The 57,671-nt window shown below is 34.5% G+C and carries 46 protein-coding genes and 1 riboswitch (2 of these 47 cut by a window edge); of the genes, 19 read left to right on the top strand and 27 right to left on the bottom strand.

Annotated features, from left to right (window positions below; translation table 11 throughout):
* Nucleotides 1-1,265: the 5' portion of a hydroxymethylglutaryl-CoA reductase, degradative gene (locus tag BMZ76_RS06990; protein ID WP_091204305.1), read on the bottom strand. It extends 52 nt beyond the left edge of the window; only the first 1,265 of its 1,317 coding nucleotides appear in the window; its start codon is at nucleotides 1,263-1,265; the stop codon falls past the left edge of the window.
* Nucleotides 1,266-1,444: 179 nt separating this feature from the next.
* Here BMZ76_RS06990 and BMZ76_RS06985 point away from each other — a divergent pair, with 179 nt between their 5' ends.
* The 4 genes from BMZ76_RS06985 to BMZ76_RS06970 are packed head-to-tail and all read left to right on the top strand — an operon-like array spanning nucleotide 1,445 to nucleotide 7,483.
* A complete protein-coding gene (locus BMZ76_RS06985) occupies nucleotides 1,445-3,616 on the top strand; it encodes a S9 family peptidase (protein ID WP_091204304.1) in 2,172 nt (723 codons plus the stop codon).
* A gap of 9 nt (nucleotides 3,617-3,625) precedes the next feature.
* Nucleotides 3,626-5,170, top strand: a complete 1,545-nt coding sequence (locus BMZ76_RS06980) for a peptide MFS transporter (protein ID WP_091204302.1) — start codon at nucleotides 3,626-3,628, stop codon at nucleotides 5,168-5,170.
* A 4-nt stretch (nucleotides 5,171-5,174) separates the two neighbouring features.
* Complete coding sequence (locus tag BMZ76_RS06975) at nucleotides 5,175-6,980, top strand: peptide MFS transporter (protein ID WP_091204300.1); 1,806 nt, start codon at nucleotides 5,175-5,177, stop codon at nucleotides 6,978-6,980.
* A 44-nt stretch (nucleotides 6,981-7,024) separates the two neighbouring features.
* Nucleotides 7,025-7,483, top strand: coding sequence for a thioredoxin family protein (locus tag BMZ76_RS06970; protein ID WP_091204299.1), 459 nt, complete (start codon nucleotides 7,025-7,027; stop codon nucleotides 7,481-7,483).
* Between the two features lie 6 nt (nucleotides 7,484-7,489).
* Here the strand turns inward: BMZ76_RS06970 and BMZ76_RS06965 are convergent, their stop codons facing one another.
* The 5 genes from BMZ76_RS06965 to surE form a co-directional block, all read right to left on the bottom strand.
* The gene (locus BMZ76_RS06965) at nucleotides 7,490-9,526 is read right to left on the bottom strand and encodes a ComEC/Rec2 family competence protein (protein WP_091204298.1); all 2,037 of its coding nucleotides are present in this window, start codon (nucleotides 9,524-9,526) and stop codon (nucleotides 7,490-7,492) included.
* 97 nt (nucleotides 9,527-9,623) lie between these two features.
* Nucleotides 9,624-10,142, bottom strand: a complete 519-nt coding sequence (locus tag BMZ76_RS06960; protein ID WP_091204296.1) for a C40 family peptidase — start codon at nucleotides 10,140-10,142, stop codon at nucleotides 9,624-9,626.
* A 45-nt stretch (nucleotides 10,143-10,187) separates the two neighbouring features.
* Nucleotides 10,188-11,300, bottom strand: coding sequence for a lipid-A-disaccharide synthase (gene lpxB, locus BMZ76_RS06955; protein WP_091204455.1), 1,113 nt, complete (start codon nucleotides 11,298-11,300; stop codon nucleotides 10,188-10,190).
* 82 nt (nucleotides 11,301-11,382) lie between these two features.
* On the bottom strand, nucleotides 11,383-11,655 hold the full coding sequence (locus tag BMZ76_RS06950; RefSeq protein ID WP_091204294.1) for a hypothetical protein: 273 nt from the start codon (nucleotides 11,653-11,655) through the stop codon (nucleotides 11,383-11,385).
* A complete protein-coding gene (surE, locus tag BMZ76_RS06945; RefSeq protein WP_091204454.1) occupies nucleotides 11,648-12,427 on the bottom strand; it encodes a 5'/3'-nucleotidase SurE in 780 nt (259 codons plus the stop codon). The genes BMZ76_RS06950 and surE overlap by 8 nt, the downstream gene beginning before the upstream one ends.
* 208 nt (nucleotides 12,428-12,635) lie before the next feature.
* Here surE and BMZ76_RS06940 point away from each other — a divergent pair, with 208 nt between their 5' ends.
* Nucleotides 12,636-14,813: a carboxy terminal-processing peptidase gene (locus tag BMZ76_RS06940; RefSeq protein ID WP_091204292.1), complete on the top strand. Its 2,178-nt coding sequence runs from the start codon at nucleotides 12,636-12,638 to the stop codon at nucleotides 14,811-14,813.
* 360 nt (nucleotides 14,814-15,173) lie between these two features.
* Here the strand turns inward: BMZ76_RS06940 and rodA are convergent, their stop codons facing one another.
* The 6 genes from rodA to purH form a co-directional block, all read right to left on the bottom strand.
* Nucleotides 15,174-16,409 (bottom strand): rod shape-determining protein RodA, encoded by a 1,236-nt coding sequence (gene rodA / locus BMZ76_RS06935; protein WP_091204290.1) that lies wholly within the window; start codon nucleotides 16,407-16,409, stop codon nucleotides 15,174-15,176.
* A 5-nt stretch (nucleotides 16,410-16,414) separates the two neighbouring features.
* Nucleotides 16,415-18,370 carry a penicillin-binding protein 2 gene (gene mrdA, locus BMZ76_RS06930; protein ID WP_091204288.1) on the bottom strand — a complete coding sequence of 652 codons (1,956 nt, stop codon included), beginning with the start codon at nucleotides 18,368-18,370 and terminating at the stop codon, nucleotides 16,415-16,417.
* Nucleotides 18,367-18,873 (bottom strand): rod shape-determining protein MreD, encoded by a 507-nt coding sequence (gene mreD, locus BMZ76_RS06925; protein WP_091204286.1) that lies wholly within the window; start codon nucleotides 18,871-18,873, stop codon nucleotides 18,367-18,369. The genes mrdA and mreD overlap by 4 nt, the downstream gene beginning before the upstream one ends.
* On the bottom strand, nucleotides 18,866-19,690 hold the full coding sequence (mreC, locus tag BMZ76_RS06920) for a rod shape-determining protein MreC (protein WP_091204284.1): 825 nt from the start codon (nucleotides 19,688-19,690) through the stop codon (nucleotides 18,866-18,868). The genes mreD and mreC overlap by 8 nt, the downstream gene beginning before the upstream one ends.
* A gap of 100 nt (nucleotides 19,691-19,790) precedes the next feature.
* Nucleotides 19,791-20,819: a rod shape-determining protein gene (locus tag BMZ76_RS06915; protein WP_091204281.1), complete on the bottom strand. Its 1,029-nt coding sequence runs from the start codon at nucleotides 20,817-20,819 to the stop codon at nucleotides 19,791-19,793.
* A 54-nt stretch (nucleotides 20,820-20,873) separates the two neighbouring features.
* Nucleotides 20,874-22,400 carry a bifunctional phosphoribosylaminoimidazolecarboxamide formyltransferase/IMP cyclohydrolase gene (gene purH / locus BMZ76_RS06910; protein WP_091204279.1) on the bottom strand — a complete coding sequence of 509 codons (1,527 nt, stop codon included), beginning with the start codon at nucleotides 22,398-22,400 and terminating at the stop codon, nucleotides 20,874-20,876.
* Between the two features lie 197 nt (nucleotides 22,401-22,597).
* On the opposite strand from purH, the gene BMZ76_RS06905 reads away from it, so the two are divergent.
* The gene (locus BMZ76_RS06905) at nucleotides 22,598-23,848 is read left to right on the top strand and encodes an ABC transporter permease (protein ID WP_091204276.1); all 1,251 of its coding nucleotides are present in this window, start codon (nucleotides 22,598-22,600) and stop codon (nucleotides 23,846-23,848) included.
* A gap of 169 nt (nucleotides 23,849-24,017) precedes the next feature.
* On the opposite strand, the gene accD is transcribed toward BMZ76_RS06905, so the two are convergent.
* The 3 genes from accD to tamL form a co-directional block, all read right to left on the bottom strand.
* Complete coding sequence (gene accD, locus BMZ76_RS06895) at nucleotides 24,018-24,872, bottom strand: acetyl-CoA carboxylase, carboxyltransferase subunit beta (protein ID WP_091204271.1); 855 nt, start codon at nucleotides 24,870-24,872, stop codon at nucleotides 24,018-24,020.
* Nucleotides 24,873-24,980: 108 nt separating this feature from the next.
* Complete coding sequence (gene fbaA, locus BMZ76_RS06890) at nucleotides 24,981-26,048, bottom strand: class II fructose-bisphosphate aldolase (protein ID WP_091204268.1); 1,068 nt, start codon at nucleotides 26,046-26,048, stop codon at nucleotides 24,981-24,983.
* A 61-nt stretch (nucleotides 26,049-26,109) separates the two neighbouring features.
* Complete coding sequence (tamL, locus tag BMZ76_RS06885; protein WP_091204266.1) at nucleotides 26,110-28,677, bottom strand: translocation and assembly module lipoprotein TamL; 2,568 nt, start codon at nucleotides 28,675-28,677, stop codon at nucleotides 26,110-26,112.
* Between the two features lie 37 nt (nucleotides 28,678-28,714).
* Between tamL and BMZ76_RS06880 the strand changes: the two genes are divergently transcribed.
* A complete protein-coding gene (locus tag BMZ76_RS06880; RefSeq protein ID WP_091204452.1) occupies nucleotides 28,715-29,440 on the top strand; it encodes an RNA methyltransferase in 726 nt (241 codons plus the stop codon).
* Nucleotides 29,441-29,507: 67 nt separating this feature from the next.
* On the opposite strand, the gene porT is transcribed toward BMZ76_RS06880, so the two are convergent.
* From porT to BMZ76_RS06855, 4 genes are all read right to left on the bottom strand, one after another.
* Nucleotides 29,508-30,224, bottom strand: a complete 717-nt coding sequence (gene porT, locus BMZ76_RS06875; protein WP_091204262.1) for a type IX secretion/gliding motility protein PorT/SprT — start codon at nucleotides 30,222-30,224, stop codon at nucleotides 29,508-29,510.
* Between the two features lies 1 nt (nucleotide 30,225).
* Entirely contained in the window at nucleotides 30,226-30,957 is a 732-nt protein-coding gene (gene ubiE / locus BMZ76_RS06870; RefSeq protein ID WP_091204261.1) for a bifunctional demethylmenaquinone methyltransferase/2-methoxy-6-polyprenyl-1,4-benzoquinol methylase UbiE, read from the bottom strand.
* A gap of 593 nt (nucleotides 30,958-31,550) precedes the next feature.
* Complete coding sequence (locus BMZ76_RS06860) at nucleotides 31,551-32,033, bottom strand: dihydrofolate reductase (RefSeq protein ID WP_091204260.1); 483 nt, start codon at nucleotides 32,031-32,033, stop codon at nucleotides 31,551-31,553.
* A 10-nt stretch (nucleotides 32,034-32,043) separates the two neighbouring features.
* Entirely contained in the window at nucleotides 32,044-32,379 is a 336-nt protein-coding gene (locus tag BMZ76_RS06855) for a 2TM domain-containing protein (protein WP_091204259.1), read from the bottom strand.
* A 350-nt stretch (nucleotides 32,380-32,729) separates the two neighbouring features.
* Between BMZ76_RS06855 and BMZ76_RS16435 the strand changes: the two genes are divergently transcribed.
* Entirely contained in the window at nucleotides 32,730-32,912 is a 183-nt protein-coding gene (locus tag BMZ76_RS16435; protein WP_396230393.1) for an early set domain-containing protein, read from the top strand.
* A 23-nt stretch (nucleotides 32,913-32,935) separates the two neighbouring features.
* On the opposite strand, the gene BMZ76_RS06845 is transcribed toward BMZ76_RS16435, so the two are convergent.
* From BMZ76_RS06845 to BMZ76_RS06825, 5 genes are all read right to left on the bottom strand, one after another.
* Complete coding sequence (locus BMZ76_RS06845; RefSeq protein ID WP_091204258.1) at nucleotides 32,936-33,760, bottom strand: thymidylate synthase; 825 nt, start codon at nucleotides 33,758-33,760, stop codon at nucleotides 32,936-32,938.
* 32 nt (nucleotides 33,761-33,792) lie between these two features.
* Nucleotides 33,793-35,076, bottom strand: coding sequence for a metal-dependent hydrolase family protein (locus BMZ76_RS06840; RefSeq protein ID WP_091204257.1), 1,284 nt, complete (start codon nucleotides 35,074-35,076; stop codon nucleotides 33,793-33,795).
* Nucleotides 35,077-35,201: 125 nt separating this feature from the next.
* Nucleotides 35,202-35,825: a bifunctional nuclease family protein gene (locus tag BMZ76_RS06835; protein WP_091204256.1), complete on the bottom strand. Its 624-nt coding sequence runs from the start codon at nucleotides 35,823-35,825 to the stop codon at nucleotides 35,202-35,204.
* A 150-nt stretch (nucleotides 35,826-35,975) separates the two neighbouring features.
* Nucleotides 35,976-36,944: an electron transfer flavoprotein subunit alpha/FixB family protein gene (locus BMZ76_RS06830; protein WP_091204255.1), complete on the bottom strand. Its 969-nt coding sequence runs from the start codon at nucleotides 36,942-36,944 to the stop codon at nucleotides 35,976-35,978.
* A gap of 72 nt (nucleotides 36,945-37,016) precedes the next feature.
* Nucleotides 37,017-37,763 carry an electron transfer flavoprotein subunit beta/FixA family protein gene (locus BMZ76_RS06825; protein WP_091204254.1) on the bottom strand — a complete coding sequence of 249 codons (747 nt, stop codon included), beginning with the start codon at nucleotides 37,761-37,763 and terminating at the stop codon, nucleotides 37,017-37,019.
* Nucleotides 37,764-38,074: 311 nt separating this feature from the next.
* Between BMZ76_RS06825 and BMZ76_RS06820 the strand changes: the two genes are divergently transcribed.
* The 5 genes from BMZ76_RS06820 (at nucleotide 38,075) to BMZ76_RS06800 (ending at nucleotide 45,566) form a co-directional block, all read left to right on the top strand.
* On the top strand, nucleotides 38,075-39,055 hold the full coding sequence (locus tag BMZ76_RS06820) for a pyruvate dehydrogenase complex E1 component subunit beta (protein WP_091204253.1): 981 nt from the start codon (nucleotides 38,075-38,077) through the stop codon (nucleotides 39,053-39,055).
* A 115-nt stretch (nucleotides 39,056-39,170) separates the two neighbouring features.
* Nucleotides 39,171-41,657: a DUF5686 and carboxypeptidase-like regulatory domain-containing protein gene (locus BMZ76_RS06815; protein ID WP_091204252.1), complete on the top strand. Its 2,487-nt coding sequence runs from the start codon at nucleotides 39,171-39,173 to the stop codon at nucleotides 41,655-41,657.
* Nucleotides 41,658-41,755: 98 nt separating this feature from the next.
* Nucleotides 41,756-42,358, top strand: a complete 603-nt coding sequence (locus BMZ76_RS06810) for a DNA-3-methyladenine glycosylase family protein (RefSeq protein ID WP_091204251.1) — start codon at nucleotides 41,756-41,758, stop codon at nucleotides 42,356-42,358.
* Nucleotides 42,359-42,464: 106 nt separating this feature from the next.
* Nucleotides 42,465-42,995: an inorganic diphosphatase gene (locus tag BMZ76_RS06805; protein ID WP_091204250.1), complete on the top strand. Its 531-nt coding sequence runs from the start codon at nucleotides 42,465-42,467 to the stop codon at nucleotides 42,993-42,995.
* Nucleotides 42,996-43,106: 111 nt separating this feature from the next.
* Entirely contained in the window at nucleotides 43,107-45,566 is a 2,460-nt protein-coding gene (locus BMZ76_RS06800; RefSeq protein ID WP_091204249.1) for a sodium-translocating pyrophosphatase, read from the top strand.
* A 106-nt stretch (nucleotides 45,567-45,672) separates the two neighbouring features.
* On the opposite strand, the gene BMZ76_RS06795 is transcribed toward BMZ76_RS06800, so the two are convergent.
* Together BMZ76_RS06795 and BMZ76_RS06790 are read right to left on the bottom strand one after the other, a co-directional pair.
* Nucleotides 45,673-46,287: a deoxynucleoside kinase gene (locus BMZ76_RS06795; RefSeq protein WP_091204248.1), complete on the bottom strand. Its 615-nt coding sequence runs from the start codon at nucleotides 46,285-46,287 to the stop codon at nucleotides 45,673-45,675.
* Entirely contained in the window at nucleotides 46,287-47,078 is a 792-nt protein-coding gene (locus BMZ76_RS06790; RefSeq protein WP_091204247.1) for a hypothetical protein, read from the bottom strand. Before BMZ76_RS06790 ends, BMZ76_RS06795 begins: the two co-directional genes overlap by 1 nt.
* Nucleotides 47,079-47,192: 114 nt before the next feature.
* Here BMZ76_RS06790 and BMZ76_RS06785 point away from each other — a divergent pair, with 114 nt between their 5' ends.
* The gene (locus tag BMZ76_RS06785) at nucleotides 47,193-48,083 is read left to right on the top strand and encodes a GLPGLI family protein (RefSeq protein WP_091204246.1); all 891 of its coding nucleotides are present in this window, start codon (nucleotides 47,193-47,195) and stop codon (nucleotides 48,081-48,083) included.
* 60 nt (nucleotides 48,084-48,143) lie between these two features.
* The gene (locus tag BMZ76_RS06780) at nucleotides 48,144-50,846 is read left to right on the top strand and encodes a carboxypeptidase-like regulatory domain-containing protein (RefSeq protein ID WP_091204245.1); all 2,703 of its coding nucleotides are present in this window, start codon (nucleotides 48,144-48,146) and stop codon (nucleotides 50,844-50,846) included.
* 200 nt (nucleotides 50,847-51,046) lie between these two features.
* Here BMZ76_RS06780 and metK read toward each other — a convergent pair whose 3' ends face one another.
* Nucleotides 51,047-52,297 (bottom strand): methionine adenosyltransferase, encoded by a 1,251-nt coding sequence (gene metK / locus BMZ76_RS06775; RefSeq protein ID WP_091204244.1) that lies wholly within the window; start codon nucleotides 52,295-52,297, stop codon nucleotides 51,047-51,049.
* 749 nt (nucleotides 52,298-53,046) lie between these two features.
* Here metK and BMZ76_RS06770 point away from each other — a divergent pair.
* From BMZ76_RS06770 to BMZ76_RS06760, 4 genes are all read left to right on the top strand, one after another.
* Nucleotides 53,047-53,256: a hypothetical protein gene (locus BMZ76_RS06770; RefSeq protein ID WP_091204243.1), complete on the top strand. Its 210-nt coding sequence runs from the start codon at nucleotides 53,047-53,049 to the stop codon at nucleotides 53,254-53,256.
* Between the two features lie 232 nt (nucleotides 53,257-53,488).
* A riboswitch (SAM riboswitch) is annotated at nucleotides 53,489-53,596 on the top strand.
* 78 nt (nucleotides 53,597-53,674) lie between these two features.
* Nucleotides 53,675-54,637, top strand: coding sequence for an alpha/beta fold hydrolase (locus BMZ76_RS16105; protein WP_317615057.1), 963 nt, complete (start codon nucleotides 53,675-53,677; stop codon nucleotides 54,635-54,637).
* An 18-nt stretch (nucleotides 54,638-54,655) separates the two neighbouring features.
* Entirely contained in the window at nucleotides 54,656-57,070 is a 2,415-nt protein-coding gene (gene thrA / locus BMZ76_RS06765; RefSeq protein ID WP_244281762.1) for a bifunctional aspartate kinase/homoserine dehydrogenase I, read from the top strand.
* A gap of 153 nt (nucleotides 57,071-57,223) precedes the next feature.
* Nucleotides 57,224-57,671, top strand: partial view of an OsmC family protein gene (locus BMZ76_RS06760; RefSeq protein ID WP_091204242.1) — the 5' portion only. 2 nt of this gene lie beyond the right edge of the window; the window shows 448 of its 450 coding nt (coding positions 1-448); the start codon lies at nucleotides 57,224-57,226; its stop codon straddles the right edge of the window (only 1 of its three bases is visible, at nucleotide 57,671).

Genomic DNA, 57,671 nt, shown 5'->3' with positions numbered 1-57,671 from the left:
TTTCTTTTGAAATACTTCTGGATTAAAATACGTTCTTCTTCGGTGGCTTCAAGCTGATTGATGATGTTGTTCAAATGCATTTTCATGTGTCCTTCCTGGATTCCTGTTGTAGTTAAGGAGCGTAAAGCGGCAAAATTTTGGGCTAAGCCTGCTACAGCTATAAACTGCATTAATTCCTTGGCAGACGGTTTTTCCAACATTTCCAGTGATAATTTTACCAATGGATGCAGCGAAGTCAATCCACCAACAGTTCCTACTGCTAAAGGGATTTCCAACCAAAAAGTAAAAATACCATTTTCGATTTTGGCATGAGAAAGACTGGAGTATTTTCCGTTTCGGGAAGCATAGGCATGAATTCCTGCTTCAACGGCACGGAAATCATTTCCAGTTGCCAAAACTACTGCATCTACTCCGTTCATAATTCCTTTATTGTGCGTTACGGCACGATACGGCTCGACTTCGGCGATTTGAACAGCTTGCACAAATTTCTCGGCAAATTCTTGAGGGTTTAAAATGTGTTTTTCTTCCAAGTCAGCAATCGGACAAGAAACTTCGGCTCTTACGATACAATTTGGAACGTAATTCGAAAGAATACTCATCACTACTTCAATGTCTTTCTCTGTTTCCGTGAATAAATCATAGTGGTGTGCTTCTTCTTTTAAGGTTTTGGAAAACTGTTCCAAACACGAATTGATAAAATTAGCGCCCATGCTGTCTTTGGTTTCAAAAGTGGCATGCAACTGAAAATAATTAGGCAATAAATCGGTTTTGTCTTTTAGAATAATATCTAAAATTCCGCCACCGCGTTTCTGCATATTTGTTGTAATCGATTCTGTTTCTGAGAAAAATTTGTTTTTGTTTTGGGCAAAAAATAAGTTCAGTTTAGTAACATCTCCTTTATAGATAAAATGAACCTGACCAATTTTTTCGGTGTTGATTACAGTTGTTTTAAACCCGCCACGAGTGGACCAAAATTTAGCAGCTTTTGCGGCAGCGGCAACCACAGAACTTTCCTCAATTGCCATGGGAATGGTGCTGTATTTGCCATTAATCAGGAAATTAGGAGCAACTCCCAGCGGAATGTAGAAATTGGTGATCGTATTTTCGATAAATTCATCGTGTAATTTCTGTATTTTTTCATCAGAATTCCAATAGTTCTTCAGCAAGGCGACGGCTTCTGTTGGTGTTGAAAAATATTGATTTGCAATCCATTTAATTTTTTCTTCTTTGGATAATTTAGAAAATCCGCTAATAGCCTTGTTCATTCTCAATTGATTATAGTGTAAATAGTTGCAAATATACGGTTTTAGCCGTTTTATTTACAATCAAATTATATTCAGTACAAGGTTATTTTTAATATTGTTTTTTACATTTAACATATAAAATGATCGATAATTGTAATTTTTTCACTAAAATTGACGGTTTTTATCTTTAAATAAATAATATGTATTCGAAAAAAATTATAGCATTATTTTTATTCTTATGTTTCACGGTTGTTGGTCAACAAAAAATCACAATTGATGAAATTTACAACGGCACATTTCGCGCTCAGGGAATGGATGAATTGCAGTCGTTGAAAAACACAAATCAGTACACGGTTTTGAATGCCGACAGACAGTCCAGAAGCATGCAGATTGATTTGTATGATTTTGCAACATTAAAAAAAGTAGCTACACTGATAGATACAAAATCCCACAAGGATTTATCAAACGGGATTGACAGTTACACTTTTGACGCTGCGGAGAAAATGATTCTATTGGCTTGCAACACCAATCAAATCTTCCGTCACTCGTTTACTGCTGATTATTACTTGTATGATATTGCCAGCAAAAAATTAAAAAAGTTGTTTGATTTTCAGGTTCAGGAACCTACTTTTTCACCCGATGGAAAAAAGATAGCGTACGCCAAAGAAAATAATCTGTATGTATATGATTTAGATTCTAATAAATCAACTCCAATTACTACAGATGGAAAGAAAAACAGCATTATAAACGGTATTACGGATTGGGTTTACGAAGAAGAGTTTGCTTTTGTGAAAGCTTTCGATTGGAGCGCTGACAGCAAAAAGGTGGCATACATTCGTTTTGACGAAAGTCAGGTGCCTGAATTTTCGATGTCCATGTTTGGAAAAGACCTTTATCCAAAAATGCAAACGTTTAAATATCCAAAAGCAGGTGAGAAAAATGCTTTGGTTTCCTTACATATTTATGATGTAAATTCAAATGGGGTTAAAAATATAAATCTGGGTAATTACAACGATTTTTATATTGCCAGAATGAAATGGACAAATGATGCGAATACATTATCTGCACAAGTAGTGAATCGTCATCAAAATAATTTAGATTTATTGTTTATCGATGGTAATTCAGGATCTGCAAAAGTAGTTTTGAACGAAAAAGATAAAGCATATGTTGATGTTACGGATAACTTGACTTTTTTGAAAGACAACAGTTTTATTTGGACAAGCGAAAAAGATGGTTTCAATCATATTTATTTATATGATAAAAACGGAAAATTGAAAAATCAACTGACCAAAGGAAAATGGGAAGTGACGAATTATTATGGTTTAGACGAAAAGACAAATACTGTTTTTTATCAGTCGGTGGAGAATGGATCTATTAATAGAGATGTGTACAGAATAGGTCTTGACGGAAAAAACAAAGTTCGATTGTCACAATATACAGGAACTAATGCGGCAACATTCAGCCCAAATTTTCAATACTATATCAACAAGTTTTCAAGTGCGGCTCAACCAACGACATATACATTGAACGATGCTAAATTTGGGAAACAGGTTCAAGTTATTGAAAATAATGAATCATTGGCTTCAAAACTAAAAAGCTATGATTTACCTACGAAGGAGTTTTTTGTCTTAAAAACGGCAAAAGGGAATGAACTAAATGCTTGGATGATTAAACCTAAAGATTTTGATCCGTCAAAAAAATATCCTGTTTTCATGTACCAATATTCTGGTCCGGGTTCACAACAAGTAAACAATGAGTGGAACGGTACAGATGATTACTGGTTTATGATGTTATCACAACAAGGGTTTATTGTGGCTTGTGTTGACGGACGCGGAACTGGTTTTAAAGGAGCTGATTTCAAAAAAGTAACGCAACTGCAGTTAGGAAAATATGAAGTAGAAGATCAAATTGACGCTGCTAAAGTAATAGGAAATTACGCATTTGTGGATAAAGCTAGAATTGGTATATTTGGCTGGTCGTATGGGGGATTTATGTCCTCTAATTGTATTTTGAAAGGAAATGATGTTTTCAAGATGGCAATTGCTGTAGCTCCAGTAACGAACTGGCGTTTTTATGACAGCGTGTACACGGAACGATACATGCAGACACCACAGGAAAATGCAAGCGGATACGATGATAATTCACCAATAAATCATGTAGACAAATTAAAAGGAAAATTCCTTTTGATTCATGGTTCAGGAGATGATAATGTTCATGTTCAGAACTCCATGCAAATGATGGAAGCTTTGATTCAGGCTAATAAACAATTTGATTCTCAAATTTACCCGGACAATAATCACGGGATTTACGGTGGGAAAACCAGAATTCAATTGTATACAAAAATGACTAATTTTATCAAAGAAAATTTATAACAGCGCTTTATGACAAACGACGCATTGAACAAGGAAGAATTTTTTGGACATCCAAAAGCGCTTTTTATATTGTTTTTTACCGAAATGTGGGAACGGTTTTCGTTTTATGGAATGAAAGCTTTGTTGATTTTTTATCTTACAAAGTACCATTTGTTTTCGGATACTTCTGGGAATTTACTGATTGGAAGTTATGCTGCTCTCGTATATGCAGTGCCAGTTTTAGGCGGCTTTATTGCGGATCGCTATCTGGGATTTAGAAAAGCGATTGTTTTTGGAGGTATTATGTTGGTGCTGGGTCATATAGGAATGGCTTATGAAGGGAATGCCGCAACAGAATCAATTACTAGAGAAATTACACGGGACGAAACCGCCTTACAAATATTTTACTTTTCATTATCGTTAATTATTGTCGGAGTTGGTTTTCTGAAAGCCAATATCTCTTCATTGGTGGGAGAATTATATGAAAAAGGTGATAAAAGAAGAGATTCTGGATTTACTTTGTTTTACATGGGAATCAACTTAGGGTCTTTTATGGCTACGCTGATATGTGTTTGGCTAGGCGAAAAATACGGTTGGAGTTATGGTTTCGGTGCAGCTGGAGTCGGAATGTTTTTTGGATTATTGACTTTTATTTCCGGAAGAAAATTATTGATGGGAAAAGGAGAATCGAACAACCCATCTTTCTTAGAGAAAAAATCATTTGGACTTAAAAATGAATGGTTGATTTATATTGGAAGTGTTTTGTCAACTTTATTGTTTTGGCAAATGGTCCAAAATCACGATGCAGTTTCATGGGCTTTAAAAATTGCGGGTGGAATTTCTTTTATTTATATCGTTTATTATGCTGCTACGCAACTCGATGGTAAAGCACGTCACCAATTGATTGCTTTAACTATTCTGATTGTATTTACGATTGTCTTCTGGGCATTGTTTGAGCAAGCGTATACCTCCATGAATTTATTTGCCGATAGAATTTTAGACCGAACTATATTTGGTTATGAAGTATCTGCTGGACAATTCTTAAGTTTTAATGCCTTATTTATAATTTTGTTAGCTCCGGTTTTTGCATGGATATGGCCAAATTTAGGAAAATACAATCCTAATACAGCCGTGAAATTTGCTTTAGCATTAGCTTTCGTTGGTTTAGGTTTTGGAGCATTAGTAATGGGGATAAATCTTTCTGGTGCAGGCAAAGTAGCGGCAATTTGGCTAATATTAGCTTATTTTTTACATACTTGTGGGGAATTGAGTTTGTCACCGGTAGGACTTTCTGCAGTGACTAAATTATCTCCAGCAAAAATCGTTGGGTTCATGATGGGCGTGTGGTTTTTGGCAACAGCCAGTTCTGAATTTATAGCTTCTATTTTAGCGAATATCGCTTCTGTTGATACTTCAAATGGTACAGCACCGGATTTAAATTTAGCTAAACAGAGTTATTTAGTGCTTTTTGAATACTTATTTTACACAGGACTTGGTTTTGGATTGCTACTATTAGTACTTTCGCCAATAATAAAAAAATTAATGCACGGAGTAGATAACGAATTAAACAATTAATAATATGAGTCAAAATACTACAGATCAATTTTTTAAAAGCACCGTTTTAGGGCATCCTGCGGGATTATTCGTTTTGTTTTTTACAGAGATGTGGGAGCGTTTCTCATTCTACGGAATGCGTTCTTTATTAATATTATTTTTAACTGCTTCCTTTACAGATGGCGGTTGGGAATGGACTCGTGAAAATGCTTCTGCATTATTTGGTTCATACGTAGGTTTGGTTTATTTATCAACCATGTTAGGGGGTTATTTTGCCGATAAAGTAATTGGTTTTAGATGGGCTGTTGTTGTGGGAGCCACTTTAATGACTTTAGGACATGCTTCCATGGCTGTTGAAACTGAATTTTCAATCTATTTAGGATTAGTATTGTTGGTTTTTGGAAATGGTTTCTTTAAACCAAATATGACTTCTATCGTATCTGAAATGTACAAAGACCGTCCTGAAAAGAAAGATGGTGCGTATACATTGTTTTACATGGGTGTAAATGCAGGAGCGTTCTTTGGGATTTTACTTTGTGGTTATTTAGGTGAAAAAGTAGGTTGGACCTACGGATTTGGTTTAGCCGGAATCTTCATGTTCTTTGGAATGCTACAATTTTGGTTGTCTCAAGATATCTTTGGGGATATTGGTTTGAAACCAAGTAAAGAAAGCAAAGCAAAAGCGGAAGCTTTGGACACTGATAAAAGAAATCCTTTTACTCCAATACAATTAGCAGCAATTGCTTTCTCTTCTATTTTAGCATTATTATGGCTTGTAAATGATCCTGCTTCTAAAATATCAGGTGGTAAAGTAAATGTTTTTTCTTTCCTTGGACCTAGTGGAAATGCTATTGCAATTGTCTCAGCATTAGTTGTATTTATTATATTATTGGTTTACAGATTTACTCAATATTCTAAAATTACTAAGGAGAAATTAATTGCAGTTACATTTTTTGCATTTCTGACTATTTTCTTCTGGGCAATTTTTGAGCAGTCTCCAAACAGTTTAACCATTTTTGCGAGTGATTATACAGACAGAGTATTAGAGGGTAATTGGAGTGTCGTATTTTTAGTAATGAATTCATTGATTACTATTTTGCCATTAGTAATTATCACTTGGGTATTGATATTATTGTTCAAACAGACCTTTAAATTCTATGCTGTTGCAAATATTATTCTAAGCATCAGTTTTATTATTATCTGGGCAATAGCAATCTGGATGTTGACTAGAGATTATTACACAGCAGGATATTTATCATTATCAGATTCAACCTTGCAAGCATTGAAAATTGACAAAGTAACCACGGCATTAACGGAAGTTCCTGCTACATGGTTTTCGACCTTAAACTCCTTGTTTATTATTTCATTAGCACCGTTGTTTTCTAAATGGTGGGAAAGTAAATACAATCCTTCTGCGAATTTAAAATACGGAATTGGAATGGGATTATTAGCGCTAGGTATGGCTTGTGTTGCTTTTGGCGCAAGCGGAATTGAAGCAGGTGCAAAAACCGCTTCAGTAAGTATGATTTGGTTAATTCTCGTATATCTTTTCCATACTATGGCTGAATTGTGTATCTCTCCAGTTGGATTGTCTTATGTGAGTAAGCTAGTTCCGGCTCGTATGATTGCTTTCATGTTTGGTGTTTGGTACTTGGCGGTAGCAATTGGTATGAAAGGTGCGGGTATGTTTGGAGAAAACATTGATAAAATCGCAAATGAACACGGATTGAGTTACTTCTTTTGGATGTTGACTATCATTTCCATTGTCGTTGCTTTATTCTCTGTAGCGATGACTCCGGTTATTAAAAAACTAATGCACGGTGTTCGTTAAACTTTAGGCATCATTTTTGATTTTAAATCGATAAAATTATAAACATGAATAAAATTATAGTTGCTTTATTATTGTTTGCCGGCTCATTTGCAGCCGAAGCTCAAGAACTAGTTTGGGAGACCAATGTCACTAAGGCAATGGAAATTTCGAAGGAAACCCAGAAACCATTATTGTTGTTTTTCACCGGAAGTGATTGGTGCGGATGGTGTATTCGTTTGCAAAAAGAAGTTTTGAGAACGCCTGAATTTGCGGCTTGGGCCAAGGAAAATGTGGTTTTAGTCGAATTGGATTATCCAAGGAAAGCGCCGCAGACAGCTGACATTAAAAAACAAAATAATGAATTGCAAATGGCTTTTGGAATTCAAGGGTTCCCAACCATTATACTTGCAAATGCCATTACAAAAGACGGTAAAGTTAATTTTGAAGGCATTGGAAGTACGGGTTATGTAGCTGGCGGACCTTCAGCTTGGTTAGCTGTAGCAAATGGTTTTCTGAAAAAATAAAAATTCTTAATTCAATTTATAAAATCCCTTTTCGCCAGTTGCGTGAAAAGGGATTTTCTGTTTTTTACAACTGGCTTTCCATAGTTTTTGTATGTTTTTAAAGTTGGATGCATCAGCTACAACTAATTTGGGTTTCATTATTTGGAACAAACGATCTGCATTTATTTTAGCGGATTGTGTCAATATGATAATATCGGGCTTGATATTTTTGGGATAAATTCCGGAGCTGTCTAACACAAAAATCTTTTTTCCATTAAAGAACATGAAATTTTGAAGTCGCATTTTCTGTTGTAAAGTGCTTAAGTTTCCAATGCGATAGGATTTTAAAAGACTGCTTTTTTGAGCGGTTTTCAAAATGCTGTCATTGGCATAAATTAAAATGTTTTCTCCATTTCTCTCCGCAATCAAGGTGTTTTTTCTGCTGTTGAAAACGATAAATTCCTCTTCGTTTTGAATTTTATACTCTATTTTAAAATATGAAAATTGTAAAATAATGATAGATATTAAAATCACAGCCAATCTATTAAAGCTCGGTTTTTTGAACCAAATGATTAACGCAAACAATAATAAATAACCACTAAGCAAAAGATAAAAGTGAAGTGGAATATCCTGAATAATGAACTGTTCCAAGGAGGCAATTGCATTGATGATTTTATTTAAATAATAAATATTCCATTCCAGCAGTTGAGACAGGAATACGGGAATCATGTTGAACGCTGCTAAAAGCATCACCAAAACACCTAAAATCATAATGATGCTCAGTATAGGAATAATAATCAGATTAGTGACAAAGAACAAACCGGGAAACTGATGGAAATAATAAATACTCAGTGGTAAAGTGCCTATTTGTGCCGCAAAGGAAACGGTAAGGATATCCCAAATATATTTTGAAACTTTGTATTTTGGTTTCCAAATGGAAGATAAAAGTGGCTGCAGCCAAATGATAAAAAACAAAGCGATATAACTTAATTGAAAACCGACATCAAATAAAAACGAAGGTTCGAAAAGTAGAATCAACAATACAGAAACTAATAATGTGTGATAAATATTCACACTTCTCCGAAGATGATTTCCAATCGCTACAAACGAAAACATAGTTACGGAACGAACCACTGAAGGTGCTAAACCTGCAATAATCCCGAACATGGATAATGAGATAAGAATAGTGATTAACTTTATAAAAGAACCTCGCTTGGTGTTGGGAATTGGTTTTAGAATAAACGTCACAAATAACAGAATAAAGCCAATATGCAATCCGGAAACGGATAAAATATGTACTGCTCCGGCATATTGATAATCCCGAATAATTTCAGGCGAAATATCTTGTTGTTGTCCCATTATTAATGCAATGGCGACATTCAACTCGGTTTTGTTGAAGTCGTTTTTTTCTAAATTGCGAATAATTCGGGTTCTCAATTTAGAAGAATAGTACCAAATGTTTTTCTCTATTTCAGTTCCAATTTTTATTTCGTCAACGTCAGCATACAGCTGCGCATAGATTTGTTTGTTTTCAAGGTATTTGCTGTAGTCAAATTGATTTGGGTTATTTGGCGGTTTATTTTTTGTTAAGGTCCCTTTTATCAACAAAGAATTCCCAACTTCAAGAACGTGATGCAAACTGTCATTTTGAATGTTTAATATTATTCTTCCTGTTTGTTCTTTCTGGTCGATATGATTAACAATGGCTAAATAACGATTGCTAAACGTTGAACTTTTCAGCTTTTCTCTGATCGTTAGTGAAATGATATGCGGTTGTTCAAAAATTTCCTTGTTGTGAGTGTAGTTGTTTTTTTTGAAAAGATCGGTATGAATGATTTGCGTTGAAAGACCAATAATAACGGAAAGAAAATAAGTTCCGATTCCAAAATAGAGCGAGAATTTACTGTTTTTTTTGGATAAAAAATACAGCATTACAAAAACACAGATGAATATGAAAAGTACAACAAACAGCGCCTTGATAGAGAGCTGGAAATAATGTCCAAAAAGCAAACCGATAACAAACCCGAATGTTATTCTGGCTAGTGGGAATTGTAGTACTTTCATAACTCTAAAGTACACATTTTTAGTAAGAAACGAATTTATTTCTTTTTTAGTTTTTTTATAATTTTAAAAACTAAATTCTTTCCAAAAAGAGTACTAATTAAAGTACACGGTTGATTTGGACGAAGGTTTTTTTGTAATAAGGTTCTTTGGTTGAGGAAATAATTACTCCTTTTGAAGTGGAGGAGTGGATGAATTTTATTTCTTCATCGGTTGCTTCAATCACGATTCCAACGTGATTTATTTCTTTGTTTTTATTCGTTTTAAAAAAAATCAAATCGCCTTTTTGGACTTGATCTTTTTTTGGATTTAAAACAATGCCAATTTTTGATTGTTGAAAGGAATTGTGGGGAAGACTAATATTTTCCGAATTAAAAATGGTGTACATTAAACCCGAACAGTCAAAACCAGCTTTTGTTGTGCCGGCATATTTGTATTTTACACCTAAATTTTCAGTAGCTGCATCAATTAATTGTTCGGCTAGCTGATTTGCTTTTCTCTTTTCAGATCGAGTTAATTTCTCTTTTGGATCTCTTTCTTTAGAAGTTACAATGGGCGATGTCGATTTACAAGCGGTAAAAAAGATGCCAAGGCACAGGAGGTAAAGTAAACGTTTCAAAAGAGTTTTTTTAGTTGATTTTAAAATTTGGAAATAAATTATAGATTATTTTAAATCATTTACAATCAATGCAGCAGTTTTTTCACTAGCTCCATTTCCGCCTAATTGCTCTTCTAATAACGCATATTTTTCTAAAAGCGTATTGCGATGACTAGTTTTTAGTATTTTTTCGAGTTCTTCCCTAATGCGTTTTGTAGTGCATTCGTCTTGAATTAACTCGGTTACCACTTCTTCATCCATAATCAAATTCACTAATGAAATGTATTTGAGTGTAATAATTCGTTTCGCAATTTGGTAAGAAGCCCAACTGCCTTTATAACAAACTACTTCGGGAACTTTAAACAGCGCCGTTTCCAGTGTTGCAGTTCCTGATGTGACTAAGGCTGCAGTTGCATTTCGCAATAAATCGTAGGTTTTGTTAGAGATGAATTTTATGTTTTCCTGCGTGATAAAATTTTGGTAAAAAGAAAATTCCTGACTTGGAGCACCCGCAATTACAAATTGATAGTCCGGAAAATCTTTGACTACACTGAGCATTACAGCTAGCATTTTAGTAATTTCTTGCTTTCTGCTGCCGGGTAAAATGGCGATAATTGGTTTGCTGTTTAATTGGTTTTCTTTTCTGAAAAGAACGGGTTCAACTACTGGTTGGTTGTGAATGGCATCAATAAGTGGATGACCAACAAATTCGACTGGAAAATGATGTTTGTCTTCATAAAACTTTTTTTCGAAAGGTAAAATCACGTACATTTTATCAATATCGCGCTTGATATCTGTAATTCTGCTTTCTTTCCATGCCCAGATTTGCGGAGAAATATAGTAATGGGTTTTCATTCCCAATGCTTTCGCCCATTTGGCAATTCGCAAATTAAAACCCGGGTAATCGATTAATATAAGTACGTCAGGCTGAAATTCAAGAATGTCTTTTTTACAGATTTTTATGTTGTTCAGAATTGTTTTTAGATTAAAAATCACTTCAATAAATCCCATAAACGCTAATTCACGATAGTGTTTCATTAATGTACCGCCAACATTTTTCATTAAATCACCGCCCCAAAACCGGATGTCAGCAGTAGGATCTTTTTTGTATAGCTCTTTCATCAAATTAGAACCATGCAAATCACCTGAGGCTTCTCCCGCAATTATGTAATATTTCATGTTTTTTCGATTTGGAATTTTTAAAATCAAACGGATAAAATCATTTTTGCTGCAATAATTTCATTCTGCTGCAAAGATAAACTTAAATAAATAAAGTGAAAATCGCCAAGGCAATGACTGCCAAAACAACACCACGCGCCATCATTTCTTTATTCATTTTGAGTAAAATTCCAAATGCTATCAGCGTCAGAATTGATCCCAAAGTGATTATTTTACCTAGATTTCCTTGTGATTTCATGATTTGAATTCCTGCGATGAATTTGAATTCCGTAAAAATGGTTATAAAAATATAGGATCCAAGCAGCGTAGTTGCAAACCCTAATAAAAATCCGAGTAACAAGTCTTTTTTATTCATTCCATTTCAAGGTGTTAAGTTGTTGTATGGCATGGTGTGCGGTCAAGTCAAATTGTACAGGAACGACTGATACAAATCCATTTTCTAAGGCCCATTCATCCGTATCTTCTCCTTTGTCTTGGTTTACAAATTCGCCTGCCAGCCAGTAATAGTCTCTTCCCTGCGGTGTTTTTCTCTTGTCAAATTTCTCTAGCCAAATTGCTTTCGCTTGACGACAAATCCTAATTCCTTTAATGTCTTTTTGTTCCAATTTAGGAAAATTAACATTTAAAACTACGCCTTCCGGAAGTCCATTTTCAAGAACTTCTACAGATATTTTGCGGATAAATGATTTTATATTCTCAAAATTGGCGTTCCAGTCGTAATCCAATAATGAGAATCCAATAGCGGGAATTCCTTCTATTCCTGCTTCGACGGCGGCGCTCATTGTACCGGAATAAATCACATTTATCGAAGAATTTGAACCGTGATTAACGCCAGAAACACACAAGTCAGGTTTTCGTTTCAAAATTTCGTTAACGGCCAGTTTTACACAATCAACTGGTGTTCCAGAGCAACTGTATTCTAAAAAAGGATCTGCCTCTTTTGAAATTTTATTCAAATATAATGTGCTGTTGATGGTAATGGCATGACCCGTGGCGCTTTGTGGTGTGTCTGGAGCGACCACAACGATTTCTCCCAATTCTGCCATAACCGAAATTAGGGCTCTTATACCAGGTGCTGTAATGCCATCGTCATTCGTTATTAAGATTAAAGGTCTTGTTTTTTTCATTATTATTTCAGTAAAAAAAAGGTTGGTTTTTATGATTTTAATGGCAAATGTAATTACACAAAATGGGATTAAGTAAACAAAAGATAAAAATATGTTATCTTGATTCATTTAAGTTAATTAAAAAAAACATTTTTATATCTTTAACAAAAATTTATGGGAGCCCTGCTGACGTTGGCATAGTTTTTACCGTAACTTAGAATAAAAATTGATGAATACTACTCTTAACTTTATGAAAAGAAATTATAAAATTATCCTTGTTGTCGTATTTCTCTCGGTAACATTATTTGCCTTCAAAATGAATGCGTCTAAAGCAAATGATCCTGAAAAAGACAAGCTGCTTTTGGAATTATTAACTTTTGTGATTGAAAAAGGGCACTATAGTCCAGCGAAAATCGACGATACTTTTTCGAAGGGGATTTACAAAGATTATATCGAGGCTTTGGATCCTTCGAAACGATTCTTTTTGCAATCTGATATTGATGAATTTTCAAAATTCGAATTGCAATTAGACGACCAGCTATTAAATAAAGATTTGTCTTTCTTTAATTTGACTTATGAGCGTTTGATGAAAAGAATGAACGAAAGTACTAAAATCTATAAAGATGTTTTGAGCAAACCTTTTGATTATACTATTGATGAAAGTTTCAATATTGATTATGAAAAAGCACCTTACCCTAAAAATGCTGCTGAACTTAATGATAAATGGCGCAAACAAATTAAATTGTCTGCACTGTCATCTTTAATTGACAAACAAAAATTAGAAGAGGATAAAAAGAAAAATGATGCAAATTATGTTGTCAAATCTTTTAATGTTTTAGAAAAAGAAACCAGAGAAAATTCGGTAAAATCGCTTGATGAGTATTTTGGATTTATAAAAGATTTGGACAGAGACGATTGGTTTTCTGTATACATCAATTCCATTACAGCACGTTTTGATCCACATACAAATTATTTCGCAGCCGAAGAAAAAGAGCGTTTTGATGTAAGCATAAGCGGGAAGTTAGAAGGAATTGGGGCACGCCTTCAAAAGAAAAATGATTTAACGGAAATTTCAGAGCTTATTTCTGGCGGTCCTGCTTGGAGAGGAAAACAATTGGAAGCAGGGGATTTAATAATGAAAGTTGCGCAAGGAAATGGCGAAGCGGTTGATGTAGTTGGAATGCGTCTTGATGATGTGGTGAAGAAAATAAAAGGTACTAAAGGTTCGGAGGTACGCCTTACCGTAAAAAAAGTAGACGGGACAATTAAGATTATTTCTATTGTAAGAGATATTGTTGAAATAGAAGAAACGTATGCGAAGTCCAGTATTGTAAACAAAAACGGATTGAAATACGGTGTAATATATTTACCAAAATTTTATATTGATTTCGAAAACGCAGATGGTAGAGATGCCGGAAAAGATATTGCTTTAGAAGTTGATCGATTGAAGAAAGCAGGAGTAAACGGAATTGTTTTGGACGTTCGTGATGATGGTGGTGGGTCTTTGTCAACTGTTGTTGATATAGCAGGATTGTTTATAGAACAAGGGCCAATCGTTCAGATAAAATCTGCCGGTAGAAAAAAAGAAGTGTTGTACGATAGAGATGCAAAAATTGAATGGGACGGACCGTTGGTGATTATGGTGAATAGTTTTTCAGCATCTGCTTCTGAAATTTTAGCGGCAGCAATACAAGATTATAAAAGAGGAATTATCATAGGAAGCAAACAAACCTATGGTAAAGGAACTGTCCAAAATGTGATTGATCTGAACCAATTTGTACGCAGTAGTTCTGTTGGAGATTTAGGAGCTATAAAAACAACAACGCAGAAATTTTACAGAATAAATGGAGGTTCTACGCAATTAGAAGGAGTACGCAGTGATGTTGTAATGCCGGACCGTTATGCTTATCTAAAAATGGGAGAGCGTGATGTTGATAATGCTATGCCTTGGGATAAAATAGATCAAGCTGATTATCAAGTATGGAATAAGAATGCCAACTTTAATCAGGCAATTACAAATAGTAAAAATAGAATCTCTCAAAACGCACAATTTCAATTAATTGAAGAGAATGCGAAATGGATTGACAGCAGAAGCGAAGAGAATGTGTATAGTTTAAATATTGAGAAATTCAAAATTGCTCAATTAGATATAGAGGAGAAAGCTAAAAAATACAAACCAATTGTAGATTATAAAAATTCGTTCACATTTACTTCGTTGCCTTATGAAACGGACGCCATGAGTAAAGATGTTACTTTGAAAGATAAAAGAGAGAGATGGCACGAGGAATTATCCAAAGACATTTATGTTGAAGAAGCACTTAATGTTTTAGATGATTTACAATCTAAAGTAGTTTCTAGAAAGAATATGCCTGTAAAAATTAAAAAAGATAAATTGGCTAAATCTTAAAAATAAGACTGTAGAACAATAATAACTAAAATGCCCTTTAATTCGAAAGAATCATAGGGTATTTTTATTTTGGTAACTATCGTCTTAATTTAATTATAACTTTTGGAGAAAATTAAGTAAATGTTAATCAATTTTGTTTGTGTATCATTTAAAACAATTTAATTTGCCGAAATGCATGGAATTAAAGAACGGATTTCTATCAAAATACTGTCCGAACTTTTGATTAAGAATCCACAGCTGTCGGATTCAGTTGAATAAAAAATAAGATGAATACATTAATCTTGCTGCTCTTTATCAAAAAAACAAAGTTATATTCAGCAATGAGGTTGCAATGGGTTTCTTTCGCTTAAAGTTGCCAAATTACCATTCGTTTACTTTATTTGCATCCATTTTTATGAATATAAACAACAAGATCGTGAATCCCCAAAGTCCAGAACCTCCGTATGAAAAGAATGGAAGCGGAACCCCAATTGTTGGAAAAATACCTACCACCATCGCAATATTTACGAAGAAGTGTGTGAATAAGATTCCTGCAACACAATATCCATAAACTCTGCTGAATTTTGTTTTTTGTCTTTCTGCTAAGTAAATTATTCTTAGGAATAGACCTGTAAAAAGGGCTATTACGACCAAAGAACCTGCAAATCCCCACTCTTCGCCTACAGTTGTAAAAATGTAATCCGTATGTTGTTCTGGGACAAATCCACCTTTAGTTTGAGTGCCTTCAAGAAATCCTTTTCCTAACCAACCTCCAGAGCCAATAGCAATTTCGGATTGATTGGTATTATATCCAATGCCTTTCAAGTCTACTGTTTTCCCTAAAAGGATATTAAAACGATCCCTGTGGTGTTGTTTAAATACATTGTCAAAAACATAGTCCACAGATAAAACAAATCCTGATAGCAACACAAAAAGAATACTGCTCAAAATGATATTCCTATCGGCTAATCTAGATTTAAAGTGTATGATTAATAGCACCAACAGTCCTATAAGGATTACATATTGAGGTTCTAATACCAGCGTTAATACAAATAAAAGAATGGTTATAAAACCGGTCCATACATACCAAGCCGGAAGTCCTTCGCGGTACAAGACAATGATGAATATACTGTAAATCAAAGCACTTCCGGGATCGGGCTGTGGTAAAATGAGTAGTACGGGTAAAATTATTATCGCAAGTGCCTGCCATTGGCGGGTCACATCTTTGAGATTGATTTGAGTGTCGCTTAAATATTTAGCTAAAGCTAAGGCTGTTGCAGCCTTTGCAAATTCAGAAGGTTGAATTGTAAAACTTCCTATTGCGTACCAACAGCGCTGACCGGCGATTGTTTTTCCAAATAGAAATAGTCCTGCCAGTGATAGTAATGAAATTCCAAAAATGATACTAGCGTATTTTTCATAAAATTTCCCATCGACTGAGAGTACAATGAAAATCAAGGGTATGGTCAATACGATAAATATCAACTGTTTTTCATAAGTATCTTCCATTGAGGATAAGGAAGAAGAATAAATATTCAGCCAGCCCATAATGACTAATGAGGCATAAATGATTATACTTATCCAGTCAATATTATTTGTTACACTTTGATTTTTCATCTGAATTAAATAACTTGTTTTTTCTCTTTGGTGGAATCAATTTTTACTTTCAAATTTGGAATTATTGTTTTCTTTTTTAGAAGAGAATCACTAATTCTTAATTGTAATTTCACGGCTGCAGAAAGTCCGCCTAATTTAGCATATTGACTTTGTAAACTAGTAGCAAGTATTCTTTTTTCTAAATCAATTCTTGTAATTTTTTGTCTCAGGTATTTTTCTATCATTAAACTGGCAATTGGGCCTGCGACTGTTGACCCAAATCCTCCATTTTCGACTAAAATGGCTATAGCTATTTTCGGATTATCCTTTGGAGCAAAAGCGACAAATATAGAATGATCTTTAAGTTGTACTCTTTTACCTCCAATTTTAGCAAAATTTTCTGCTGTTCCGGTTTTACCACAAATATCAATTCCTTCAACTCTAAGAGCAGATGCGGTTCCTTTGTTGTACACATCAAATAACCCACTTATCATTGGGGGAAAGTGCTTTTTGTCAATACTGGTTACATGTTTTGTGGTAAATTTTTTATCAATTTGTCTTCCTTCAATTTTCTTTATAATATGAGGAGTGTAATAATATCCTTCGTTGGCAACGGTGGCCATCATATTAGCGAGTTGAATGGGTGTCATCAAAACTTCTCCCTGTCCGATTGCATTAGATATAATTGTTGTGCCTCTCCAGCCTCCGTTTGGATAAATTCTTTTATAGGTTTTTGAATTTGGTATGTTGCCTTTTTTACCAGTGGGTAAATCGTAGCCCATAAAGCTCCCTAGTCCAAAACTTTTCACATGATTACTCCAAACATCTACAGCGTAAGCAGGTTTTGCATATTTCGCAATAGTGCGTAAATAGGCATTTGAAAAGTAAGCGTTACAAGATTTATAAATTCCGTTATGCAACTGAAGAGGACCAAAACTTTTACAGTGGCATTTCTGAAATCTCCCTCGGCCGTAACTAAAACCACCAAGGCACATGTAAGAAGTCTGTTCATCTACTACTTCTTCTTGAAGCGCTATAAGACCCGTTAAAATTTTGAAAGGAGATCCAGGAGGATATTCAGCCAATAAGCCTCTGTCATATAGTGGTTTTGCGATGGAGTCACGGTATAATTCAGTATAATTCTTAGATCGTTGTCTTCCTACTAATATGGAAGGATCATAGGATGGCGCAGTAACTAATGCCAGAATTTCTCCGGTACTAGGTTCAATGGCTACAATTCCCCCTCTTTTATTAATCATCAATTCCTCTCCATATTTTTGTAGTTCAGCATCTATTGTTAGGTTGATATCTTCTCCCTGAACAGCAATAGTGTCGTATTTTCCATCTTTATACGAACCAATTTCACGGTTGTATTTGTCTTTTTGAAAATATTTTACGCCTTTTACTCCTCGCAAAAGATCTTCATAGCTTTGTTCAACTCCTTGTTGCCCAATCAAATCACCACTATTGTAATATGGATTTTTTTCTACTAACTTCTCATTTACCTGAGTGATAAAACCAAAAACGTTAGCTCCAAAAGCTACTTCATAATCACGAAGAGAACGCTTTTGAAAATAAAAGCCTTCGTATTTTCGTATTTTTTCTTGGAAAGCGGCAAATTCACTTTTATTTAGTTGCGATAAAAAAACAGAGGGCAATCTAGGACTGTATATTTTAGCCTTTTCAATTTTTTTAATAAAATCTTCTTTGGTGATATTCAGTAATTGACAAAATTCTAAGGTATCTGTTTTTTTTACTTCTCGGGGTATAACCATGATGTCATAGGACGCCTGATTGGCCACTAATAACTTTCCTTTTCGGTCGTAGATATAGCCTCTTTCAGGATATTCGTATTTTTTTTTTATCGCATTATTTTCAGATTTCAACTTTAAAGTATCATCAACAACCTGCAAATAAAATATTCGCATTACGAGTAAAAAAGTAGCAAGAATAATTAAGGAAGGCAACAAGACTTTTCTCATCTTTTGTTTGGCTTAATAAGGTATATTATGATAATGCAGATAATGATTGTAAATATGGTACTTAATACAGTTGTAATCAGTGTGTCCAGTATAAAGCTTAACTGAAATGCCTCCAATAAAAATAATGTAAAATGATGAATTACAACGGATAGTAATATAAAAGAAAATCGCTGTGGTGTTAAAACATCATTTATTTTTATGGTTTGATATTCATAACTCAGACCAAATGCAAATTTAAAAATAGAAGGTCTGAAATACGCTAAAACTAAACACGCCGTAGCATGTGTCCCACCAGAGTTGCTAAACAGGTCCATGATAATTCCAAGTAAAAAACTGCTAACCACAAGCGCTGATTTGTTTCCGTTTACGGGATACAATATTATAAATAAGATATAAGGAAATGGACTGATGTATCCCAAAAAATTCATATTATTGAATATTATAATCTGAATGGCCAATAACAGAATAAATCGGAAAATATTGACTAACAAGGCGCTATTCATCTTTTTCTCTTTTTTCTAAATTTATAATTTCTTCACGATCTTTACTTTTTATAATATAAACATGGCCTAAATTAGTCATATCGTTAAAAAGTTTGACATCCAAGGTGTAATAGTTGGTTATCTTATCTCTATAAATTTTAGCGATTGTTCCAATGTTGATGTTTTCAGGAAAAATAACCGATTGTCCGCCCGTAACAATAGTGTCGCCAATCTTTATTAATGCTAATCGTGGAAGATCTGTCAATTGCACGAAACCAGTACTTTTTCCGTTCCAATTCAGTGAACCAAAATGATTTGATTTTTTAATTTTAGCATTAATTTGAGATCTTTTATTCAGAATGCTGACTACAGTTGAATAGTTTTTGGAAGTATTCTCAATGACTCCTACAATACCTAAACTGTTAATTACTCCCATGTCTGCTTTTACACCGTCGATTTCTCCTGAATTTAATGTCAAATAATTTTCATGTACATTATAGGAGTTGTGAATCACTTTTGAAACAAGTAAATCCTCAGGTTTAACCCCTTTCAGACTGTCTAATTTCTTAACAGCGGTTGTGTCTTTACGATTAAACAAAAGACTTTTTAATTTAGCATTTTCAAGTGCAAGTGCATCGTTTTGAGTTTTTAAGTTTAAATACTCATTTAGATTGTTCACCTTTTCGTAAACACCACCACTTAAAAAGTTTGCAGAACTAATTATTTTGCTTCTGTGGAAGGAATGGGATTGAATCGTCAGTGTTAACGATATACCCAAAAGCAGCAAAAACAGTATTCTGTTACTGTTTTTAAAAATAAAATTAAATATTTGCTGCATTGTTTAAAATTGAATATTTAAATAAATCAAAAATAGAATTCTAAATCCCATTTTACTGACAATCTGTAGTAAAAATTGGAATTTAAAATTCATTTTTTTGTTATTTTATAAGGATACTTTTAAATTTCACGATATTTTTAAGCGCCATACCAGTTCCTCTAACAACTGCTCTCAATGGATCTTCAGCAATATAAACAGGTAAGTCTGTTTTTTGCGAAATTCTTTTATCAAGACCTCTTAACATTGATCCTCCACCAGCAAGATAAATACCGGTATTGTAAATATCAGCAGCTAATTCTGGAGGTGTTTGAGATAGAGTTTCCATTACCGCATCTTCGATACGTTGTATGGATTTGTCTAATGCTTTTGCAATTTCTCTATAAGAAACTTCAACTTGTTTTGGTTTACCTGTTAGTAGATCTCTACCTTGAACAGACATGTCTTCTGGAGGAGTTTCTAAATCTTCGATAGCGGCACCAATTTGAATTTTTATTTTTTCAGCGGTAGTTTCTCCAACAAATAGATTGTGTTGGGTACGCATATAATATACAATATCATTCGTAAATACATCACCAGCAATTTTCACTGATTTGTCACATACGATTCCACCTAATGCAATCACTGCAATTTCAGTTGTTCCACCACCTATATCAACAATCATGTTTCCTTTAGGTTGCATAATGTCTATTCCAATACCTATTGCGGCGGCCATAGGTTCATGTATCAAATAAACTTCTTTACCATTAACTCTTTCGCATGATTCTTTTACCGCCCTCATTTCCACTTCAGTAATGCCGGAAGGAATACAGACAACCATTCTTAATGCGGGTGTAAACATTCTTTTCTTCAATGCTGGAATGCTTTTTATAAATAAGCTTATCATTTTTTCGGAAGCATCAAAATCAGCAATTACACCGTCCTTCAAAGGTCTAATCGTTTTAATGTTTTCATGTGTCTTACCCTGCATCATGCTGGCTTCTTTACCTACAGCAATTATTTTACCAGATATTCTATCGCGGGCAACTATTGAAGGGCTGTCAATTACTACTTTATCATTATGTATGATTAAAGTGTTAGCGGTACCAAGGTCTATCGCAATATCCTCGGTCATGAAATCAAAAAATCCCATAAGTTTTTTAAGGGTTAAAATGTTATAAATTTGAAACGAACAAAGTTAAACAAATTAATGTTTAAAATGACGCGTTCCCGTAAATACCATTGCAACTTTATTTTCATTGCAGTAATTGATACTTAATTCGTCTTTAATAGATCCACCGGGCTGTATTACAGCTGTAATTCCTGCTTTTTTAGCTATTTCCACACAATCCGGAAAAGGGAAAAAAGCATCACTCGCCATTGAAGCTCCATGCAAATCAAAACCGAAATTTTTAGCTTTTTCAATGGCTTGAAGCAAGGCATCAACTCGTGATGTCTGTCCTGTGCCGGAAGCAATAAGTGTACCGTTTTTGGCAAAAACAATCGTGTTTGATTTTGTGTTTTTACAAATTTTCGAAGCAAATATTAAATCTTGAATTTCTTGTTCTGACGGCGTGTTTATAGTAACGGTTCTTAATGCTTCTTTAGTATCTGTGATGTTGTTTCTTTCCTGAACTAAAATTCCGTTTAAGCATGTTCGTACGAGTTTTTGTGGCAATTCAACCTCGTTTTGAACTAATATAATTCGGTTTTTCTTTTCTTGTAAAATGGCTGTAGCTTCTTTATCAAATTCCGGAGCAATTACAACTTCGCAAAACAATTTGTTGATTTCGACAGCAGTTGCAACATCAATTTTAGTATTGGAAATCAAAACGCCTCCAAAAGCTGATGTTGGGTCGCAGGCCAATGCGGCTAAATATGCTTCGTTTACCGTTGTTCTAGTGGCTAAACCACAAGCATTATTATGTTTTAATATAGCAAATGTAGGTCCGTCATTTTTGAATTCATTAATCAAATTTACAGCAGCATCTACATCTAATAAATTGTTGTACGACAATTCTTTTCCGTGAACTTTCTTGAACATAGCGTCAAAATCACCGAAGAAAAATCCTTTCTGATGTGGGTTTTCGCCGTATCTTAAGGCTTGGCCGTTAGCAATACTTTGTTTGTATATTGTTTCATCAGTATTGAAATAGTTGAAAATTGCAGTGTCATAATGGGATGAAACATGAAATGCTTTTGTAGCCAATAATTTTCTGTCTTCTAGTGTTGTTCCACCATTTTGTTCTGTAATCATGTCCAGAAGTAAACTATATTGCTCAACCGAAGCAACGATTACAGTATCCTTAAAGTTTTTTGCGGCAGCACGAATTAAAGAAATACCACCAATATCTATTTTTTCAATGATGTCAGCCTCATCTGCCCCTGACGCAACTGTTTTTTCAAAAGGGTACAAGTCCACGATTACCAAATCAATTTGGGGGATATTGAATTCTTGCATTTGTTGCACATCGCTCTCGTTGTCTTGGCGATTTAATATTCCTCCAAAAACTTTTGGGTGAAGTGTTTTAACTCTTCCGCCCAAAATAGAAGGGTAGGAGGTCACATCTTCTACGGGTATTACGGGAATCCCTAAGTTTTTTATGAAATCCTCTGTACCACCAGTAGAATAAAGTGTAACATTTTGACTATTTAGTTGTCTTACTATCGGTTCCAATCCTTCTTTTGAAAAGACTGAGATTAAAGCAGATTGAATTGTTTTAGTTGTACTCATTATGTAGTTATAGTTATAAAATGCAAAAATAGTTTTTTAATGTCAAAATAAAGCCATTTGAAATTGAGATAATTGTAATTTTTAATGCTGTTCTATTGGAGGACATAAAATAATGGAGCAGCGATGGAACGAAATGATTTTTCGTTAGGTTTTTGAATAATATTTACAGAATTTTACTTTAACACAAAACAGATTGTATGTTAGTTTATCTTCGATTATTAAAAGAGAGTTTAGGGTTTGCAATGAATGCGTTGCGCAACAATAAGTTACGAACTTTGCTTTCTTTGCTAGGAGTGACGATCGGTATTTTTTCTATCATTGCTGTTTTGGCTGCTGTAGATTCTTTGGACAAAAAAATAAAAAAAGATTTGAGCAGTTTGGATAAAAATACTATTTATTTAATGCGATTTTCTTTTGGTCCTTCCGAAATTCCAATGTGGAAAAAGGAACAGTTTCCGGATGTTAAATACGATGAATATGAATATTTGAAAAGTTCAATGAACAATTTAGATCAAATGGCGTACCAATTTTTTGTGGGTAGAGAAAGTCTTAAATTCGAGTCGGGATCTGTAAGTGATGTTAACATTGTTCCAGTTTCTCACGAATTTATAGAAATTCAAGGACTTGAGTTTGAAAAGGGAAGATTTTATAATGAATCTGAATCTAATTCTGGAGCTCCTGTAATCGTTTTAGGATATGATATTACGAAGAGTCTTTTTGGCGAAAGTGAACCAATCGGGAAAAATCTACGTCTGTATGGTCAGCGTTTCACCGTTATTGGGATGTTGAAAAAGCAAGGTGCAGGAATGTTTGGCGATAGTAATGATACGTCAGCTTTCATTCCGGTTAATTTTTTAAGGAAGTTGTACGGGGACAATAATGATGCGATGACGCCTGTAATTCTGGTGAAGCCTGAAAAGGGGGTTGATATGGATGCGTTCAAAGCGGAACTGGCTCAGAAACTACGAAATTATCGCGGTATGAAAATAGATGAAATCGATAATTTTTTCATCAATGTTCTTTCCGGATTTACAGATTTATTAGATGGAATTATTAGTGCCATGCGTGGAGGCGGAATTTTGATTAGTGTTTTTTCGTTTTTAGTTGGTGGATTTGGAGTGGCTAACATAATGTTCGTTTCAGTAAAAGAGCGTACCAATTTAATTGGGATTCAAAAATCGTTAGGAGCAAAAAATAGATTTATACTTTTTCAATTTTTATTTGAAGCTATTATTCTTTGTGTTATTGGTGGAGCAATTGGTTTATTGATAGTTTGGTTGTTATCCGTGCTTTTAACTAGTGTGTTGGATTTTGAATTCGTTTTGAGTTTTTGGAATATACTTATTGGTTCAGGATTGTCAATTATTGTTGGTGTGATTTCTGGAATTCTTCCGGCTATCTCCGCTTCTAAATTAGATCCTGTTGAGGCAATTAGAACCGGAATGTAAATAAATTAAGTTCGGTTTTTGGAAGGAACTTGCATTCCTTTTTTAGAAATAAATTGTATAGAAATGCAAAAAAAAAGCAGCTTCCGATATTTTTGGAAGCTGCTTTTTTCAGTTTATATTTTAAAAAAAAGTGGTGTAAAATAAAAATCCCGATTGCACGGGATTTCATTTATCGGATAGGATTATTTTGGATCAAATCGATATACAAGTTAATCTTGTCTTTCAATTCTTTTCTTGGTGTGATAAAGTCTAAGAAACCATGTTCAAGAAGAAACTCAGCAGTCTGGAAACCTTCCGGCAAATCTTTTCCTGTTGTGTCTCTTACAACTCTTGGTCCTGCAAATCCAATTAATGCGCCTGGTTCAGATATGTTGATGTCACCCAGCATCGCGTATGAAGCAGTTGTTCCTCCAGTTGTTGGGTCTGTACATAACGAAATGTAAGGCAATTTTGCTTCAGCAAGCTGAGCCAGTTTTACAGATGTTTTAGCTAATTGCATTAATGAATAAGCGGCTTCCATCATTCTTGCTCCACCAGATTTAGAAATCATTACAAATGGCATGTTGTTTTTGATTGCGTGATCAATTCCTCTCGCAATTTTTTCACCTACAACTGCACCCATAGAACCACCAATGAAGGCAAAATCCATACAGCAAATAACTAAATCTTTACCTTTTGATTTTCCAACTCCCGTGCGTACTGCATCTTTGAGTTTGGTTTTTTCCATTACATCTTTCAAACGATCTGCATATTTTTTGGTGTCAACAAAATGCAAAGGATCTTTAGAAGTCATGTTTTTATCTAATTCAACAAATTCATTGTTGTCAAATAAAATGTGAAAATATTCTGTACTTCCAATTCTAACGTGAAAACCATCCTCGGGACTTACAAATAAGTTACGAGCTAGCTCATCGGCATCAATAATTTTTCCAGTTGGAGATTTGTACCAAAGTCCTTTTGGAATATCCATTTTGTCTTCGGTAGCAGTAGTAATCCCTTTTTCTTTTCTTTTAAACCAAGCCATTTCTTTAGTATTCAGTGTTCAGTAATCAGGTATTCAGTGTTTTGTAATCAGTTTTAGTGTTCCATTATCAGCATTTGAGAACTGAACACTAAAAACTGACCACTATTTTTATAATGTATTCACGTTGTTCAAGTCCGCAAATGCTTGTTCCAGCCTTGTGTTGAAAGTAACTTCGCTTTCACGCAACCATTTTCTTGGATCGTAATGTTTTTTGTTTGGAGCATCAGCACCTTCTGGGTTGCCAATTTGAGTTTTCAAATAGTCAATATTTTTTACCATGTAATCACGAATACCTTCGGTAAATGCAAATTGTAAATCAGTATCGATATTCATTTTTATTACACCGTAGCTAATACCTTCTCTTATTTCTTCTAATGTAGAACCGGAACCACCATGAAAAACAAAATCCACTGGGTTGTGTCCTGTATTGAATTTGTTTTGAACAAAATCCTGAGAGTTTTTTAAGATTTTTGGAGTCAATTTCACATTCCCGGGTTTGTAAACGCCATGAACATTTCCAAAAGCAGCAGCAATTGTAAATCTTGGGCTTATTTTAGAAAGTTCTTCGTATGCATACGCAACTTCTTCAGGTTGTGTGTATAATTTAGAACTATCCACATCTGAGTTGTCCACACCATCTTCTTCACCACCAGTAATTCCAAGTTCGATTTCCAATGTCATTCCCATTTTGCTCATTCTTTCTAAATAGCCTTTGCAAATTTCGATATTTTCTTCGATTGGTTCCTCAGATAAATCAATCATGTGAGACGAATACAAAGGTTTTCCAGTTTTAGCAAAATGTGCTTCCGAAGCATCTAACAAACCGTCAATCCAAGGTAATAATTTTTTTGCACAGTGGTCAGTATGTAAAATTACTGTAGCTCCGTAAGCTTCCGCCAAAGTATGAATATGTAATGCACCAGCTATGCCACCAGCGATTGCAGCTTTTTCTCCTACATTCGAAAGTCCTTTTCCAGCGTTGAATTGTGCTCCTCCATTAGAAAATTGAATGATAACCGGAGCATTCAGTTTTGCTGCAGTTTCAAGAACGCCATTGATTGTATTTGACCCCGTAACATTTACTGCCGGAAGTGCAAATCCTTTTTCTTTAGCATAATTAAAAATTTCCTGAACCTGATCTCCTGTAGCTACGCCTGGTTTTATGTTGTGTGTCATTGTACTTTTTTTAGTTGTTTTTTTTAGTTTTTAGTTTTGCAAAAATAAGAATTAATTAGCATTAGAACGGATAATTTATTCCAAAATTTAAAACGGAGTTCGCAAAGTTGTATTCTCTAAACCATCTTTTGTTGGTTTCATTGGCGGGATTGTAGGTTTTAAATCCTAGATCAAAACGAATTACAAAAAAACTCAAGTCGTACCTGATTCCAAATCCTGTGCCCAATGCCATGTCTTTTAAATCGCTGAGGTCGGTGAAGGTAGATTTCTCATCCACGACATTATCCAGTACATTCCAAATATTCCCAGCATCAGCAAAAACAGCTCCTTTCAAACTACCCAAAAGTTTAAATCGAAATTCTCCACTGATGGCAATTTTCATGTTAGCTTCATTAAAATCATCTAAAGCTCCGCTGCTTCCAGGTCCTAAACCATACGGTTGCCAAGCTCTGTTGTCATTCGATCCGCCTGAAAAGTAACTTCGGGAAAAAGGAATGTAATTTGAATTTCCAAACGGAATGGCGATTCCAAAAAAGGTACGGAATGCAACGATTTTTTCTTTGGATAAATCCCAATGTTTGATGTAATCGAATTCTGTTTTTATATATTCAGAATATTCCAGATTGAATATTTCATAATTCCCATTGATGTTTTTTTTCTGATTGGTGGTCTTTGCAAAAGCGGATAAAATCGTTCCCGCGGATTCTATTTTCGTTTTGAAAAGATAAAAATTATTGTCGGCTAAATCGTTTTTAGTTGTTTTTGAAAAAGTAAAACTGGTTGCTAAAATAAAATCGTTTTCCGTAAGTCTCAATCGTCGCTCTTCAATACTTCTTACCGCTTCAATATCGGCAGTTTTTAATGGTTTTAAAAAGTTGGCGTTACCCGTAAGAACATCATTTGTAAAACCGGCTGTTCCTTGTTCAATCAACAAATCTTTGTTTATGTTATTGTTATAATAGGAAGAATTTGTGTTGTATTCTTTGCTTAAGTCATTTAAGGCATTGTAAGAAGAACCGTAAACATTAAAATAGTTTTTAGGATTTAAATTTCGAACAAACTGAGTGCTGAAAAGATCAAATTTAGCCGTGTGATTTATTTTTGGAGTCCAATTATAAGAAAGCGCGCCCGTAAAATTCTCTTTGTCTAATCCTATGTTTCTTTGTTTTGCGAAACCTACGGTAATTAGAGTAGATGGAATCATGCTTTTGGCAATGATTTTATCGGTATTAAACGGCATGAAAATTCGTGGGATATTTAGTTTTAAATCCAATCCATATTCTGAAACATTGAAAAAATTATTTTTTGGATTCGCTAGATCTTTTGACGCGCCTATGTTTCCACGTGCTGCAATTTCAAGTGTTTCTGCGCCATTGAATACGTTTCTGATTGTTTCAGAAACACTTAAACCAATACCAAAATCCTGAATGTTAGAATGGGTCACATCCAATGTGGTTCCAAAACTATATTTTTTTCTTGGAGTCAAATACACTTTGGCAATCAATGATTGCGCAGTTGTATCTCTTTTATCAACTTCATATTGTATCGAAGGATAATTGAAAATCTTAAGATTGTTCAAATACCGCGTGGTCAAAACGGTTTTATTGTCAGCGTACAATCCTCCTTTTGTAATAAAAATGGCGTTGGTAATTGCTTTTGGTTTGTATTTTAATTTTTCCTGACTGTAAAGATTAAAGTTTTTATACGTGGTACTATCTGTAATGTTTAGCGCATTATTACTTGGAGAATAATCAGTGTAGATATTTACATCGCTTATTTTATAAATTTTGAAAGGTTCAGTTTTAGTTGAATCCCCTTCTTGATAGGAATAATTATTAATCATCAAATTAATGTTTGCCAGATTCACTTTTTTAATGGTGTCAATGTCGAAAGTCACATAATTGGGCTGAAAATAATACACTCCATTGTTTCTGAAATGAGTGGTAATGCGGTTTTTTTCATTTTCAAAATCATCTGTTTTGTATTGATTCCCGGACTTAATGTACGTGTTAGATTTGTTTGTTTGGTACAACGAATCCAAAGCTGGTGTTGCAATAGTAGTCCTCAAAGAATCCAGAAAGTAAGCGTTTCCGGGAGTTACAGCATATTTTATCTTGGCTTTTTTTAGAGCCAACGTATCTATTTTGTAAGCGGCATTTACATTAAAAAATCCATTATTGAAATAGTAATATTTCAAACGCAACAATGATTTGTCGGCTCGGTCTTTATCAATAATTACAGGAGGTTCGCCGGTTCTTTTCAAGAAATCATGAATTCCGTGATACCAAAAAGATTTTCCCAGACGATTCACTTGTTTTTCTGACAACCATTTTGATTTTCGTCTGAATTTTTCCGGATTGTTGGTAAATTTGGCTTGGTATGTTGAATCTGGATTTAGGTTTGCTAAATTGTAAAGATTCAATCGCAATCTGTATCCCAGTAAGGTGCTGTTTGGTTTTTGATACAGTTGATTAAAAACATTTTCATCCTTAATTGTCTTGTCATTTACGGTAATTTCGTTTTTCGTAAGCAGCAGTTTTCCGTCTGGAACTCTTTTTACAGCGTTACATGCGGAAATTAGTATTGCAATTACAATAAATGCAGTTATTTTTGTGGAAATTTTTTTCAAGTGTCCTAAAATATTTAATTCAAAAGTACATTATTTTATGGTTAGTAAAAACCAAATAAAGCTTATAACGAGTTTGCAACAAAAAAAATATAGAATTGCCAATAAATTATTTTTTGCCGAAGGTGTGAAAGGGATTCAGGAACTCTTGGATTCTGATTTTGTATTGGAGCATTTGTATACCACTCAAAATGATTTTGACGCGGTTTCCAAGGAAAAAAAAACCATTGTTTCAGCAAGTGATTTAAAAAAATTAACGGCATTGGCGACGTCGAATTCTTGTTTAGCTGTTTTTAAAATGCCAACAGAAAAACCAATCATAGAAACCGGTTTGATTGTAGCGCTCGATTCTATTCGGGATCCCGGAAATTTAGGGACTATACTGCGATTGTGTGACTGGTTTGGAATACAACAAGTCTTGTGTTCAAAGGAAACGGTTGATGTATACAATCCGAAAGTGGTGCAGGCTACAATGGGTTCTATAGCGAGAGTCAACATCAATTATATAGATTTAAACGCTTTTGTGGCAACTACCAAATTATCAGTTTTTGGTACGTTTATGGATGGAACGAACATTTATAAATCGGTATTGCCCAAAGAAGGAATTATTATTATGGGGAACGAAGCGAACGGAATTTCTACCGAACTTGAAAAGTTGGTAACCAGCCGACTCACAATTCCTCGTTTTGGCGATCTTCAAAAAACAGAAAGCTTGAATGTAGCTACGGCAACTGCTATTGTTTTAAGTGAATTCTGCAGAGGTTAGTATTTAGTTCTTAGTCATAGGTTACAATGAGATCTGAATATTGCGACTGAAAACTGAAAACTATTCTTTAATGGAAAGAAAAGTTGATAAATACAGCTCTAGTTTTCAGAGATTCAATATTTCCTGTCCAAGGACTGTTTGGGTCGTTGTCTCTAATTAATTCATCGTTAATTCCAAAAACACCTCTTATTGATGGCGAAAATATAAAATATTCTGAAAAAAGATCAATCCCAAAACCCAATTCGTAATTAGTAGTCCACGATTTTACACGGAAACGTTGCTGTAAATTATCATCTATCAATTTTGAATTACTGGATAAGTTTAAAGTAGCCGACAATCCTCCCAAAGCATAAGGGCGAATATTGCCGGTTCTTAGCGAAGATACCTTTAGTAATAGCGGGAAATGAATGTAAGTACTGTTTACTTCTCTTAACGCATCGCCGCTGTTAGTGAAATTGGGATAATATAAATCTCTTTTTGTATAATAAAGTCCGGGTTCAAAACGTAAGTTGATGTATTCTCGAAGTTTTAAATCACCAATAATTCCCACATTAAAACCTGTAGTTTTATTTACGAGAATGTCTGGTGTTTCCGTTTTATACCCTATTTTATAATCTATTTTAAAATCGTAGGAATTAAAACCTAAGTAAAAGCCATAATAGACTCTTTTTTTTTGAAAATTTTCTAAATTAATAATAGGGTCTCTGCTAAATATGTTTTTAGATCTTTGAGCATATCCGTTTAGAATAAAAGCAAAAAACAGAAAGACAATTATTTTTTTCATATTATTTTTTAGAAGCTGAATAAATGGTAGCTACTCCAAAAGTTTGCGGTAAAGCTACGACATCTATAAACCCAGTTTTTCTCAAAATATTGTTTAACGCTTCGCCATACGGAAATGCGGCAGCTGATTCCGATAAATAACCATAAGCAACATTATCCTTAGAGAATATTTTTCCTATCAAAGGCAATATGTTTTTGCTGTAAAAATTATATCCTTGTTTGTACGGTGTTTTATCAGGAACGGAAGTTTCTAAAATCACGAAAACGCCATTTGGCTTCAGAACTCTTAATATTTCCGCCAATCCTTTTTCTAATGTTTCAAAATTACGGACGCCAAAAGCAACGGTAATTGCATCAAAATAATTGTCTTCAAAAGGCATGTTTTCAGAGTCTCCTAAAATCATTTCAATTGTAGAAGAAAGATTTTTATCGGCAATTTTTTTTTCTCCAACTTTTAGCATTCCAGCAGAAATATCTAAACCAATAATTTTTTCAGCGTTAGTTTGCGCCATCAAGATGGCTAAATCTCCTGTTCCTGTTGCAATATCCAAAATTATTTTCGGATTGGATTTGGCAACCATTTGCAATACTTTTTTTCGCCATTTTATATCTATACCGAAAGAAATGACGCGATTCAGATTGTCATAATTTCCAGAAATGGTGTCAAACATTTGCGCAACCTGTTCTTTTTTGCCTAAGGCAGAATCTTTATAGGGGGTTATCTTTTCTGACATTTTTTTAATTTTTACAAATATAAGACAAACTTGATGAACTTAAAATGAGTTTCAGAAATTTGAATTAAGTTTTATTTTAACTCAAATGTCTTTTACTAAATGGACTTAAAAACAAGAAAATAAAAAAAATCATTTTTTTTGAAATATCACTAAAAGTGGGTATTGCATCTCTAATTTTTATTGTACAAATTTGTTCTTTAAGAAATAACCATATTAAATGATTAAAAGAGAGTCAGTGAACCAAATCAAATGGATGTTTTTTGCGTTAGTTATCTCATTTGTTCTTGTTAGCTGTTTTGAAAGTGCTGTTTCACAAAGCAGTACCTTAGTTAAAACGCAACATACGTTCTTAGGATTAAATTTGTTTTTGGAAATTTTAATTTTTTTCGTCTTTAGTACCTTCGTGGTATTTGGTATTAAAGGCTTTTTTGAGATGTATTCTCAAAAAACTTCAAATATTATAATCTCCGTATCTGGAGTATTATTAGTGTTTGTAATTTTTATTTTATGTTATCAAATACTCTTTCAAGAGTAGTTCATTTCTCTTAATCAATGGTTAAAAAAAAACATCCTGAAAAGGATGTTTTTTTGTTTTATCTTCTAACTAACGTTTGGAAAGTATATTGATAATTATGTTTCTCATCTTTTTCATTAAATTCGGATATTACCAGCTCCCATTCTTTTGGATCTATTTCAGGAAAATAGGCATCCGCTTCAAAGTCACCGTGAACGCGCGTGATATCTAATTTATCAGCATAGGGGAGTCCTAAATTATAAATTTCTCCACCGCCTATTATATAGGAATCCTCATCTTTTGGGCAAATTTCAAGTGCTTTTTCAATGCTGTCCACAACGAGGCAACCTTCTGCCTGATATTCTTTTTGTCTGGTAATTATAATATGGGTTCTGTTCGGTAGTGGCTTTGGAAAACTTTCAAATGTTTTCCTGCCCATTATGATATGATGCCCAGAAGTCAGTGCTTTGAATCTTTTGAAGTCATTGGGTAAATGCCAGATTAATTCATTATTTTTTCCCAGCGCATTATTCTCGGCAACAGCCGCAATCATTATTATCATAGTTATTTAGCTATTGTTTAAGTTCGTCGTTAGATACCTGTGTTTGCAATTGGTCTAATTTCTTTTTTTGCAAAGCCACAAGACGATCTATTTGCTCTCTTTCCCAATCTTTATTCATAAAACGATCGGTGATAAAAATTTTTATAAAATGCAATATAAAGAGGAACAGCCAAATGATAATAATCCAAAGGTACCAATTGGACACTACAGTGCTATCAAGAAAATTATGTGCCATAAATAGCAGTAAACTCCCTAAAACGAAAAGAACAAAATGAAAATATAACCCCTTCTTTTGCTTTATTCTTCTTCTCGCATACTCATATTGTTCGTGCAATTCTTTTTCCATCGATCCGGTTTTAGTTTATAAAGATAAAATTTATTTTGGAAAGTCAATATTGTGGTTCAGGATTATTTCCTGAGAAAACGTTTTCTTTTTTTTGAATAGTAAATTTAGCTTTGTTTAAATTGTTAAATTATTTATAAATTAACATAGTTTGTGGTTTTTTATTAAATCTTTTTAAGCCTTATTAAAAGTCCGAAATGTTTAACTTGCTTAATTACATGAGTTTATAAATAAGCAAGTTATGGAAATTAAACAGCGATTTGTAAAACAAAACCAGTTTGAAAGTTACTTTTTCTGTAGCTGCAAAAAAGGCAAGTTAAGCTTCTGTTGTTGGCGATTTCAACAATGGGAATTTGGCTGAAGGTGCTTTAAGTAAATTGAAAAATGGTACTTTCAAAGGTATGTTCGTTGTAAATAAAGATGCGGCTTACGAATTTAAATACGTGATCGATGGTGCATTTGTCAACGAACCAGAAGCAGATTCTTTCGAATGGAACGAGTTTGTAAGAAATGAAAACGGTGTTTTAGCGGGCTGACCAAAAATCCGTTTTTTATTACGTTAGACCGCAACACTTCCTTTTATCAGTGGATGCGGTTCGTATCCTTCAAGGGTAAAATCGTCATAATCGAATGCGAAGATGTCTTTTATATTGGGATTCAAAATCATTTTAGGCAATGGTTTTGGTTCACGAGACAATTGCAATTCAAGTTGTTCAAAATGATTATTATAAATGTGTGCGTCACCAAAAGTGTGAATAAATTCTCCTGGCTGTAAGTCGCAAACTTGAGCTATCATCATCGTGAGTAATGCGTAAGAAGCAATGTTAAAAGGAACGCCTAAGAAAATATCTGCACTTCGCTGGTACAATTGACACGATAACTTGCCATCAGAAACATAAAACTGAAAGAAAGCATGACAAGGAGGTAAAGCCGCTTTATTGTTGGCTACATTTTCGTCAAATGATTTAGTGGTGTCTGGTAAAACCGAAGGATTCCATGCTGAAACCAACATTCTGCGACTGTTAGGATTGGTTTTTAGTTCTTTTATCAATTCCGAGATTTGATCAATTTCTTCACTATTCCAGTTGCGCCATTGATGCCCGTAAACAGGTCCTAAATCGCCATTGGCGTCAGCCCATGCATCCCAAATTTTAACGCCGTTTTCTTGGAGGTATTTGATATTGGTATCGCCTTTTAAAAACCAAAGCAATTCATAAATAATAGATTTTAAATGCAGTTTTTTGGTGGTAACCATTGGGAAACCTTGATTCAAGTCGAAACGCATTTGGTATCCAAAGACACTTTTTGTTCCTGTTCCTGTTCGGTCTCCTTTTTGACAACCGTTTTCCATCACGTGTCGCACTAAATCTAAATATTGCTTCATTGTATCTTTATGCTATTTTGCGGTAAGCGGGTTTAGTTTTTGTATATTTTTCCGTCTTTCATTACAAATACGACTTTTTCCAGCGTCTTAATAGTATTCAAAGGACTTTCATCAACTGCAATAATGTCTGCAAAAAAGTTTTCTTTAATTTGACCTACTTCATTCCCAATGCCTAATAACATGGCATTCGTTGTTGTTGCAGATTGAATAGCGGCTAATGTAGGCATTCCGGCTTCGACCATATAACCGAATTCTTTTGCATTTGTACCGTGGGCAAATACACCCGCATCAGTTCCAAAAGCAATTTTGACTCCTTTTTTGTATGCTTTTGCAAAAGTAGCTTTCAGTTGTGGACCAACTTCTCTGGCCTTTGGAACTACGATGTCAGGATAAAAACCATTAATTTCTGCATTTTTTTCTACTTCTTTTCCAGCCGTTAAGGTAGGAACTAAATAAGCATCATATTTTTTCATTAATTCCATTGTCTCTTCACTCATAAAGGTGCCGTGCTCAATGGTTTTTATACCGCCCAATATAGCTCGTTGCATACCTTCATCACCGTGGGCATGAGCGGCAGTAAGCATATTGTAATCTTTGGCAGTTGTTGTGATAGCTTTAATTTCGTCTAAAGAAAATTGAGGGTTTTTACCGCTTTTGGCAACACTTAAAACACCGCCAGTAGCTGTTATTTTAATAACATCAGCACCTTCTTTATAACGTTCTCTTACTGCTTTTACTGCTTCTTCAGGAGAGTTGATTACGCCTTCATGTGGACCTGGATCGCCTACAAGTTTTCGATTGCTTCCGTTTGTTGGATCAGCATGACCACCTGTTGTGGCAATCGATTTTCCTGCGGTATATATTCTTGGACCTTTTACAATTCCTTTATTAATAGCATTTCTTATGGAGATGTTAACACCTGTTCCTCCTAAATCACGCACGGTGGTAAATCCGGCTAGAAGGGTGATTTCTGCACAACGTACCGCTTGAAATGCAATGTCAGCCTCATTGTCTAAATATTTCGACATGTAACTTTTAGTGTCATGTTCTCCTTCAATATGTACGTGTAAATCGATAAGACCTGGTAATACATACTTGTTTTTTAGGTCAATTTCAATGTCTTCGGGTTTGGATTTAGATACAAATCCATCTTGTATTTTTGTGATTTTGTTTTTAGAAACAACTATGGTTTGGTTGGATAGCTCTTTGCCAGATTGAGTGTTTAGAATTTTTCCGCAGTGTAAATAATAATCTTGAGAAAATACGACTGTAGAAATAAATAAGGTTACGGCAATAAGGACAAATTTTGTTTTCATAGATTAGTTTATAACAGATGTCAATAAAAATATATATAAAAGTGCAGCATTAATTGCAACTGCATTTTTTAAGTGGTTAAGCGCTTATATATCAAATAATGCAATTATTAAAATGAAAATTAAAGTTATCTTTTTGAAATTTCGTCTCTGATTTTTGCTGCTTTTTCATAATCTTCATGCGAAACTGCTTGATCTAACAGTTCATTCAATTCCTGTAAACTGTGCTTAGCATAGGTTTCTCCAGATTGATTGCTTTCTTCTTCACGTCCAAAAGTATCTGGATTAGAAAGCACATCGTCAATTTCCTGGGAGTCTTTATTAGGATCTAAAGGATTTGACTTTAAGTAAATTCCGGCTTTGTCCAAAATGTTTTTGTAAGTAAAAATTGGCGCGTTAAAACGTAATGCTAATGCAATTGCATCTGAAGTTCTGGCATCAATAATTTCTTCGATTTTATCTCTTTCGCAAATAATACTTGAATAGAAAACACCATCAACCAACTTGTGAATAATAACTTGTTTGACTACGATGTCAAAACGTTCTGCGAAATTTTTGAATAAATCATGGGTCAAAGGACGCGGTGGTTTTATTTCTTTTTCCAATGCGATAGCAATGGATTGGGCTTCAAAAGCACCAATTACGATGGGTAATTTTCTTTCGCCGTCAACCTCATTCAAGATCAAAGCGTAGGCTCCGTTTTGAGTTTGACTGTATGAAATTCCTTTTATGGATAATTTAACTAAGCTCATAATTGTTGTTATGGGAAAGTACAAGGTACTTTTTTAATAAAAAAAGGGTGCGATTTTAATGAAAAAAAGTACACAAAAAAGCTGCCCAAAAGCAAAGATACGAATATCTTATTTTTTGGCAGCTATAATTTTTAAAGAGAATTTTTAGAATTAAGAATTCTGAGCTTTAAAAGCTTTAAATTTCTCAATCAATTGAGGAACAATTTCAAAAGCATCGCCAACAACTCCGTAATCAGCCACTTTGAAAAATGGTGCTTCCGGGTCGCTGTTAATCACCACTTTAACTTTAGAAGAGTTGATTCCCGCAATGTGTTGAATCGCTCCCGAAATTCCAATTGCAATATATAGGTTTGTAGCTACCGGTTTTCCCGTTTGTCCTACGTGTTCTCCATGAGGTCTCCATCCTAAATCAGAAACCGGTTTAGAACATGCTGTTGCGGCACCAAGCACAGAAGCTAATTCTTCAATCATCGCCCAGTTTTCTGGACCTTTCAATCCACGACCAGCAGATACAACTATATCGGCATCAGCAATGGAAACTTTTCCGGAAACTTTTTCAACTGATTCTACTTTTACACCAAAATCATTGTCTCCAATAGTTGGGTTAAAGTCTTCTTCAGTCAATGTTGATGCATTTTCAAAAATACCATACGAGTTTTTAGCCAGTCCAAGAACTTTTACGTCTGTGGCAATTTCAGTAATGTTAAACGCTTTGTTTGAAAAAGCATTTCTTTTTACTTGAAAAGGTGAAGTTGAAACCGGTAACCCAACAACATTTGATGCATAACCAGCTTCTAATGCTACTGCAACAAGTGAGGAAAGGTAAATACTATCTGTAGTTGATGAAAGTAAAACTAACTTCACGTTTTCTTTTTGAGCAGCTTGTTTAATGACATCAGCGTACGCTTTAGCCGTAAATCCTGATAATTTATCGTTGTTTACTTTTAATACTTTGTCTACTCCATATTTTGATAATTCCGAAACATCTCCAGCATTTACTGTTACAGCCGTAACAGTAGTTCCTAATGTTTCAGCCACTTTTTTTGCGTAAGAAGCTAATTCGAATGCTACTTTTTTAAATTTTCCTTCTGCGTATTCCGCGTATATTAATATTGACATAATTTTTTGTTTAAAGTTTAAAGTTTAAAGTTTAAAGTTTTTCGACTGAAAACTGAGACTGAAAACTGATTACTAGATTACTTTCGCTTCGTTGTGTAATAGATTGATTAATTCATCTAAATTGTCAGCCGCAATTAATTTCACCGCTGATTTAGGAGCTGGTTTTTCAAATTTTACTGCTTTTGTATTTACAGTGGCTTCAACTGGTTCCAGAATTGTCAATGCTTTCGTTCTTGCAGTCATGATTCCTCGCATATTTGGAATACGCAAGTCTTTTTCTTCCACTAATCCTTTTTGACCACCAATAATTAATGGTAAATTTGTAGCAACGGTTTCTTTTCCACCATCAATTTCGCGAATTGCTTTTACGCTGGTTCCTTCAACAGTAAGACTTGTACAAGAATTAAGGAAGTTGTACCCTAAAATTCCTGCAATCATTCCAGGAACCATTCCACCATTATAGTCTAAAGATTCTTTTCCAGCAATGACTACATCGTACCCTCCGTTTTTAATTACTTCTGCAAGTTGTTTGGCTACAAAAAATCCGTCAGTAGGATTAGCGTTGACACGAATAGCTTCATTAGCGCCTATTGCTAATGCTTTTCTTAAAGTAGGTTCCGTTTCCGGTCCTCCAACATTCACAACGGTAACCGTTGCGCCTTGTTGTTCTTGAAACCAAATGGCACGTGTCAAACCAAATTCATCATTAGGATTGATTACATATTGTACTCCATTAGTGTCAAATTCAGAATCTCCGTTGACAAAGTTAATTTTTGAAGTAGTATCAGGAACGTGACTGATGCAAACTAATATTTTCATACTTATATATTTAATTATTCGTAATTTCTTTTACAAATTTAAAATATTAATTTGAATAATATACTATGCACGCATAATATTTTTACTTAACTATTACGTTTTCGTAGCCCGGATAGCAGCGGCATCCTTCCTGTGGCTCCTTTAGCCACAGGAAGATACAGCGGATAGCCGGAAATAGCTCCTGAAAATTATCACCATAAATCCTGAATTAATTTTGAATACTTTATGCTTTTAAGTGATATAAAATATTTATTTTTGCTGTTCGAAAATTATCCTTCGACTGCGCTCAGGAGGACAAAATATAAAAAAATATGAGAACGATACAATTTAGAGAGGCCATTTGCGAAGCGATGAGTGAAGAAATGCGTCACGATGAGTCCATATACTTAATGGGTGAAGAAGTTGCAGAATATAATGGTGCCTACAAAGCATCGAAAGGAATGCTTGCTGAATTTGGCGAAAAAAGAGTTATTGATACTCCTATCGCTGAGCTTGGTTTTACTGGGATTGCAGTAGGATCAGCAATGAACGGATGCAGACCGATTGTGGAATATATGACATTCAATTTTTGTTTAGTTGGTATTGACCAAATTATAAACAACGCTGCCAAAATGCGTCAGATGACCGGAGGACAATTCAATGTGCCAATCGTTTTTCGTGGTCCAACGGCTTCAGCAGGACAGTTAGGAGCGACGCACTCTCAAGCATTAGAAAACTGGTTTGCGAATACTCCGGGACTTAAAGTGGTGGTTCCATCAACAGTGTATGATGCTAAAGGATTGTTGAAAGCAGCTATCCGGGATAATGATCCTGTGATTTTTATGGAATCAGAACAAATGTATGGTGATAAAGGGGAAGTGCCGGATGGTGAATATACGATTCCACTTGGAGTTGCTGATATCAAACGAGAAGGTACGGATGTAACAATTGTTTCTTTTGGAAAAATTATCAAAGAGGCGCACATTGCTGCTGACGAATTAGCCAAAGAAGGCATTTCTTGTGAAATTATCGACTTGAGAACCGTACGTCCTATGGATTATGAGACGATTTTAACATCGGTTAAAAAAACAAATAGATTAGTAGTTCTTGAGGAAGCGTGGCCTTTTGCAAGTGTCGCTTCTGAAATTACCTATATTGTTCAGGAACGCGCTTTTGATTTCTTGGATGCACCTATTCAACGTATCACGACAGCGGATACTCCAGCGCCTTACTCTCCAGTTTTATTGAAAGAATGGTTGCCAAATGCAGGTGATGTTGTGAAAGCGGTTAAAAAAGTAATGTATAAAAAATAGATCAATTAGATCGTTATACTTTTTATATTAAAACTAAAAAGTATAATAATCTAAAAAGTTTAAGCCTAATAACTTCATCAATTATTTATTTGATGAAGTTTTTTTTTGAATGATTATGAAAAAGAATATTTTGTTTCTCTTGTTTTTTTTGTTTGTTACGGCTAACGCAGTTTTTGCACAAACAAAGGTAAGTGGTGTGGTGCTAGACAAATTGAATCAGCCGATTCCTTTTGCTAATGTGGTTTTTAAGAATTCGAGTGAAGGAATTGTTGCCAATGAAGACGGTAAGTTTTATTTGGAATCTGCTAAAGAATATTCGGTATTATTGATAACTTCAGTAGGGTTTTCCGAAAAAGAAATTACGTTAGAGAAATTAGTCAACTACAATTTAAAAATTCAGCTAAACGAAGCCGAGAGTTTAAATGAGGTAGTGGTTTTTGCCGGTAAAACCTCGAAAAAGAATAATCCTGCGCTGGATATTCTTCGAAAAATTTGGGAAAGAAAGCGTCAAAATGGCTTGTATTTGTTTGATCAATACCAAATGGAGAAGTATGAGAAAATAGAATTTGACATGAATTCTATTGATAGTGCTTTTATGAAAAGCAAACTTTTCAAAGGGATGGAGTTTATATTTAACCAAATGGATACTTCAAAAATTACCGGTAAAACGTATTTACCCATTTTTGTAAACGAATCGTTGAATGACGTTTACGGAGATAATAAACTGAAAAAATTAAAAGAGAAACTGAAAGCCAGTAAAACGTCCGGTTTTAATGGGAACCAACAAATTTTGACTTTTGTTAAAGATTTATATTCCAATTATGATATCTACAATAACTACTTAACTTTTTTTGACAAAAGTTTCACCAGTCCGTTATCTAAAACAGGGATTGATGTTTACAATTATGTATTGAAAGACAGTGCGTATATTGATAAAAAATGGTGTTATAATATTGTTTTTTATCCAAGACGTAAAAACGAATTGACTTTTAAAGGAGATTTTTGGGTCAATGATTCCACATTTGCCATCAAGAAAATTAATATGGCGGTGACCAAAAGCGCCAACATCAACTGGGTAAAAGACATCTATCTTGAGCAGGAATTTGAAGTAGTCAGCGATTCCGTTTTCTTATTAACGAAGGATTATTTGATGTCCGACTTTGCTTTAAACAAAAAAGAAAAATCAAAAGGCGTTTATGGAAAACGAACCACTTATTATAGAAATCATCAGTTCAATAACGAAAAACCGGTTGCTTTTTATAAAGATGAGGTCAATTACATGGACGCGGATGTTTTCAATAAATCAGATGAATATTGGAACGATAGCCGATTTGAGAACTTAACCAAGGACGAAATGGGGGTTTATAAAATGCTCGATACGTTGCAAACGGTCAAAAAATTCAAGCAAATTTATAGTACAGTACAGGTTTTGGCGAGCGGTTTTTTACAGTTTGGGAATTTTGATTATGGCCCTCTTTTTTCAACTTTCGGTTATAACGAAGTTGAAGGGGTTAGATTGCGAGCGGGTGGAAGAACGTATTTTGGAACAAATGATATGTGGCGTATTCAAGGTTACACGGCGTATGGTTTTAAAGATGATAAATTTAAATATGGGTTTTCCGGAAAATGGATGGTCGATAAGAAAAAAAGAATCATTTTGTCCGGTGGTAACAGGCGTGATATTGAACAAATTGGTGCGAGTCTGACGACAACATACGATATTTTGGGCCGAAGTTTTGCTTCGTCATCTGTGTTTTCATCAGGAAATAATGGAAAATTGACGAATATCAATTTGAGTAATATTGCGGTGGAAATAGAGCCCGTTAAAAATTTGATTTTCCAAACCGGAATTTCCTATCGTACCCTTGAATCTGCATCTCCAACTTTTAGTCTTGATTACTACACAGATATTGCCAATGCTGTCACAAAAAGTGATGTTAAACAATCAGAAATTAACTTTCAGGTTGAATATACTCCGAAGAGAAAAACAATTGGATTTGCTGTAGAAAGAGAAAATGTAGACAGTCCGTACAGTCGCTTTTTTGTAAATTACAGCCATGGTTTTAAAGGATTATTGAATAGCGATTTTAAATATGATAAATTACAATTATACTATAAACAACCTATCATTATAGGACCACTAGGAAGAACCAATTTTATTATGGAAGTGGGAAAAACCTTTGGAACAGTCCCTCTGGGATTGATGAGTGTGATTCCGGGAAATCAAACTTTTTTCATACTTGAAAACACCTTTAACAACCTTAATTTCTATGAATTTGTAGCCGATCAATATGCTACTTTGCAGTGGAATCATAATTTTAATGGCCGACTTTTTTCCAGAATTCCATTTATGCGAAAACTCAATTGGAGGGAAATTGTTTCGGTTAAAGGGGTCTATGGCAGTATATCGGATGAGAACAGAGCGATTAATGCTTCGGGTTTAGTTTACAATGCACCAGAAAAAGTGTATTGGGAATACAGCGCCGGAATTGGGAATATCTTCAAAGTATTTCGAATCGATTTCGCTTGGAGAGGCAATTATCTCAATACGCCGGATACGAATCGTTTTACTGTAAAAGGATCGTTTGGGTTTAATTTCTAGGAGCTATTCCAGCTGTGCACTATATCTTTTTATAAGGCGAAAAAAAGTCGCCTTATAAAAAGGATGCCGTTTCCATCTGGGCTAAAAAATATTAGATTATGCAAGAAGCCATCGACTACCTCATAGAAAAAGATAGCATTTTTAAAGCAATTATTAATCAATACGGAATGCCAACTATTCCCAAAAGGCCACAAGGTTTTGAGACTTTGGTGTTGTTGATTTTGGAACAACAAGTTTCAATCGATTCGGCGAAAGCCACTTTTTTGAAAATAAAAGCAAGCCAAAAAACGGTAACACCCGAAATTCTTCTTCACGTATCGGACGAGGAATTTAGGAATCTTGGCGTAAGCCGCCAAAAAACTTCGTATATAAAAGCTTTGGCTACAGCTATATTAAATAAAGATCTTAATTTAGAAAGTTTGCCAACTAAAACCGCTCAGCAAGTGCGGGAAGAACTCATCAAAATCAAAGGAATAGGAAACTGGACTATTGATATTTATTTGATGTTTTGTCTGCAAGTCCCGGATTTATTGCCGTTAGGAGACATCGCAGTAATAAATACCATCAAGGAATTGCTAGATATTCATGATAAAGGTACCATCGAAGCGCACGCGATAAAATGGAGTCCGTATCGTTCTTTTGCTACCTATATTTTGTGGCACCATTATTTAAACAAACGAAATAGGAAGGTGTCGTACTAAAGTACTCACTGTTAAAATTTAATCAACAGATAACATATATTTTTTATTGTAAAAAGGGATAGTTTCCTTACTTTTGCAATCATAATTATAGATAAGAAAAACTAAAATGACTGCAGACAAATTAACAACTTTCGATGTTTTAATCGAAATACCGAGAGGAAGTAGAAATAAATACGAATACGATTTCGAAATAAAGAGAATGCGTTTTGACAGAATGTTATTCTCGTCCATGATGTATCCGGCTGATTACGGATTTATTCCTGAAACATTAGCATTAGATGGAGATCCATTAGATGTTTTGGTTTTGGTAAACGAACCAACTTTTCCTGGATGCGTAATGGAGGTTAAGCCTATCGGTGTTTTCCACATGGCAGATGATAAAGGACCGGATGAAAAAGTAATCTGTGTACCGGTTTCAGATCCAATCTGGAATTCACTAAATGATTTATCCGATATGAATCCACACTTATTGAAAGAGATTGAACATTTTTTCCAAGTGTACAAAGATCTTGAAAATAAGAAAGTTGATGTAGGCGGATGGGGCGATGTAAATGAAGCGTATGCCATTATTAAAGAATGTACGGAACGTTTCAATGCAATTGAGAATAAACCAGACGGATTATTTAGCATAAAATAATTTCATACCTTAATTTTTATAAAAAGAGCAATATTCTGTAAAGAGTATTGCTTTTTTGTTTAAATTCGTTTTGTTACATTATTACAATTAACCAAAAACCAAACCAAAATTATGAATACAATAATGATTTATTTGCCAATAGCTATGGCATTTATTGGACTGGCATTTATGTTTACAAAACGAGCATGGGTTTTAAAACAAGATCCGGGTGACGGTAAGATGAAAGAAATTTCAGATTACATTTATGAAGGAGCCTTGGCTTTCCTTAAAGCCGAATATAGGTTATTGACTTTCTTTGTCATTGGAGCAAGTGTCGTATTAGCCGGAATTTCATTTATCGTTCCTACGACTCATATATTAATAGTTGTTGCTTTTGTTTTTGGTGCTTTTTTCTCGGCTTTAGCAGGGAATATGGGAATGAAAATTGCAACAAAAACCAATGTTAGAACCACGCAAGCCGCACGGAGTAGTTTGCCACAAGCATTGAAAGTTTCTTTTGGCGGCGGAACCGTAATGGGATTAGGCGTGGCGGGTTTAGCCGTTTTAGGTTTGACGACTTTCTTTATTTTCTTCTTTCACTTTTTTATGAACGGAGTTTGGACTTCTACGGAAGACATGACCATTGTATTGGAAACGTTAGCCGGATTTTCTCTTGGAGCAGAATCTATCGCTTTGTTTGCCAGAGTAGGTGGTGGAATTTATACCAAAGCGGCCGATGTTGGTGCTGATTTAGTGGGTAAAATAGAAGCTGGAATTCCAGAAGATGATCCTCGTAATCCAGCGACAATTGCAGATAACGTAGGAGATAATGTAGGGGATGTTGCCGGAATGGGTGCTGATTTATTTGGTTCTTATGTAGCAACCGTTTTAGCGGCCATGGTTTTAGGGAATTATGTGATCAAAGACATGGGCGGAAATATTCAAGATGCTTTTGGCGGAATAGGACCTATTTTATTACCGATGGCAATCGCTGGTTTTGGAATTTTATTTTCGATTATCGGAACAATGGTTGTGAAAATTTCAGATGAAAATGCAAAAGAAGCACAAGTTCAAAGCGCTTTAAACATGGGAAATTGGCTTTCAATAGGATTAACCCTAATTGCATGTTATTTTTTAGTTGATTATATGTTACCAGAAACGATGAAAATGGATTTCTTTGGTGAAGGGACTAAAGAAATTTCGTCTATGCGCGTTTTCTATGCTACAATTGTCGGTTTAGTGGTTGGAGCCGTTATCTCATCTGTTACAGAGTATTATACGGGATTGGGAACAAAACCCGTTATGGCAATTGTACAAAAATCGTCAACCGGCGCTGGGACAAATGTAATTGCAGGTTTGGCAACCGGAATGATTTCTACATTTCCAACCGTACTTTTATTTGCAGCAGCGATTTGGACCTCGTATGCTTTTGCTGGATTTTATGGGGTGGCTTTAGCTGCTTCAGCAATGATGGCGACAACGGCCATGCAATTAGCAATCGATGCTTTCGGACCCATATCAGATAACGCTGGTGGTATTGCAGAAATGAGCGAATTACCAAAAGAAGTGCGTACCAGAACAGATATATTGGATTCAGTAGGAAATACCACTGCTGCAACCGGAAAAGGATTCGCTATTGCTTCGGCGGCATTAACTTCCCTAGCGTTGTTCGCCGCGTATGTGACATTTACTGGAATTGACGGAATCAATATTTTTAAAGCGCCAGTTTTAGCGATGCTATTTGTAGGCGGAATGATTCCTGTAGTTTTCTCGGCTTTGGCCATGAATTCTGTTGGAAAAGCCGCGATGGACATGGTGTATGAAGTACGCCGCCAGTTCAGGGAGATTCCTGGAATTATGGAAGGAACCGGAAAACCGGAATATGCTAAATGTGTCGATATTTCTACTAAAGCCGCTTTGCGCGAAATGATGTTACCGGGCATTTTGACTATTGGTTTTCCAATTGCTATTGTACTTTTGGGTAAATTAGTTTATGGAAATAATAATCAGTTAATCGCCGAAATGCTGGGAGGTTATATGGCGGGTGTTACCGTTTCTGGTGTGCTTTGGGCAGTTTTTCAAAACAATGCAGGTGGTGCTTGGGACAATGCTAAGAAATCATTTGAAGCGGGAGTTTTAATCAATGGTGAAATGACCTATAAAGGTTCTGATGCGCATAAAGCTGCCATCACTGGTGACACTGTAGGTGATCCGTTCAAAGATACTTCTGGACCATCGATGAATATTTTAATTAAATTGACCTGTTTGATAGGTCTTGTAATTGCCCCGATTTTAGGAAATGGAAGTCATACTATTTCTGATACTGCTGCTTGTTGTACTACTTCTGAAATGTGTACATCATTGTCTAAAGAAGAGTGTCTTGCAAAAGGATGTGACAGTAAAACGTGTAGATTTATAAATCCTTCCGGAGGCGCGACTGAAATGGTTTCAAAAGAAGTTTCTATAGAAAAAACAAATGTTGACGGAAAAGTAACAGCGACCATTAAAACAACTGTAAACGGCAAAGAAGACATTCAAAATTTTGAAGGAACAGATGCCGAAGTTCAGGCAAAAATTGATTTTTTGAAGTAATTAAACGTTATATAAATAAAATGCCTCGCAATTGCGAGGCATTTTTTGTTTGTATTTTTATGCCGTTCCTGCTCCCTTTCCTTCGGAGAGGGCTGGGGAGAGGATTCTAAAACAACCCGTTCAATTCAGCATCAATACGGTTAAAAATAGTTCCTAAATCTTCGGGATTGTCAACAAAATTAATGTTGTCCACATCAATGATTAATAGTTTCCCTTTGTCATAAGTTTGAATCCAACCTTCGTAGCGTTCGTTCAAACGGCTCAAATAATCAATGGATATAGAGTTTTCGTATTCTCGTCCTCTTTTATGTATTTGTCCGACTAAATTAGGGATTGAACTTCTTAAATAGATCAATAAATCAGGTGCTTTAACCGTAGATTCCATTAATTCAAAAAGCGAAGAATAATTTTGAAAATCACGATTGGTCATCAAACCCATCGCGTACAGGTTAGGGGCAAAAATATGGGCATCTTCATAGATAGTTCTGTCCTGAATGATTTTTTTACCGCTTTCACGGATTTGCATTACCTGACGGAAACGGCTATTCAAGAAATAAATCTGTAAATTAAACGACCAACGTTCCATTTGATGGTAAAAATCATCTAAGTATGGATTGTCAACTACATCTTCATAATGCGGTTCCCACTTAAAATGTTTTGCTAGTAATCGTGTTAAAGTTGTTTTTCCGGAACCTATATTTCCTGCTATTGCTATGTGCATTATGGTATTATGATTTTATAATTTGTAATTCCTGTGGATGTAAAAATAGATATAATTTGGTCCTTGTAATAAAATTTTTTAAACGTTTTTTCCGAAATTTCAATTTCAGTTTTTTTACCTTTTTCCAAATCCTGCAGAAACAAACGGGAGTCTTTTAAATAAATGAACTGATTTTCATTTAAAATTTCAATTGATTCAAAATCAGGAATTTTTTCTTTAATTGTTATTCTTCCAAAAATATCGCAAGTGTACCAATTGTTTTTATTGTCAACCCAATGAAAGAAATTGAAATCTGAAGAATAATTCTTGATGCTTTCGGTAAAAGGAACTGAAATGGTCTTGTATTCCTTGTTTAAATAATCATAAAGTCCCAGTTGCTGATTCATGCTGTTGTAAATCCACAACTGATTCATTGATGCAATTCCAATTGCAGTTGCTACGATTGGAATTATGTTTTCTGAAAAATTTATTTTTTGGATTTCATTTAATTGATTATCCAATACAATAACGGTATTGAAATTTTCGTAGAATAAAACAATTTTCAATGGGTTTTGCAGGTCAACTTTTGAGATTTTGCCCAAAGAAATGTTTTTATATTCTAAAGTATCTCTCGTTTTAATTTTAGAAAAAACATTGTTTTTAATAGTGTAATAAAATCCAATGGAATCGTATCCTAAAAATTGATATCCATCAAAATGAATGGAATCAGTCTTAAGAGCAGTTAGTTTTTGGTTTTGACTTGATACGACAGAAAACGAAGCGATAATTAGCAATAGCATTACTTTCTTCATAAAAGCGAAATTACAATTAAACGGTATACAATTAGGATTGTCGTACGATTATTTTAACAGAATCCTTGTAACAAAAATAGTATTTAGAAGTCTTATTCCTTAAAAACCAATAGTATGTATAAAGTAATTTTCGCATTAGTTGTAACAGTCGCATCATTTATGGGACTTCATGCTCAGGAATTTCAAGGAATGGCAGTGTACGAATCGAAAACCAGCACTTCCGATTTTAAAACGCGAATGGAAGGCAATAAGGAGATGACTCCGGATATGCAAAAAAGGATCGAGGAAAGTATGAAAAAAATGTTTGAAAAAACATTCATTCTTAATTTTGATAAATCGGCATCGATTTACAAAGAAGAAGAAAAACTGGAAGCTCCCGGTCAAGGTGGTGGCGGAATGAGAATGATGATGTCTATGACTGGCGGCGGCGGAACGTATTATAAAAACGTAAAAGAGAAATCCTATACCGTTGATAAAGAATTCATGGGGAAAGAGTTTCTGGTAAAAGATTCGTTGCCTAATTTACAATGGAAAATGGAAGGTGAAACCCGGGTTATTGGTGGTTATAATTGTTTTAAAGCCACTGCTGTACGTGTCGCAAGCAAAACAGATTTTAGAAATTTCAGACCAAAAAAAGAAGATGCTGTAGCAACAAAACCAGAGGATGCAGCCAAGAAAACAAGTCTTTTGGATGCATTAGATATGCCAAAAGAAACTATAATTACAGCTTGGTATACGCCAGAAATTCCAGTGAGTCAAGGACCGGAAAACTACTGGGGGTTACCGGGTTTAATATTGGAAGTAAACGACGGTAAAACAGTTATTTTATGTTCAAAAGTGGTTTTGAATCCTAAAGTTAAAACCGAAATAAAAGCGTCAACAAAAGGAAAAGTAACAACTCAGAAAGAATTTGACGAAACCGTTTTGAAAAAAATGGAGGAGTTTAGAGAGATGAACCAAGGACGTGGAGGTAATGGCGGAATGCACATCAGAATTGGCGGGTAGTTATAAATCACTATTTGAGTTTTTAAAATTAATTACAAAGATTTCATTCCTTATTCCTAAATGAAAAAATTAATAGTACTGGCCTTATTTTTTATTACAACACTTTCTTTCGCACAATCCGTTAAATTAGAGGGTCTCATAACTGATTCCAAAACTGTGGGTCTAGAAATGGCCAATGTGATGGCGGTAAATAAAGCCACAAAAGCCATGGATTCCTACGCCATTACAAATGACAAGGGGAAATTTATTCTTAATTTAAAACCAAATACTTCGTACGTCTTAAAAGTAAGCTATTTGGGAATGCAGAATAAAGAACTGGAAATCACCACAACTTCAGAAAACCGCATTAAAAACATAACACTTGAGGAAGGCGGAATTGAATTGGATGGTGTCGAAATTGTTCGTGAAATGCCGGTTTCGATAAAAGGAGATACTATTGTCTATAACGCGGATTCTTTTAAGTCAGGAACGGAAAGGAAACTGGAAGACTTATTAAAAAAATTACCAGGAGTTGAGGTCAACGCCGATGGCGAAATTGAAGTCGAAGGGAAAAAAGTCTCTAAATTAATGGTGGAAGGAAAAGACTTTTTTGATGGTGACACAAAGCTAGGTGTCAAAAACATTCCAGCGGATGCCATTGATAAAATCCAAGTGTTACGCAATTACAGCGAAATTGGTGCGCTAAAAGGTGTGGAGAACAATCAAGATAATATTGCAATGAATATTAAACTTAAATCAGGAAAGAAAAATTTCTGGTTCGGGGATATGACCGCGGGAATTGGAGTGGCACACGAGGAAAGTCGCTATTTGATTAATCCAAAATTGTTTTATTACAGCCCAAAATACAGCATCAATCTAATCACAAATTTCAATAATATTGGAGAATTGCCGTTGACGGTTCAGGATTATTTTAAATTCACCGGCGGTTTTCGTGGGATGATGCAAAAAGGCGGTTCTAGTTTTAATGTATCTTCGAATGATTTAGGAATTTCACTGCTTAGGAATAATCGAGCCAAGGAAATTGAGACTAAATTTGGAGCCACAAATTTCGCCTATAATGTAAACAAAGCTTGGACTTTAAGCGGTTTTGGGATTTTTTCCTCTTCGTTAACGGATTTAGAAACAAAGTCACAAACAAATATTTTACAACCTAATTCTTCGGAGATTTTTTCTACGGAGAACCGTCAGGAAATTACAAACCAAAAAAGTAATTTAGGATTATTCAAATTGAGTTCAAGTTATAAACCAACTACGAAGTTTCAATTTGACTATGATATATTGGCTAAATTGTCCAAACAGGGCGAGAATAATTCTTTATTGAGAGAGTCTATTGTCAGCAATAATGCTACAACTGAAAACATTAATACGTTAAAAAATCAAGATCCAATTTCAGTAAATCAAAACTTGAGTTTGTATTACACGCAAAGCGACAAGAATATTTTTGCTTTCGAAATGCAACATCTGTATCAAGAAGAAGATCCTTTTTATAATGCTAATTTACAATCGCAACCATTCAGTTTGGCGGGATATGTGGCTGGGCAAAACAGAAATAACATCAACCAAAGTCGCTTTGTAAAAACCAATAAGATTGACGCTAAACTGAATTATTATTACATGGTCACTCCAAAAAGCAACATCAATGTGACGTTAGGAAATACGTATTCCTATCAAAATTTTAATTCCAGTATTTTTCAAATTTTAGATAATGAAACAGTCAATAATCTGACTAATAATGCCAATACAAATGATGTGAATTACAATTTCAATGACACGTTTTTGGGATTGCATTATAAGATTTTGAGCGGCAAATTTACTTTTACTCCAGGAGTTAGTCTGCACAGTTACAACATGACAAATGAGCAATTAGGAACCAGTAATAGTCAAAATTTCTTCAGAGCATTGCCAGATTTGTTGGCGATTTATCAACTAAAAAAATCGGAAACATTAACCTATAATTTTTCGTATACCAATAATTTCACTGATATAAATCAACTTGCCGAAGGATTTATTTTCTCAAATTATAACAGTTTGACAAAAGGAAGCCGACTTTTAGAAAACGCTACAGCCCAAGTTCATTCACTGCGTTACTTTAAATACAACATGTTTAATTTTGAGAATATTACTGCGGTAGCTTCATATTCGAAAAGAGTCGATGCGATAAAAACTAGTGCCGTATTCAATGGAGTGAATCAAACTTCATCGCCGTTCAACTCTGATTTTGCTGATGAAACACTTTTAGGAAATGGCTCGTACGGACGTTCTTTTTTGAAGAATTACAAAGCCTCTTTTGGAGCTTCTCTAAATTGGTCTAAGTTCAATAACATCCAGAATAATGTGTTATCAAAAAACGAGAGTTTTACTCAAAACTATACTTTTAAAGCTTCCACAAATTACAAGAATATGCCTAATTTAGAGTTGGGATACAATATTGTGACCAACGATTACAATAATACTACTTTTTACACAGAAAAGCCTTTTGCGAGACTGGATTATTTCTTCTTAAACAGCTTCTCTTTCGTAGCGGAATATGAGTTGTACCATTATTATAACAATGCGAAGACAGTCAATAATGAATATGATTTCTTGAGTGCCAGTTTAATTTATCAAAAGAAAGGGAGCAAATTAGAATACAAAGTAAGCGGAACAAATTTATTGAATACAACCTCACTAAATGATGATAGTTTTACCCAGTTTGCCACCAGAACTTCACAGTATACTGTTCAGCCACGCTATGTAATTTTTTCTTTAAAGTATAATTTGTAGGAGCTAATCCTGCTGTACATTTCAATCTTTGCTGAAAAAGATTATTTTTCTAAATAAATAAAGGAGCTTCCGTTGGTCGCTCTTTTTTTATAAGAAAAAATGAATCTTTTTTTAGCAAAGGATTTCCATTTCCATCAGGGCTAAAAAAAACCCGAAATTCAATTGGATTTCGGGTTTTAGATATAAATATTTTTAGATGATTACAATCCAAAAGCCGTTTTCACTTGGTCAACAAAATCTAATTTTTCCCAAGTAAACAATTCAACGGTAACTGTTTTTTCGTTTCCACCTGGAGCAGAGAAAGTTTTAGTAACTGTTTCTGGAGTACGCCCCATGTGCCCGTAAGCAGCAGTTTCGCTGTAGATAGGGTTTCTTAATTTCAAACGTTGCTCAATAAAGTAAGGTCGCATGTCAAAAATAGCTTCAACTTTTTTGGCAATTTCTCCATTAGTCAAATTCACTTTTGAAGTACCATACGTATCGATAAAAATACCCATTGGTTTTGCAACTCCAATGGCATAAGAAACCTGTACTAAAATCTCGTCAGCAACACCCGCTGCAACTAAGTTTTTAGCGATATGACGTGTAGCATAAGCTGCACTTCTATCTACTTTACTTGGATCTTTTCCAGAAAATGCACCACCACCGTGAGCCCCTTTTCCACCGTAAGTATCCACAATGATTTTTCTTCCTGTAAGTCCAGTATCTCCGTGTGGCCCTCCAATTACGAATTTCCCGGTTGGGTTGATATGGTATTGAATTGCATCGTTAAATAAATGCGCGTGTGCAGGATTTTTTGCAATGATCCTTGGAATCAATATTTCGATAATATCTTTTTTGATTTTTGCAAGCATTGTTGCTTCTTCATCAAAATCATCATGTTGTGTCGAGATTACAATAGCTTCAATACGAGTTGGCTTGTTGTCATCGCTGTATTCTAACGTTACTTGAGATTTAGCATCAGGACGTAAATACGTAATTTCGTTATTTTCACGTCTTAAAACAGCTAATTCCTGCAATAATTTATGAGATAAATCAAGTGCCAATGGCATGTAATTTTCGGTTTCATTAGTAGCGTAACCAAACATCATTCCTTGATCACCAGCGCCTTGCTCTTCTGGATTTGCTCTGTCAACACCTTGATTGATGTCAGCAGATTGTTCGTGAATAGCAGAAAGGATTCCACAAGAATTGGCTTCAAACATATATTCGCTTTTGGTGTAACCAATTTTCTTGATTACATCGCGAGCGATTTGTTGTACATCTAAATAGGTGTTTGATTTTACTTCACCAGCCAAAATTACCTGACCAGTTGTTACTAAAGTTTCGCAAGCTACTTTTGAGTCAGCATCAAATGCTAAGAAATTATCAATTAATGCGTCTGAAATTTGATCTGCAATTTTGTCTGGATGTCCTTCGCTTACAGATTCTGACGTAAATAAATAGGCCATAATAATTATTATTTTAAAATTAAGCGAGAAAAAATAATTGCTGAAAAGGACTAAAGGAGAGTTCCTGCTTTAGCATTTTTTCTACTGAAAAATTATCAGTATTCATAATGAATTTGTTTCATTATGAAGAGGTTGCAATCAGTTCAAATTTTTCCTCTTGTATTCGGGTGCAAATGTATGAAACCATTTTGAATTGCAAATTAATCTTAACTTTTTTTTGCTGATAAATCTTTTTTTGGTTTAATTAAAGTAAAAAATAACTTCTGGAGCATTACGGCTATTATTTTTTTTGAAACTTATTTGCATATTTAAAAAATAATTTGCAAATTTGATTCTCTAAAAAAGTAAAAATGAAATTTAATATTTACACTATGTTTAAAGTCGCGCAGGACAATTCCTTAGGGTCGCTTATTGCATAATTTTAAATTAAATTATATAGCAAAAGCTTCCCAAATAACGGGAAGCTTTTTTTTTGAATACAACCTAATAATTTTACAGAAATAGTAGCATACATGAATAACCAAAAATTCCAGCATACAAATAATTCAACAGTCAATAATGTGATAACTGCAAAGGCCATTATGCGTATTTGCGTCAGTTGATTCCAAAAGTATAAGTTAGTATTATAACTTAAAACCCTTTTGGATATGTATCTAAAAGGGTTTTTTTTTTTCTGAATTTTTTTAAATTTTAAAATAATAATTACAATGAAATCAAAAATGAGTTTAAAAATTTAACACCTAAAAATTATGAGCACAACTAAGTATTTTACAAAGACATTTCAAGTATTAAAAAGTATTGACTTTAGAAAAAAAAAGGAAAAAGAGAACAATTTTAAAAATGAACTGATTCATCCTAGATTCGAAATTTCAAAAAACGATGCTTTGGCACAAAAAACAGTGCCAAATTCATTACTTTTTCTAATGTATTCCCAAGAGAATGAAGCGCTTTTTATTTAAGAAATCCGAATTTATTTTCGGTTTTGAGATCTTCAAAAAGGTATTTAAAATTGTTGTTTTGGCGAAGTAAAAAATCTAATTAGCTTTATGATACTTCGTCAAAATAACAATTGTATGTTTATTGTTATCAGGTTTTTATTTAAATGAAACAAAAAATCGATTGCGTACAAAAATTTGGTTATTTCAAAAAATAGTGGTTAATTTGCTTCTTTAAGTTCACAAACGTATTGAAATGTTATAAAGAAAGGCAGAGGGATTAGACCCGATGAAGCCTTAGCAACCCTTCGATTTATCGAAGAAGGTGCTGCATTCTACCACGCCAAACGTGGAAAGATAACACTAAGAATTTGTCTAGATAACTCCTAGCTTTCTTTCTAATATTTCCAAACACAAGTCAAAAATCATAAAAGATTTGCAATTGGAAAATAAACCAACATCCATTACATTACAAAATTTTACCACCGAAAGTGGCGTTTTTTATGCTGCCTTAAACTTAAGTTTTCAAGTTTTTGGACTAGAATTGCATACTGCGCCAATCGTTTTGGTAAATCATGCATTGACCGGAAATTCCCAAGTTGTGGGATCAACGGGGTGGTGGAATGATTTAATTGGGGCAAATAAAACTATAGATACCACAAAATACACTATACTCGCTTTTAATGTTCCCGGAAATGGTTTTGATGATGCTATCATTGAAAATTATTTGGACTTTACTACCAGAGACATTGCCAGAATTTTTATTGAAGGCATTAATTTTCTTGAAATTAAAAAAACCTATGCTGTTATTGGCGGTTCTGTTGGCGGTGGAATCGCGTGGGAAATGGTTGCTTTGGAACCAAAAATCACACAACATTTAATTCCTATTGCAACCGATTGGAAATCGACGGATTGGCTGATTGCCAATTGCTTTTTGCAGGAACAAATTCTGAACAACTCTTCGAAACCTATTGAAGATGCTCGAACTCATGCTATGCTATGTTATAGAACACCGGAATCTTTTGCTTCAAAATTTCAGCGAACAACTAATGAAGAATTGGCAATTTTTAATGTAGAAAGCTGGTTGTTGCATCACGGCGAAAAATTACAGAAACGTTTTCAAATTTCGTCTTATAAAATGATGAACCAATTATTGAAGACCATAGATATTACTAGAAACCGCGATTCATTCGAAGAAATAACTTCAAAAATTGAAGCTGATATTCACATCATCGGAATCAATTCTGACTTGTTTTTTACTGCAAATGAAAATATAGCAACTTACGAGGAATTAAAAAAATATAAAAATAATGTAACCTATCAGGAAATTGTTTCCATCCACGGACACGATGCTTTTTTAATAGAATACAAACAATTACACAATTTGCTTCAGGATATATTCTAAGCCAAAAAACAGAACACAATGAAAATATTAAAATTTGGAGGTAAATCATTATCGAATGGCGACGGAATAAATAAAGTGGTCGCAATAATAACCGATAAAGTAAATCAGGGTGAAGAAATTGCTATTGTGGTTTCGGCAAGAGGAAATGCTACGGATGAATTAGTAGAAATTTTAAGTATTGCATCTAAAAATGGAGATTATAAACCGCTTTTTGAGGATTTCAAAAAATACCAACAAGACGAATATCAAAGCGTTGATTTGTCTGAGGAATTCAATGTCTTGGAAAAACTATTCGAAGGCATAAGTTTAATTGGCGATTACAGCAATAAAATTAAAGATCAGATTTTGTCAAAAGGAGAGTTGCTTTCGGCAAAATTACTGACCGCTATTCTGTTTGAAAATGGAATAAATGCTCGTTTTGCAGATACCAGAGAATTAATAAAAACCGATTCTAAATTTGGTAATGCACAACCTTTGGAACAAATTTCAAAGAAAAATGTCATCAATTATTTCAAGCAAAATAACGGAACAACGGTAAATATTATTACAGGTTTTATTGGTTCTAACAACAATAATGATACAACCACTTTAGGAAGAAACGGCAGTAATTATACCGCTTCATTGATTGCGAATTATTTGAATGCAGAAGAATTACAAAATTATACGCACGTAAACGGAATTTATACCGCTAATCCTGATTTAGTAGTTGATGCAAAGAAAATTGATCATTTATCGTTTAATGAAGCTAATGAAATAGCCAATTTTGGTGCGACCATTCTTCATGCCAAAACCATCATTCCTTTATTGGAAAAAAACATTCCACTTCGTATTTTGAATACATTTAATCACGAAAACAAAGGAACTTTAATTACTTCAAATTCAAATAAGGAAGGCATTAAAACGCTTTCAGTCTTGGAGAATGTGTCATTAGTAAACTTAGAAGGAAGAGGTTTGTTAGGAAAAACAGGTGTAGATGCCCGTATTTTTAGAGTAATGGGAGATAATGATATTAGCGTAAGTATCATTTCTCAAGGTTCGTCAGAAAGAGGAATTGGTTTGGTCGTCGCTGCGGATAAAGCGACTAAAGCTATGATTGAATTGGAGAAAGAATTCGAGAATGATTTCTATTCGAAAGATGTAAATAAAATCACGGTGACGGATGATGTTTCGGTAATTTCTATCATTGGCCAGGATCTGAGCACTTTTCACAAGCCTTATACGGCGTTGATAAAAAATAAAATTGTCCCAATTCTTTTCAATAATACCGTTACGGGTAAAAATGTGAGTTTAGTGGTGAAAAAATCGCAACTGAACAAAGCTTTAAACGTTATTCACGGAGAGATTTTTGGAGTAGCTAAGAAAATCAATATCGCTATTTTCGGACATGGATTAGTTGGCGGAACCTTGATTAACCAAATATTGGAATCAGCTGCAACTATCGAGAAAAGAAAAGACATCAAACTGAATGTTTTTGCGATTGCGAATTCAAAAAATGTACTGCTAAATAAAAACGGCGTTACTCCAAACTGGAAGAACGAAATCCAGAATAATGGTTTTTCTTATACTATCAATGATGTAATCGCTTACGCAAATGAGCATCATTTAGAGAATTTGATTGCGATTGATAACACGGCAAGTGCCACATTTGTTGAAAATTACATTCCACTTGCAGAAAGCAGTTTTGATTTGATTTCTTCTAATAAGGTGGCTAATACCTTAAGTTATAGTTTTTATAAAAAATTGCGAAAAGTATTAGCGGATAATCAAAAAAGTTATCTTTATGAAACGAATGTTGGAGCGGGATTACCGTTGATTGATACGATTAAATTATTGCACCTTTCGGGAGAAAATATCACGAAGATTAAAGGTGTTTTCTCTGGAACATTGAGTTATTTGTTCAATAATTTTTCTGCAAAAGAAGCTCCATTTAGTGAAATATTGAAAGAAGCAATTGATAACGGATATACCGAGCCAGATCCAAGAGAAGATTTATGCGGGAATGATGTAGGACGGAAATTATTAATTTTGGCAAGAGAATTGGACTTGCAAAATGAGTTTGAAGAAATTGATATTCAAAATTTAATTCCAGAACATTTACGCGAAGGGGATGTTTCTGATTTCTTGAATAAGTTGACAGAGTTTGATCCAATTTATGCTAAAATAAAAGCAGAACAAAAACCAAATCACGTGCTGCGATACATAGGCGAGTTGTCAGGTGATTTGCAAAATGACAAAGGGAACCTGGAAGTTAAACTAGTTTCTGTGCCATCAGATACTGCTTTAGGCGGATTGAAAGGTTCTGATTCTTTCTTCGAAATTTACACCGAATCATACGGCGACCGACCAATTGTAATTCAAGGCGCAGGGGCCGGATCAGCAGTAACGGCCAGAGGTGTTTTTGGAGATATTTTGAGGTTATCGGATAAAGGGTAATGATTTAAGATTGCAGATATAAAAAACAAAAATCCGCGTTTTTGAGATAGGAAATCCGTTTTGTCCGCGTTCAAAAAAATATAATTAATTAAAAAGGGACTGCCTCCAGTCTTGGCTTCCTTTCCTTCGGGGAGGGTTGGGGAGGGGAATAATATGAAAATAACATTAAACAGAGTAAACGACAATTACCACTTTGAATTAAAAAACGAGCGTGGTCACTTAGTAAATGTTGATAGCCGACCAGAATTTGGCGGAGACGATATGGGCGCAAGTCCAATGGAATTACTGTTGATGGGTGTTGCGGGTTGCAGTGCCATTGATATGATATCGATTTTGAAAAAACAGCGTCAGGAAATCACTTCTTTCAAAGCTGAGGTCGAAGGAGAGCGCATACAAGTAGGAGAAGCAAAACCATTTAAGGATATTCATATTGTGTTTTATTTGGAAGGGCCCATAAACGAAGAAAAAGCAGCGAGAGCAGCGCAACTTTCTTTTGAAAAATACTGTTCGGTCTCTAAAACATTAGAGCCAACAGCAACCATACATTACAAAGTAGTTTTGAATGGAAGCCCCCTAACCCCCGAAGGGGGAACTAGCAGCT

The organism is Flavobacterium xueshanense, assembly GCF_900112975.1.
Lineage (GTDB): Bacteria > Bacteroidota > Bacteroidia > Flavobacteriales > Flavobacteriaceae > Flavobacterium > Flavobacterium xueshanense.
This window is presented reverse-complemented; position numbering and strand designations above follow the sequence as displayed.

What these genes read in the sequence shown, in the direction of transcription:
- BMZ76_RS06985 (WP_091204304.1), top strand. Translation starts at nt 1,445, where the DNA reads ATGTATTCGAAAAAAATTATAGCATTATTTTTATTCTTATGTTTCACG.
- BMZ76_RS06980 (WP_091204302.1), top strand. Translation starts at nt 3,626, where the DNA reads ATGACAAACGACGCATTGAACAAGGAAGAATTTTTTGGACATCCAAAA.
- BMZ76_RS06975 (WP_091204300.1), top strand. Translation starts at nt 5,175, where the DNA reads ATGAGTCAAAATACTACAGATCAATTTTTTAAAAGCACCGTTTTAGGG.
- BMZ76_RS06970 (WP_091204299.1), top strand. Translation starts at nt 7,025, where the DNA reads ATGAATAAAATTATAGTTGCTTTATTATTGTTTGCCGGCTCATTTGCA.
- BMZ76_RS06965 (WP_091204298.1), bottom strand. Translation starts at nt 9,526, where the DNA reads ATGAAAGTACTACAATTCCCACTAGCCAGAATAACATTCGGGTTTGTT.
- lpxB (WP_091204455.1), bottom strand. Translation starts at nt 11,300, where the DNA reads ATGAAATATTACATAATTGCGGGAGAAGCCTCAGGTGATTTGCATGGT.
- BMZ76_RS06950 (WP_091204294.1), bottom strand. Translation starts at nt 11,655, where the DNA reads ATGAATAAAAAAGACTTGTTACTCGGATTTTTATTAGGGTTTGCAACT.
- surE (WP_091204454.1), bottom strand. Translation starts at nt 12,427, where the DNA reads ATGAAAAAAACAAGACCTTTAATCTTAATAACGAATGACGATGGCATT.
- BMZ76_RS06940 (WP_091204292.1), top strand. Translation starts at nt 12,636, where the DNA reads ATGAATACTACTCTTAACTTTATGAAAAGAAATTATAAAATTATCCTT.
- rodA (WP_091204290.1), bottom strand. Translation starts at nt 16,409, where the DNA reads ATGAAAAATCAAAGTGTAACAAATAATATTGACTGGATAAGTATAATC.
- mrdA (WP_091204288.1), bottom strand. Translation starts at nt 18,370, where the DNA reads ATGAGAAAAGTCTTGTTGCCTTCCTTAATTATTCTTGCTACTTTTTTA.
- mreD (WP_091204286.1), bottom strand. Translation starts at nt 18,873, where the DNA reads ATGAATAGCGCCTTGTTAGTCAATATTTTCCGATTTATTCTGTTATTG.
- mreC (WP_091204284.1), bottom strand. Translation starts at nt 19,690, where the DNA reads ATGCAGCAAATATTTAATTTTATTTTTAAAAACAGTAACAGAATACTG.
- BMZ76_RS06915 (WP_091204281.1), bottom strand. Translation starts at nt 20,819, where the DNA reads ATGGGATTTTTTGATTTCATGACCGAGGATATTGCGATAGACCTTGGT.
- purH (WP_091204279.1), bottom strand. Translation starts at nt 22,400, where the DNA reads ATGAGTACAACTAAAACAATTCAATCTGCTTTAATCTCAGTCTTTTCA.
- BMZ76_RS06905 (WP_091204276.1), top strand. Translation starts at nt 22,598, where the DNA reads ATGTTAGTTTATCTTCGATTATTAAAAGAGAGTTTAGGGTTTGCAATG.
- accD (WP_091204271.1), bottom strand. Translation starts at nt 24,872, where the DNA reads ATGGCTTGGTTTAAAAGAAAAGAAAAAGGGATTACTACTGCTACCGAA.
- fbaA (WP_091204268.1), bottom strand. Translation starts at nt 26,048, where the DNA reads ATGACACACAACATAAAACCAGGCGTAGCTACAGGAGATCAGGTTCAG.
- BMZ76_RS06880 (WP_091204452.1), top strand. Translation starts at nt 28,715, where the DNA reads ATGGTTAGTAAAAACCAAATAAAGCTTATAACGAGTTTGCAACAAAAA.
- porT (WP_091204262.1), bottom strand. Translation starts at nt 30,224, where the DNA reads ATGAAAAAAATAATTGTCTTTCTGTTTTTTGCTTTTATTCTAAACGGA.
- ubiE (WP_091204261.1), bottom strand. Translation starts at nt 30,957, where the DNA reads ATGTCAGAAAAGATAACCCCCTATAAAGATTCTGCCTTAGGCAAAAAA.
- BMZ76_RS06860 (WP_091204260.1), bottom strand. Translation starts at nt 32,033, where the DNA reads ATGATAATAATGATTGCGGCTGTTGCCGAGAATAATGCGCTGGGAAAA.
- BMZ76_RS06855 (WP_091204259.1), bottom strand. Translation starts at nt 32,379, where the DNA reads ATGGAAAAAGAATTGCACGAACAATATGAGTATGCGAGAAGAAGAATA.
- BMZ76_RS06845 (WP_091204258.1), bottom strand. Translation starts at nt 33,760, where the DNA reads ATGAAGCAATATTTAGATTTAGTGCGACACGTGATGGAAAACGGTTGT.
- BMZ76_RS06840 (WP_091204257.1), bottom strand. Translation starts at nt 35,076, where the DNA reads ATGAAAACAAAATTTGTCCTTATTGCCGTAACCTTATTTATTTCTACA.
- BMZ76_RS06835 (WP_091204256.1), bottom strand. Translation starts at nt 35,825, where the DNA reads ATGAGCTTAGTTAAATTATCCATAAAAGGAATTTCATACAGTCAAACT.
- BMZ76_RS06830 (WP_091204255.1), bottom strand. Translation starts at nt 36,944, where the DNA reads ATGTCAATATTAATATACGCGGAATACGCAGAAGGAAAATTTAAAAAA.
- BMZ76_RS06825 (WP_091204254.1), bottom strand. Translation starts at nt 37,763, where the DNA reads ATGAAAATATTAGTTTGCATCAGTCACGTTCCTGATACTACTTCAAAA.
- BMZ76_RS06820 (WP_091204253.1), top strand. Translation starts at nt 38,075, where the DNA reads ATGAGAACGATACAATTTAGAGAGGCCATTTGCGAAGCGATGAGTGAA.
- BMZ76_RS06815 (WP_091204252.1), top strand. Translation starts at nt 39,171, where the DNA reads ATGAAAAAGAATATTTTGTTTCTCTTGTTTTTTTTGTTTGTTACGGCT.
- BMZ76_RS06810 (WP_091204251.1), top strand. Translation starts at nt 41,756, where the DNA reads ATGCAAGAAGCCATCGACTACCTCATAGAAAAAGATAGCATTTTTAAA.
- BMZ76_RS06805 (WP_091204250.1), top strand. Translation starts at nt 42,465, where the DNA reads ATGACTGCAGACAAATTAACAACTTTCGATGTTTTAATCGAAATACCG.
- BMZ76_RS06800 (WP_091204249.1), top strand. Translation starts at nt 43,107, where the DNA reads ATGAATACAATAATGATTTATTTGCCAATAGCTATGGCATTTATTGGA.
- BMZ76_RS06795 (WP_091204248.1), bottom strand. Translation starts at nt 46,287, where the DNA reads ATGCACATAGCAATAGCAGGAAATATAGGTTCCGGAAAAACAACTTTA.
- BMZ76_RS06790 (WP_091204247.1), bottom strand. Translation starts at nt 47,078, where the DNA reads ATGAAGAAAGTAATGCTATTGCTAATTATCGCTTCGTTTTCTGTCGTA.
- BMZ76_RS06785 (WP_091204246.1), top strand. Translation starts at nt 47,193, where the DNA reads ATGTATAAAGTAATTTTCGCATTAGTTGTAACAGTCGCATCATTTATG.
- BMZ76_RS06780 (WP_091204245.1), top strand. Translation starts at nt 48,144, where the DNA reads ATGAAAAAATTAATAGTACTGGCCTTATTTTTTATTACAACACTTTCT.
- metK (WP_091204244.1), bottom strand. Translation starts at nt 52,297, where the DNA reads ATGGCCTATTTATTTACGTCAGAATCTGTAAGCGAAGGACATCCAGAC.
- BMZ76_RS06770 (WP_091204243.1), top strand. Translation starts at nt 53,047, where the DNA reads ATGAGCACAACTAAGTATTTTACAAAGACATTTCAAGTATTAAAAAGT.
- thrA (WP_244281762.1), top strand. Translation starts at nt 54,656, where the DNA reads ATGAAAATATTAAAATTTGGAGGTAAATCATTATCGAATGGCGACGGA.